This is a genomic window from Bifidobacterium sp. ESL0704, assembly GCF_029392075.1.
Lineage (GTDB): Bacteria > Actinomycetota > Actinomycetes > Actinomycetales > Bifidobacteriaceae > Bifidobacterium.
On record NZ_CP113929.1, the window covers coordinates 576,714 to 634,384 of the forward strand.

The following is a 57,671-nucleotide window of genomic DNA, read 5'->3' on the forward strand; positions in this document are numbered from 1 at the left end:
GCATCCAATACCGATACCTCCGTCGTGCTCACATGGGAAAAGCCGGAGCATTATTCGAATATCTCCGGTTACAATGTCTATCTCGGCGATGCATTGGTAGCAACGACGAGTATGACCTATTACAAGATCACGGGGCTGAGCCCATCGGCGACCTATGATTTCACGGTTAAGGCGGTAGGCGACGACGGAGGGGTTCTCTCCGCGGCAAGCAACCGTCTTGAAGTGACGACGACGTCTACACCCAAGCGCTATAACGTCAGGGATTACGGGGCTGTGGGCGACGGTACGACCAAGGATACCGTCGCGTTGCAGAAGACCATTGACGCCTGCAAGGAAAAGAACTGCGAGGTCTATCTGCCCGCCGGTGTCTATCTCAGCGGCGCGCTTAACCTGCATAGCGACATGACCTTCTATGTCGATACCAATGCGCAGCTGAAACCAAGCAGCGAGCTCAAAGACTATCCGTTTACCAGCGCCCGTCACGATATCGAAGACATCTACGGCAAGAACCCGGCGTATTCGAGCTTGCTCAATGCCGGCACGATGGACAAGTCCAAAGGCGTGACCACCAAGAACATCAAGATCATGGGCCCTGGCACCATTGGCGACAGCGACAACGGATTGCTGCTGCGCAAGGCATACGATGATTTCACCAATGAGGGCAATGGTGGCAATCTCGATATTCCGGGCGACATCTACCAACCCAACCAGCACGTCGGCGGCGGCAGCCTGATCAGCCTGAAGAATTGCGGCAGTGTGTATATGGATTCGTCGCATATCCGCAATGGCATGATGTGGACCATCGTCCCTGTCTACAGCAAGGACATCACGGTCTACGGGCTTGACATCGTCACTTCGGTACACAACGGCGACGGTTTCGACCCGAATTCCTCGTCGAACGTATGGACGCTGGCCACGCAGTTCTCCACCGGTGACGACAACAGCGCCATCAAGTCCGGCAAGGACGCCGAGGGCATCGCCATCAACCGTCCTTCCGACCATCTCTATTACCGCGGTGACGTGTTCAATTCCGGCCACGGCGGGGTGACGCTGGGCAGCGAGATGTCCGGTGGCATCAGCGACGTGTTCGTCGAGGATTCCACATTGGTCCCGGTCGATCTGACCAGCGGGGCTGTGAACCCCGGCATCCGCGTGAAAGTCAGCCCCAAGCGCAGCGCCTACATCCGCAATATCCAGGTGCGTGACTCCGTGGTCAACAAGATCAGCGTGATCACCAATTACGACAGGACCCCTGCCGCTTCGCTCGATCCCGGCTTGGTGCTTCCCGACATCGAGAACTTCAGGTTCTCGAACCTCACTGCGCCCAATTGGGACAACAACAACGGCAAAGGCAACACGATTGACATCAGCGGCTCGAATTTCGGTAGCGGACTGGTGAAGTACCTCAAGAACTTCCAGTTCGACAACTGCAAGTTCCACGCGGCCTTGCTCGACACCACGCAGAACATCGCCTTCCGCAACACCAAGCTGACCGATGGGCTTTCCGCCACCCGTTCGATTAACGTCACTCAGGACGGTGTGATCGAAAAGGACCATTCCTTCCCGGTCAACGACGATTTCGAGAATACCGAGGTCGGAAAGCTGCCGAAGTATTGGAGCATGCAGAAGTCCGATACCGGTGGCGGTGCAAGTGTCAAAGAGGAACCCGGCAACAAATACCTTGAGCTCAAGGACAACGGGCCAGGCTACGAAACCGTAGATAGAACGTTCACCGAGCAGAAGGAGAAGGTGCACGCCGAGTTCACCTTCAGACTTCCGGAAATCAGTCGTATGAACAACAGCGCTCTCATCGATTGGCGAAGTGCCAGCGATGGCAAGAACGTGGCTCGCTTCACCACTTCGGGCGTTGGCGACCAGCTTCTTTTCGGCAGCCAACCGATACTTACCGGTATTCAGGCCAATCAGTGGCATACGGTCGCGCTCGATGCCAACATTGCCGATAAGAAGATGGATATCACGGTCGACGGCAGCAAGGTTCTTACCGATCAGGCGTTCAGCCAGTCCAAGGCTTCCGGCATCGGACTGCTTGAGACTCGTATGGCCAACAACAATGCGTCCCTTGCTTCAATGGATTTCGACAATGTGAAGGTCACTGCCCAAGTCAGTGCTTCCAAGAAACAGGTCACTTCCGTGATACCCAGTGCACCTGCCAATTCCATCACCACCAAGGGTGGCACATTGCAGTTGAGCGCCGCTGTGGAGGCCAATGATCCTTCTGTCGACAAGTCCGTTGAGTGGACGGTCACCCGTCCCGATATGGGTTCGACCGACATTGCGACCATCGACCAGAACGGGTTGCTTACCGCCAAGGCCAATGGCACGGTTCTCGCCGTCGCCACTGCCAAGGACGGTTCCGGCACGCTTGGCGTGTTCCCGGTGGTCATCACCGGTCAGCAGAGCGTTTCCGGCTTGGTCCCGGTCAGCGTCACCACAACGGTCGGCACCGCTCCCGTGCTTCCCGGCTACGTCTATGAGCGCAACAGCGATGGCACCGTCATGCCGGTGGCTGTCTCCTGGGGCAGCGTCAAACAGTCCGATTATGCCAAGGTCGGGCAGTTCACGGTCAAGGGCACGGTCAAGGACGTCGGTTCCGTGGACGCGACCGTGACGGTCACCGAGGTCGGGGTCAAGTCCCTCGACACGGCAATCGTCAAGACCACCCCCGGCAAGCTGAAGATGCCGTTGAGCGTCGTGGCCGAGTTCAACGATGGTTCGCGCCAGCGTGTGAGCGTCAAGTGGGACAAGGTTGACGCTTCGAGCTATGCCAAGAAGAACCTCAACGGATTTACCGTTTCCGGTACGGTCGATGGACTTTCCCAGAAGGCCAAGGCCGTGGTGATGGTGATCCCTGAAGTCGTCGCCGGAGTGACGCCGATCGTCGTCTCTGCAGACGGCAACGGCGATTTCCGCACCATGGGTGAGGCGATCGCCTCCATCCCGCAGAACAACAAGCAACGTCGTGTGATCTTCGTCAAGCGCGGCACCTACAAGGAGAAGCTGTCGATCGATCGTCCCTACCTGACGGTTGTCGGCGAAAGCCCCGACAGCACGCGCCTGACCTACGACGCCAAGCCCAGTGACATAGGCAAGGACGGACAGCCGCTCGGCACCTATCACGATTATTCGGTGAAGATCACAGGCAATGACTTCTCGGCCAAGGACATCACCTTCGAGACGACCGCGGGCTCTACCGTGGGCCAGGCTGTGGCGCTTGATGTGCGCGCCGATCACGCCTCGTTCGACAACTGCCATATCCTGGGCTACCAGGACACCTTGCTGCTACGCAACAAGACCGATGCCAGCGCGACCGACAACGTGCCGGATCAGCCCACGGTGCAGACCTATCGTTCCTACTTCAAGAACTGCTACATCTCCGGTTCCGTGGATTGGGTGTTCGGTGCGGCTGAGGCGGTGTTCGACAAGTGCACGATGCATGCCATGCTCAACGGTTATGCGACTGCGGCCAGCACGCCGCAGGAGCAGAAGTACGGCTTCGTGTTCAAGGACAGCGTCGTCACCGGTGAGAATCCCTATAGCGGATCGTTGAACACCTATCTTGGCCGTCCGTGGCGTCCGTATGCCGCTGTGGCGTACGTCAACACCAAGATGGACAGGAATGTTCCGGCCATCGGTTGGAACAACTGGGGCAAGCCGGCCAACGAATCCACAGCGCGTTACTATGAGTGCGGCAGTACGGGCGAAGGCTCCAATCCCGCCGGACGTGCTTCGTGGGCCAAGACCTGCAACGCGAGCGATTTCACCGTGGAGAAGGTCTTTGCCAAGACCAGCGGCATCAATGCCGCCGACGACTGGGACCCGACCCAACTGGTCAATCCTCCTGCCGAAGACGCCGTCCCCGAGGCCGTAGATGCCGCTGCCGAAACGATGCAGGGCATCGCCTATACCGGCGACCTCTCCGCGTATGCGCAGGCCGACGGAGTCGATTCCCTGAAGTTCGCCGTGGCGAGCAGGCCGGCGCACGGTGTGCTGACCTTGCAGGAGAACGGTGCATACAGCTATCTGCCGGATCCGAATTTCGCCGGTACCGACACGTTCACCTTCAAGGCTCTTAACGGCTCTGCCGCCTCCAACGAGGCCAAGGTCTCCATCACCGTTCATGCGGCCACGCTCGATCTGAATGCGGACCCGGTGAAGACCGTTGAAGGAAGCAAGCAGGGCGATACCATCTCCGCCACGCTGACACAGGCCGACCTTTCCGGTGTTCGCGACAGCGACGGCAACATCCTCTTCGATCTGGGCGGCATGAAGGTCAAGATTCCGTTCGTGTTCGCCCGCATGCTTGCCGGTTATGGCAACAGCCTTAAGGTCTCGTCGCTTTCGGTTTCCGACGCCGACCGCAAGGCCGTCGATAACGCGCTTGGCAAGGGTGCGAAGGTGCTGGCCGAACGCGATCTGAAGGTCGAGATCGTCGATTCCGAAGGTCAAGGCGCTCCGGTGAGCGTGTTGCCTGGGATGGTTTCCGTCTCGCTGGACTTCCTTACCTCCCGTGATGCGGGTAAGGCCGGACAGGATACGGCGGTCTACCGGTTTGCCAACGGTATGCTTGCCCGACTTGAAGGTGCCGTCGATATGGCCTCTGGCCGTGCGAACATGCTGACCGATAGGACCGGTATCCTCGTCGCCGATCAATCGCCCAGCGAAAGCGGCACGCCGGCAAGCAAGCCGGCTGCCGTGTCCAACGCTTCGGCCAATCGCAAACCTCGCACCGGTGCCCGGCTCAGTGCCACCGGCAGCGCGGTGGTTGGCGTCGTCGTCCTTGCGGTTCTGCTTTCGGCAGCAGGCGTGGCGATGATGGTTGCGACGAGGAGGCGCAATGGCGCGGATCGGTGATAACCGATAGATAGGCTGATTCAGAAATTGGCCTCTTGAAAGTCGGCCGGCGGAAACCGTCGGGATGCTCATTGGCAGCGTTCCCCCTTCCCGCCGGTCGGCTTCCCGTCTGTGCTTGGTTGCCGCAACGGGGCTCGAGCGCCGATGAAGACGGGGAGGGCGTAGCTGCTGCGCACAGCCGGGAAACTCGGCATTCGTGATAGGACGGGCTTTTGCGCAAGCGGAAAACGAAATCTTTTTTTTGGATTCGGTGTGGTTGCCATGTTGCAACTGTTGGCATCAAAATATGTGTTGAATATCACAAAAATTATTTTTTAATTAGATGCGAACGCATCATGTATTGACTGTTCGACAGGAGGTGTTGATGGATGTCTAGAATCCGAGAACAACAGGAAGCCAGTTCTTGTTGATGCTGTCGTATACATAGCATCTGAGGTCTCGTTCGAGCAGGCCGTGGTTGGCGCTCGAGTGGCATATTGCAGTGCCTGGGGAAGGGTGCTGTGGCTGCGTTGCTGCAGGATTGGACCGGAAGCTGTGCGCGATGGCTCGGAGGCACGTCATTGACGATGTGCATAGGAATAAGCGATGTTGCCTTTACCGTGCGGTGTTTGACGGTGGTGTCATTCGTTTGTAAAGCAAAAAGATAAGAAGAATTCCATGGAAAACAATCAAGGTAGTATTCCCATTAATCAAAGAAAGCATGCCTCTACAGGGTATGTCATCGCAGTGTGCGTTGCAGCCGCCCTTGGCGGTACGCTGTTCGGCTATGATCAGGGCGTTATTTCCGGCGCGCTGAATTTCTTTAAGATTCATTTCAATATGTCCAGCGCGGAAGTCGGACTGGTATCCGGCATCCTGGCGATCGGCGCCATGGTCGGCTGTCTGGTGGCAGGCTGGGCCAGCGATGCGATCGGCCGTAAGAAAGTGATGATTGTCTCGGGTGCGATGTTCGTCATTTCCAGCCTCATCCTGGCTGTTTCCCCGACGGTTCCGATTCTCATCATCGGCCGTATCCTCTCCGGTTTCGCCATCGGCATGGCGGCGACCGTGGTGCCGTTGTATATCTCCGAGGTGGCGCCGGCCCGTATTCGCGGCACTTTGGTGACCTTCAACCAGTTCGCTTTCGCCATCGGCATGACCACGGTCTATATCATCAATGCCTTGATCGCCAATCTCAACAGCAAGGAATTCAACGTGAGTATGGGATGGCGTTGGATGTTCGCTTCCGGTATCGTGCCGGCGGTCATCTTCTTCGCTTTGGGTTATTTCGTTCCTGAAAGCCCTCGATTCCTCTATCAGAAGGGTCTCAACGACAAGGCGTTGGCCATTCTTACCCGTCTCAACGGCAAGGACGAGGCCCTGAGCCAGCAAAAGGCCATTACTTCTTCGCTGAGCACCGCCAAGCAGGAGGGTCATGTCGGACTGCGCCAGCTTTTCGCCCCGGGTGTGCGTTTCGCTCTGGTCATCGCTCTGGTGGCGGCTGCCTGCCAGCAGTTGACCGGCACCATCGCTGTCGGCTACTACGCTCCTATTATCTTCCAGAAGACCGGCGTGAGCACGAATGCCTCCTTGGTCGAGACCATCGGCATCGGCATCGTCAAGATCATCTTCGTCGGCATCTTCATGGTCTACGTCGATCGACTCGGCAGGAAGAGGCTGCTGACCTGGGGCGGCTATGCCATGGCGGTTTCCCTGGTGTTCCTGGCGGTGCTTTTCTCCACCGGCAAGTCCGATATGCTGATCAACATCCTGATTCTGGTCGGTGTGTTGCTGCACACCGCGTTCTATGAACTGTCTTGGGGCGGCGGCACCTGGGTTGTCGTCTCGGAGATCTTCCCGACCGAGATTCGCGGCCGTGCCATGTCGCTGTCTTCCACGATGGTCTTCCTGTCCTCCTACTTCGTCTCCCAGCTCTTCCCGATGATGCTTTCGGGGCTTGGCGGGGTATGGACCTTCCTTATTTTCGCCGTGTTCTGCGTCGCCATGGCGTTGTTCGCTCACTATGCGCTTCCGGAAACCACTGGCAAGTCGCTTGAGCAGATCGAGCAGGAGATCACTCGCCGTAAGAAGTGAGCGACGTTTCTGATGGTTCGCTGATTGCGGGAGCGGTTTATGACTCCGAAGGTCAAGCGGTGTCTGCTGCATCGGAGCCGCTCCCGCAATCGGTTTGATGACAAGAAAGAGGCAAGGAAAGCCTATGCATAGTTGTATAGATTGGCCAAAGCGTTATAAAGATCGGCCGTTCGCGGATTACGTTCTTAATTGTTTCGGCGATTCGACGACTTGGGGGGATAACGGGGTCGATGGTGGCTCTATGCAAACCTCCTGGCCGAGTTTCCTGGAGAAGAACGGTCTGTTCAAGACCGTCAGGAATTATGGGGTGTGCGGCTCAAGGGTGGCGTTGACCGACGATCGGGACGACAGTTTCTTCGAGCGGTATCGCGCCATGAAGGACGATGATGTCGATGTCATCACCCTGATGGGCGGTGTCAACGATTTTCAGCATGATGTCCCGCTCGGCATTCTTGGCGTCCGTGATGAGAGAACATTCTATGGCGCGTTCGACATCGTGCTTTCCGGGATTATCGAGCAGGCACCGGAGGCTTCGGTCGTGGTGTTCACCCCTACGGCGAATATGTTCCACAATCCTGCCAAGAATTATCCGACGTCCCTGCAGCCGAATGCGCGCGGGCTGCACCAGAAGGATTATGTAGAGGCCGTCAAGAAGGTATCGGAGCACTATGCGGTCCCTGTGGTCGATCTCTATGCTTCGAGCGGCATGTGTCCTTTCGTCGAGCAGCAGCAGGTGAAGAACATGCCTGACGGATTGCATTATAGCGTGGAAGGCTATGCACGGCTTGCTCGTCGTATCTACGAGGAGCTTCTGCATCTGGCCTGAATCGCGTAGCGGCCCGCGCACGTCGTCTCGTCAAGAGTGGCGGCGAGCGCGGGGTGGTATTGAGGCGTGAGCGCTGACCGATGAGGTCATGCGTTTGCGCCTTATTGTTTGGCGGCTCTGGTGCGGCCAGCGCAGTCCATAGAGGCCGCTGTCGTATGGGAAACGTTCGGGGGTCCGCGTTTTTGTGTCGAGACCTGCCCGGCTCGGGGCTGTCTTTGAGCTGACGGCATGCCTGGCGTCTTGGCCGTACAAGACGGTTGAATCGGTTTTCTTGCGAGCGTCTGTGGGCATGGCCGTCATCCGGTCTGTGAATACGTCGGTTGAAAACCGATCGATAAGGTAAGGGGAATTCCATGGAACAATTGCACAATGATCATTTTCTGGTCGTCATTGATCGTCATGGCGCTCAGATCAATCACATCTATAATCGCAAATACCATTTTGACTATATTTGGAACAACGATATCTGGCCGAAGCATGCGCCGGTGCTGTTCCCGGCAATCGGCAGATCGAATGAGGACGCCTATCTCTACGAAGGCCGCCGCTATAACATGCCCCAACATGGTTTCGCCAGCGATTACGACTTCGATATCATCGAATCCAACGACACCAAGCTGGTGCTGAGCCTCAAGGCCAATGAGGCGACAAAGAAGATCTATCCGTTCGACTTTGTGCTGACCGTCACCTTCACGCTTGGCGACGATGGCCTGACACTGCGTTTCGTGGTCGCCAATCGGGGCGAGAAAACGCTTTCGTACTCTCTTGGTTCGCATCCGGCGTTCAATGTGCCGATTGACGGCGAGGGTGCCTTCGACGATTACACATTGCGGTTTACGCCGCAACAGCGTGAACTCAAGCAGTTTGGAATCGTGAAGACCCCGAATCCTTACCGTGACGGCAAGATCAAGGATGTCGTAGGATTCGATGGCGAGTTGCCGCTGGACTACCGTCATTTCGATGACGGATTGATCATCATTGAAAACGAGGGTATCGCCGAGGTCGAGCTGTCGTCTCCGAAAACGTCCCATTCAATCGCACTGACGCTTTCGGATTTCCGGTATCTGACCTTGTGGACCAAAGAGGGCTCGGATGCGCCGTTCCTGTGCCTGGAGCCTTTCAACGGCCTGCCCGATGTGGTCGGCGAACCGTTAGACATCATGAAAAAGGAGGGGAATATGCTGCTCGAACCGGGTGAATTGAAGGCCTCTTCCTACAGCATCCGGCTTTCGTAAATGACCTCGTATCGTAGGATCGTGCGGCACGACGGTGGCGTACGCGATGGTCTTGTCTGATCGGTGATCATAGCGCGACGGGTGCTCGTGGTTCTCCACGCTGGTTGAAGCCGGAGCCGATGTCGTTTCGCTGCCGGCCGGGATTTCCGGGTTCATGGGTTTGCGTGTTGCTCTGGTTGTCGTTGTTCTTGTGGTCGGTACGACGAATTGTGCAAACCTACAAAAGCGCTCGGGCGATTTTGTCGATTCGTGAGGTGTTTCTGGTGGGGGATAGGCGATAGGTTGGAATCTATGGTCAATAATGTCAATAAACTGCTGGTAGCAAACCGCGGTGAAATCGCCTTGCGGGTCATTCGAACGGCTCATGAGATGGGGATACCGACCGTAGCGATCTACGCTGAGCAGGACAGAGATGCACAATATGTAGAGATGGCCGACGAAGCCTATCTGCTGCATGGGGATTCCTATCGTTCCTATATGGACGAGGATCTGATTATCGACGTACTGCACCGTTCCGGCGCCGACGCCGTCCACCCGGGCTACGGCTATCTTTCCGAAATCGCCTCGTTCGCCGACAAAGTCATCAAGGCGGGTGCCACATGGATCGGCCCGAGCCCGACGGCCCTGACCGATCTCGGCGACAAGATCACCGCCCGACGCGTGGCCAAGCGTGCCCACGTTCCTCCGGTGCCCGGCCTTTCCGAACCGGTGAGCAACATGCGCGAGCTGCTGACCTTCGCGCAGATCAACGGCTATCCGGTGATGATGAAGCGCACCGACGGCGGTGGCGGCAAGGGCATCACCCTCGTGCACAACGACGACGAGCTGCGCAGCTTCTATATGAACCACGACGCGCTCGAGGGCGGCGATCTCAATGAATACTTCGTCGAGCTGTTCATCGACAAGGCACGCCACGTCGAGACGCAGTCCGGCCGCGATTCCCACGGCAACTTCACCGTCTACTCCACGCGTGACTGCTCCGTGCAGCGCCGCAACCAGAAGCTCATCGAGGAGGCACCTGCCCCCTTCCTCACCGACGACGAGCAGGAACAGCTCGAACGTTACTCCCGCAGTCTCTTCAGCGCCGTCGACTACGTGGGCCTGGGCACCTGCGAGTTCATGGTCACCCCGCAGCACAAGGTCTACTTCCTCGAGGTCAACCCGCGCCTGCAGGTCGAGCACACCGTCTCCGAGCAGGTCAGCGGCCTTGACCTGGTGCGCGAGCAGATCAACATCGCCAACGGCGGCGAGCTCACCCGCGCCCCGCAAAGTCACGGCCATGCCTTCGAGCTGCGTATCACCAGCGAGGATCCGGACAAGAACCTGACTCCTTCCGGCGGCACATTGACCCGCCTTGACTGGCCCAGCGGCCCCGGCATCCGCATCGATTCCGGCGTGAAGGTCGGCGACGTGGTCTCCCCGAAGTTCGATTCGATGATGGGCAAGCTCGTCGTCACCGCCCAGGACCGCCCCACGGCCGTCGCCCGCGTGCGCCGCGCTTTGAAGGAGTTCAGGCTGGAAGGCGTGCCCACGCCGAAGTCGCTGTTCGAAACGATCTTCAACGATCCGGAGTTCACCGCCGAAGACCACGGGTTCACGGTCACCACCAAATGGCTTGAGCGCAAGTACCTCAACCACAAGCCCAATACGGCAAGTACCGGTCAGCCCGCTTCGATGAGCGGCTCGCAGGAGCAGCCCAAGAAGCAGGAGACCGATTCCTTCGTCATCGAGGTCGACAACAAGCGCGTCAAGCTCACCGTTCCGCGCGATATCGTCGACAATCTCACCGGCTCGGCACGTGCACGCGGCTCGCGTCGCCCGACCCAGCCGCTGCGTGGCTCCTCATCAGGTGCCGTCGAAGAACGCGCAAAGGTCAACGACGGCAAGTCCGGCGTCATCGATTCTCCGATGCAGGCCATCGTCACCCGCGTCAACGTCGCCGAAGGTCAAGAGGTCAACAAAGGCGATCTGCTGGCCGTGCTCGAAAGCATGAAGATGGAGAACTACGTCTACGCGCCCGTCAACGGCACCGTGCACAAGATCTTCGTCGGTCCGTCCGATTCCGTCGACGCCGGCACCACGCTGATGAAGCTCGATGTGACGGCGGCCGCCGACCGTGAGAAATCCGGTGCAAGCGACAAGGCCGAAAAGTCTGACGATGCCTCCACCGACGAGAAAGCCTCGAGCGAGGAGGCGAAGAACTGATGACCGACATCATGACCACATCGGCCGTCGAAAAGGCCATTCAAAGCGACAAGCCGATCGAGCAACAGCCGATTCGCGCCGCCGTCGCCCGCGCCGCCGAGCTGGCGCGTGACGCCGAGAACCACGCCCACGAGCGCCAGAGCGCCAAAGGCAAGTTCACCGCTCGCGAGCGCCTCGACCTGCTCTTCGACACCGGTACGTTCCAGGAGATCGGCCGATTCTCGGGCGGCGACATCAACAAGGGCGTCGCCGGCTCGGCCGTCATCACAGGCTTCGGCGATGTCTACGGCCGCAAGGTCGCCGTATACGCACAGGATTTCTCCGTGCGCGGCGGCACGCTCGGCCACGCCGAGGGCGAGAAGATCTGCCACTTGATGGATATGGCGCTTGATTTGAAGATTCCGGTCGTCGCGCTGATCGATTCCGGCGGCGCACGTATCCAGGAAGGTGTCGAATCGCTGACCCAGTACGGCCACATCTTCCGCAAGACCTGCGAGGCAAGCGGCTACATCCCGCAGCTTTCCCTGATTCTCGGCCCCTGCGCGGGCGGCGCTGTCTATTGCCCGGCCCTGACCGACTTCATCATCATGACCCGTCAGAATTCCAACATGTTCGTCACCGGCCCAGACGTGGTCAAGTCGGTGACCGGCGAGACGATTTCCATGGAGGATCTCGGCGGCGGCAAGGTGCACAACGCCGTCTCCGGTGTCGCGCACTATTTGGGCGAGGACGAGGCCGATGCCATCGATTACGCGCGTACGGTGCTCGCTTACCTGCCTTCAAGTTCCGAGGACAAACCGCCGGTGTACGCTTACGCGGCCACCCGTTCGGACCGTGCCACGGCCGAGCGTCTGAGCGCCATAGTCCCGGACAACGACCGCCAGCCTTACGACATCTGCGAGGTCATTCGCTGCATCGTCGACTACGGCGAATTCGTTCAGGTGCAGGAGCTCTATGCCAAGTGCGCGGTGGTCGGTTTCGCCTGCATCGAAGGCCATCCGGTCGGTGTTGTCGCCAACCAGCCCAACGAGCAGGCCGGCATCCTCGATGTCAATTCCAGTGAGAAGATCGCCCGTTTCGTCCGTCTGTGCGACGCCTTCAACCTGCCGGTGGTCACGTTGGTGGATACCCCAGGCTACAAGCCCGGCAGCGATCAGGAGCACGCGGGCATCATCCGCCGTGGCGCCAAGGTCATCTACGCCTACGCCAACGCCCAGGTGCCGATGGTCTCGGTCGTGCTGCGCAAGGCCTTCGGCGGTGCCTACATCGTCATGGGTTCCAAGGCGATCGGGGCGGATGTCAACTACGCCTGGCCATCCAGCCAGATCGCGGTGCTGGGCGCCGCGGGTGCGGTCAACATCATCCACCGCAAGGACTTGCACAAGGCCGCCGAGCGCGGTCAGGACGTCGAGGCGCTGCGAAAGCAGTACATCGACGAGTACGAGAGCGAGACCCTGAACGCCAACCTTTCGTTGGAGACCGGCCAGATCGACGCGATGATCGACCCCGAGCAGACGCGAGAGGCCATCGCCGAGTCCCTGCGGTTGCTGCGTGGCAAGAAGCGCACGCGCCGCACCGCCAAGCATCACGGCAACCAGCCGATGTAGCCTGACCGTCACTGGGCGAACGCGGGAATCCTGCCGATAGACGCATAAGCGAGATCGGCGGCCCTGCCGGTTCCCGGCGTTCGCCCAACGTCACCATCCAGATTTGTCACATACGTTTTTTATAGCGGTAATACGAATAACAACATCAATATATAAGGAAGATAATGACTGAAAACACCTTCTTCTTGAATCGTCTGAGCTCTGAGCCGCACGCGCTCATCTTCGGCGGTCAATCCACGCCTTGGGTCTCCTCCCTGGCCGATGAGTGCACCGACCCGACGCTCGCCGAGAAGCTCAAGGCGCACGCCGATGCATCGTCCCGCCTGCTTTCGGCGGTCACCCCGGACCTGCTCGCCACCATGGGCGGCATGGTCGATCTCTTCGGTTTCAAGGCGAACCCCGCAAAGCTCGGCCCCGCGGCCGACGCCGCAGCCAGCGTGCCCGGTATCGCCTTGGCACAGCTGGGTGCGCTGATCGATGCCGAGGGACTGGGCTACAGCGTGGCCCAGGCCAAGCCGTTGGCGGCTCTCGGCCATTCGCAGGGCATCATCGCCGAGCATATGGTCGATGCCATCAAGGAAGCCGGGTCCGTTGAGGCGGCCGGTGACGCCATTGACGAGATCCTCGCCATCGCACGTCTGATCGGCGCAGCCGGCACCCGCCAGTCCCGTCTGCTTCCCGTCTCCACCCGCTTCGGCGAGGCCACCCCGATGCTTTCGGTGCGTGGCGCGACCAAGCGCCAGATCGAGGTGCTGGTTTCGCGAGTGGTCAAGCCGCGCGGGCCGATTGCCTTCGCGGTGACCAACGCGACCGACAATTACGTGCTTTCCGGTCATCCCGAGGATCTTGCGGCCTTCGTCGTCGAGGTCGGCAAGGAGCATGCCCGCCAGGCCAAGCTGCGCGCCGACAAGGTGCGTGGCGGCGAGGTCTTCGACCCGATCTGCGAATACCTCGAGGTCACCGTTCCCTTCCATTCCCCGCTGATGGCCGAGGCCGTCGAATCCACCGTCAACTGGGCCAAGGCCTGCGGCCTGGACGCCGATCGCGCCCGTACGCTGGCCAGCGAGGTGCTGATCAACCACGTCGATTGGGCCGCGCGCACCGACGCGCTCTTGAAGAGCACCGATCCCACCAAGTTGTGGATCGTGGACATGGGCCCGGGCAACACCGTCGGCAAGCTCGTGGGCGCCTTGGTGCAGGGCACCGGCGTCGGCGTGGTCGAGGCCGACAGCGAAGAGGCCCGTGCCGCGCTTTCCACCAGGGAAGACGATCCGGTTCGTACGCAGGATTGGCGCAAGTTCGCCCCGCGTGTCATTTCCACTCCCGCGGGCGACAAGATTCGTACCAAGTTCAGCGATCTGACCGGCAAGCCGCCGGTGCTGCTGGCCGGCATGACCCCGACCACCGTCAACGCCGACATCGTCGCTGCTGCCGCGAACGCCGGCTACTGGAGCGAGATGGCCGGCGGTGGCCAGGTCACCGCCTCCGTCTTCGACCGCAACGTCGCCTCGCTTGGTCGTCAGCTCGAAGAGGGCCGCACCATCGAGTTCAACGCGATGTTCATGGACCGTTACCTGTGGAACCTGCAGTTCGGCCCCGCCGGCATCGTCGCCAAGAAGCGTGCCTCCGGCACCCCGATCGACGGCGTAATCATCTCCGCCGGCATCCCGGAGCTCGACGAGGCCAAGCAGCTGGTGGCCAACCTGCGTGAGCAGGGCTTCCCGTATGTCGCCTTCAAGCCCGGCACCGTCGACCAGATCCGTCAGGTCGTGCGTATCGCCAAGGCCGTCGCCCCGGTATCCATCATTATGGAGGTCGAAGGCGGGGCCGCCGGCGGCCACCATTCTTGGGAATCCCTCGATGTGCTCTTGATGGACACCTACGCCGACGTGCGTGCCTGCTCCAACCTCGTGTTGGTCGCCGGCGGCGGCATCGGCACCCCCGACCGCGCCGCAGACTACATCTCCGGCACCTGGTCGCGCGCCTATGGCAAGCCCGACATGCCCGTCGACGGCGTGTTGATCGGCACCGCCGCGATGACCGCCAAGGAAGCCCACACCAATCCTGACGTCAAGCGCATGCTCGTCGCCACGCCCGGCATCTCGCCGAAACCCGACGATTCCGATCCCTTCGCGCCTTTGGGCGAGAACTGGGTCGCCGCCGGACAGGTGGCGAAGGGCGGCGTCGCCAGCGGCCTGAGCCACCTGCACGCCGACATCTACGAGCTTGAGAATGCCTCGGCCCGTTGCGGCCGTCTTCTGGTGCGCGTGATGAAGCACCCGGAGGAGCTGGAAAGCCGCCGTGACGAGATCATCGAGGCTTTGAACAAGACCTCGCGCCCGTACTTCGGCGACCTCGACAAGATGACCTACGTCGAATGGGCCCAGCGTTTCGCCGACCTTTCCTATCCGTGGGCCGACCCGACCTACGCCGACCGCTTCCTGCACCTGCTGCAGCGCGCCGAAGCTCGTGCCTGCGACCAGGAGAGCGGCGAGTTCGCCTCGCTGTTCAATGGGCGCGCTGATGTCGAAGACGATCCGCAGGCCGCCATCGACAAGTTGAAGGCCGCCTATCCGCGCGCCGCCGAGGTCACCGTGACCCCGAGTGACGTGGCATGGTTCCCGACCCTGATCCACGAGTACCACAAGCCGATGCCCTTCGTGCCGCAGATCGACAACGACCTGCTGCGCTGGTGGGGTCAGGACCAGCTCTGGCAGTCCGAGGATCCGCGCTATTCCGCCGATTCCGTGCGTGCCATCCCTGGCCCGATTTCCGTGGCCGGCATCACCACCGTCGACGAGCCCGTCGGCTCCATCCTCGGCCGCTTCGAGGCCGCCGCGCTCGAGCGTACCCGTGAAATCAGCGGTGGGGCCGAGCCCCAGCAGGCCTTCGCGGAGCTCAGCGCCGCAAGCGACGCCGAGGAGTTCATCCGCAAGTCCCCGAACATCTCCTGGGTCGGCCATCTGATGGCCAACCCCGCCTTCGGCACGCCGATGGGCGACAAATACTATGAGATTCGCCCGGTGGGCGACGAGGACGGCACCCAGCTCTACGACCTCGACATCCATCTGGACACCTTCTGGGACAACGATCCCGACGGCGGCACCTCCAAGCACGCCGTGCGCGACATCGTCATCCCGCTCAATGTCAAGCCCACCGAATCCGGTCTCTTCCCGGTGGTCGACCGTGAGCGTCTGCCCAAGCACGTCTACGCCATGCTCGCCGACACCGCCGGCATCGGCAACACCGCCATCACCGGCGACAAGCTCACGGCGATGCCCGAAATCGAGGAGATGAGCGACAAGAAGGCCTTCCCCTATGGGCGGGCGCACTCCAGCTACACCTTCTCCGCCAACCTCGGCTACGACCACGAGGCCGCCACGGCCGGCAACATGCCCGGCTCCTTGAACGCCTCGCGCATCGCGCCCGACGCTCTGGTCGGCCCGGCCTGGCCCGCAATCTACACGGCGCTCGGCTCGGTCTATGTCCACGGCTATCCGGTTATCGAAGGCCTCTTGAACGCGGTCCACCTCGACCATCAGATGGAGCTTGAGGTCACCGAGGACGAGCTGCTGGGCCACGTCGGCGAGAAAGTCGACCTGACCAGCTGGGCCGACGCCTACGCCGAGTCCGCCTCCGGGCGCATCGTCACCATCCACGTCACCCATACCGCCATCGACGGCACCGTCCTGGCCCATGAGGTCGAGCGTTTCGCCGTGCGTGGACGCTCCTACTCCGAGGAACTGCCGGCTGACGTACCCGATTACGGCGATTATCTGACCTATCGCAAGCGCCACACCGGCGAAGGCACACCCTTCGACGAGCACAGTGACGGCGGCCTGGATCAGGTCGTGGCCACCCCGCGTCGCATGCTGCGTCGCGTCACGCTGACCGCGCCGAGCGAGATGACCGCCTTCGCGCGCACCTCCGGCGACTTCAACCCGATCCACACCTCGCATCGCGGCGCCGCCGTCTCGGGCCTCAAGGCTCCGCTGGTGCACGGCATGTGGCTTTCCGCCGCCGCCCAGCACGTCGTGCAGGCGCGCGACGACAAGGGCGCGCACTACGAGATCGCCGGTTGGACCTACAACATGTACGGCATGGTGCAGCTCGGCGACAAGGTCGAGATCTCGGTCGAGCGCATCGGCAAGCTGCGTCACGGCGGCATGACCCTTGAGGTCACCTGCCGCATCGACGGCAACATCGTCTCCCGTGGCACCGCCGCCGTCCGCGCCCGCCGCTCCGCCTACGTCTATCCGGGCCAGGGCATCCAGCAGCAGGGCATGGTCCTCGACGAGCGCGCCAAGTCGGCCGCCGCGCGCGAGACCTGGGAGCGGGCCGACAAGCTCACCCGCGAAAAGCTCGGCTTCTCGATCCTGGCCATCGTGCGTGACAACCCGAAGACGCTGACCGCCAACGGCGTGACCTACTACCACCCGGACGGCCTGCTCAACCTTACGCAGTTCACCCAGGTGGCGCTCGCCACCGTCGCCTACGCCCAGACCTCACGTCTGCGCGAGGCCGGCAGCGATGTCTGGCCCGCTTACTTCGCCGGCCATTCGCTGGGCGAGTACAACGCGCTGAGCTCCTTCGCCGGCATCATCCCCTTCGAGACGGTGCTTGAGCTGGTCTTCCAGCGCGGTTCGGCGATGAACAATCTCATCGATCGTGACGAGCACGGTCGTTCCAACTACCGCATGGCCGCTCTGCGCCCGAACCAGTTCGGCGTGGGTGACGACGGCGTTGACGATTACGTGAAGTCGGTGAGCGAGGCGAGCGGCGAGTTCCTGCAGATTGTCAACTACAACCTCGCAGGCCAGCAGTATGTCATCGCCGGAACGCTCAAGGGCCTCGAGGCCCTGAAGGCCGATTCACTGCGTCGTGTCAAGGAATACGGTGGCAAGCCCGCGCTCATGTACGTGCCCGGCATCGACGTGCCGTTCCACTCCATGCTGCTGCGCAAGGGCGTGCCTGACTTCCGCAACAAGCTCGACACCCTGCTGCCGGCGCATATCGACTACTCGCGCCTGGTCGGCCGTTACATCCCGAACCTCGTGGCGACGCCGTTTGAGATGACGAAGGAATTCGCTAAGAAGATCGTCGACGTGGTGCCGTCCACCCGTATTCAGGAAGCGCTTGACGACCCGAAGGTGTGGGATTCCTACGCCGCCGACGAGCAGAAGCTCGGCCGCCTGCTCTTCACCGAGCTGCTGGCTTGGCAGTTCGCCTCCCCGGTGCGCTGGATCGAGACGCAGGCCATCATGTTCGGCGACCCGGCCCAGGGCGGCCTCGGCGTGGAGAACTACGTCGAAGTCGGTCTTGGCAACCAGCCGACCCTGGCCAATCTCGCCACCAAGACCCTGCGTCTGCCCGACTTCTCGGGCGCCGAGGTCTCGGTCTACAATCTCGGCCGCGACGAGCAGCGCGTGTATATGACGGATTCGGACAGTCTGGTTCCCGAAGAAGATAATGACGATGCTGATTTGTCTGCTGAAACTGCTGCTCCCGCCGCAGCCCAGCCAGCACCTGAGTCGTCTCCGGCTGCCGTCGCTTCTGCTGCTGTTGCATCCGCACCAGTTGCCGCTGCTCCGGCTCCGGCCGCTGGTTCCGGCGAGCGTCCCGCGGACCTGCCCTTCGCCGCTTCCGACGGCATCGGCATGCTTTTGGCCTATGCTGCCAAGGTGCGTCCCGACCAGATCGGTGAAACCGACACTACCGACACCCTGACCAACGGTGTCTCCTCGCGTCGTAACCAGCTCTTGATGGACATCAGCTCCGAACTGGGAGTGGCAAGCGTGGACGGTGCCGCCGAGGCTTCGATCACCGATCTTTTCGCTCTGGTCAACAAGGTCGCCCCGCACTACAAGCCCTTCGGCCCGGTGCTCTCCGACATCGTGCGCGACCGCATCAAGAGCCTCTTCGGCGCCGCTGGCGTGAAGCTGGCGCAGGTCGAGAAGCGCGTCACCGACACCTGGCAGCTCGGCCAGGGTTGGGCCTACGCGGTGCTTGCCACATTGGTGCTCGAGACCCGTGAGGGCTCCTCGTCGCGTGGCGGCGATCTGGCCAGCCTGACCTGCGAGCAGGCGTCCAACGCAACTGCGGCCAACGCCCTGATCGATGCCGCGGTGCAGAAGGTGGCCGCCGATCACAATGTGACCGTCGCCCTGCCGAGCGCCGGTGGAGCCGGTGGTTCCGTGGTCGATTCCGCGGCCCTCGATGCGTTTGCGGAGAAGGTCACCGGTGCCGATGGTGTGCTCGCCAAGACCGCGCGCTTCGTGCTCGATGAACTCGATGTCAAGGCTCCGGTGCCCGATGCCGATGAGGATGATGACGCCGCTGTGGTCGAAGCCGTCGAGGCCGAGCTGGGCAGCGACTGGCCCGAGCAGGTCGCCCCGCGCTTCGACGAGCGCAAGGCCCTGCTGCTCGATGACCGTTGGGCCACCGCGCGTGAAGATCTCGCACGTCTCTACTACAACCACGACCAGAAGGTCTCGTCGCTGAGCTTCATCGGCGCCGGCCCCGAGGTCGCCGCACAGGCTCAGTGGTTCGCTTCCAAGGCCGAGAGCGATGGCGACACCATTCTCGCCTCCACCTTCAACCGCATCGCGGTCGAGGCCAGCTCCAGCGCCAAGAACGACCCGAAGGCATCCCGCTTCGCGGGCGATATCGCCGTGGTCACCGGTGTGGCCGCCAACTCCATCGCCGGCCAGGTCGTCGAAGGCCTGCTGGCCGGGGGAGCGACGGTTATCGCCACGTCCCACAGCTTCAAGCAGTCGGTGAAGGCATGGGCCGAGCAGATCTACCGCGAACACGCGGTGGGCGACGCCAAGCTCTGGCTGGTTCCGGCCAATCTCTCGAGCTATCGTGACGTCGATGCGCTCGTGCAGTGGGTCGGCGGCGTCTCCAAGAAGACCACCGGCGCCACCACCACGATCTTGAAGCCGGCCTACGAGCCGAGCCTCTTCTTCCCGTTCGCCGCACCTCCGGTCCACGGCACGATGGCCGATTCCGGTCAGCTCTTCGAGTCGCAGGCCCGCCTGATGCTCTGGGGCGTCGAGCGCGCGATCACCGGCTTCGCGGCCATCGGTGGCGACACCGATGTGCAGCACAAGCTCCACGTCGTGCTGCCAGGTTCGCCGAACCGCGGCGTCTTCGGCGGCGACGGCGCGTACGGCGAGGTCAAGTCCTCGTTCGACGCCATCGTCACCCGCGCCCATGCCGAGAAGGATTGGTCCGGTCGTGTCACCTTTGCCCACCCGCTGATCGGCTGGGTACGCGGTACCGGCCTGATGGGCGGCAACGACCCGCTGGTCGATGTGGTCGAACGCCACGGCATCCACACCTATTCCACCGCCGAGGTCGCAGCCTCGCTGCTTGACCTCGCCGACGCGGATGCGCGTGCGAAGGCCGTCGAGGCTCCGCTGCACGCCGACTTGACCGGAGGCTTGGGCAATGAGCCCATCAACATCACGGCGTTGCGTGCCGAGGCCGAGGCCGACCAGGCCAATTCCGCTACGGCCAGCGCCGATGACGATACCGAAGCGAGAAAGAACGATGGCAAGGCGACGCTGATCAAGGCGCTGCCCACCCCGGATCCTCCTCGTCAGGCCAAGGTGAACCTCGCCGATTGGCGCAATGTCACCGCCAAGCCGGAAGACCAGATCGTCATCGTCTCCATCGGCGAGCTGGGCCCCTGGGGCTCCGGCCGTACCCGTAGTGAGGCCGAGCTGGGAATCCACCACGACGGCAGCGTTGATCTGTCTGCCGGTGCGGTGCTCGAACTGGCTTGGAACATGGGTCTGCTGACCTGGCAGGACAGCCCGAAGGCCGGTTGGTACGACACCGACGGCAATCTCGTGCCCGAGGCGGACATCGCCGAGCGTTACCACGACGAGGTCGTGGCCCGTTCCGGTCTGCGCCCGTTCGACAACGGCATGGGCGGCGACTACAAGGACGATACGGCCAGCGGCGAGGTGGAGATCTACCTCGACCACGAGGTCACCTTCTCCGTGCCCGACGAGGAAGCCGCTCAACAATACGTCATCATGGACGCCGAGCACACCTCGATCGCCCGTGACGAGGAGTCCGGCGAGTTCAGCGTCACCCGCAAGCCCGGTTCGATGATCCGCGTGCCCAAGCGTTTCGCGATGACCCGTACCGTCGGCGGCCAGTTCCCGAAGGGCTTCGACCCGGTGCGTTGGGGCATTCCTGCCTCCATGGTAGGCGAGGTCGACCAGATCGCGCTCTGGAACATCGTCACCACGGTCGACGCCTACCTTTCCGCAGGCTTCACCCCCTCAGAGGTCTTGCAGACGATTCATCCTTCGATGGTCGCCAGCACGCAAGGCACCGGTTTCGGTGGCATGGCCAGCATGCGCAAGCTCTATCTCGACCGCTTCCTCGGCCATGAGATTCCGACCGACATCCTGCAGGAGGCCCTGCCGAACGTCGTCGCCGCGCACGTCATGCAGTCCTACATCGGCGGTTATGGCAACATGATCCAGCCGGTCTCGGCCTGCGCCACCGCCGCGGTCTCGCTGGAGGAGGGCGTCGACAAGATCGCCCTTGGCAAGGCGGACTTCGTGGTCACCGGCGCCATCGACGACATCGGCGTGGACTCGGTGATTGGCTTCGGCAGCATGGGTGCGACCGCCGACGCCAATGTGATGTACGGCAAGGGCATCTCCGACCGCTTCTTCTCGCGGGCGAACGACCGTCGTCGTGACGGCTTCGTCGAGAGCGAAGGCGGCGGCACGATGCTCGTCACCCGTGGTGACATCGCCTTGAAGATGGGTCTGCCGGTGGCGGCCGTGGTCGGCTACGTTCACAGCTTCGCCGACGGTGCGCACACCTCGATCCCGGCTCCGGGCCTTGGCGCCCTCGCCGCGGCCCAAGGTGGCAAGGACTCCCAGCTGGTTCGCCAGCTCGCCAAGCTCGGCGTCACCCCCGACGACATCGCGGTGGTCTCCAAGCACGACACCTCCACCAACGCCAACGACTCCAACGAGTCCGAGCTGCACAACTCCGTGGCGCACGCCATCGGCCGCGCCGACGGCAACCCGCTCTTCGCCATCTCGCAGAAGACGCTGACCGGGCACGCGATGGGCGGTGCCGCGATCTTCCAGATCGACGGGCTGACCCAGCTCTTCCGCTCCGGCGTCATCCCGGCGAACGTTGCGCTCGATTGCGTTGATCCGAAGATGCGCAAGGACGACCACATGGTCTGGCTGCGCAAGCCCTTGAAGATCGGCTCCATCAAGGCCGGCCTGGCCACCTCGCTCGGCTTCGGACACGTCTCCGGTTTCGTCGCCTTGGTGCACCCCGGTGCCTTCGAGGCCGCGGTCGCCAATGAGTACGGCGAGGATGCGCTAGAGAAGTGGCGCAAGCGCGCCAACGAGCGTCTGGCCCGCGGCGAGCGTCGCCGTCTGCTCGGCATGATGGGGCAGGCCCCGCTCTACGAGGAAATCGACAACCGTCGTTTCCATCAGGATTCCAAGACCTACGATTCCCATGAGATCGAGAAGGCGATGCTTCTGAACCCCGACGCCCGTCTCGGTGCCGATGGTTACTTCGAGTGATCGCAACAGACAAGGAATTTCATCTTCGCCGTTGAACGGTTGACGATGAGAATGCCCGCCGCTGGTATGTGCTTCAGCGGCGGGCATTCCTGTATTCCAGCCGGTTTCGTGGTCTCGATGGTGCGGATGCCCGGGTCGGGGCGATATGCCGGTTGCCGCAGGAAGGAGAGAGGGCGAAGAGGAACGATGGAATCTTGTGCGCATACGAAGGCAGGTGTGGGTGCCGATGGGCCGGCATACGCAGCGGGCGGGTCGGCATCCGCAACGCTCGCCAATCTCATGTCGGGCAGGTAGCATGAAACCGTGATTGGCGTAGAGAAAGACGGCGGTATGCGACCGTATGGTTCTGCCGTGCTCGGGATGGGGCACGATGTTGTCGATATTGCGGCGTTCGCCGAGCAGTTGGATCAGCCGGGCTCGCAGGGCAGGCGGCTGTTCTCCGCGCGCGAGCTAAGGCAGTCCGCCTTACGCGCCAAGGTCAAACACGATGGCGAGGCCGCGCATCTGGCCGTTCGCTGGGCAGGCAAGGAAGCCGTGCTCAAGGCCTGGTGCGAGGCTCTGGGTGGCCGGCCGAATCCATACACGCTTGACGATTTTCCGTGGGGATTGATCGAGATTCTCGATGATTCGCGTTCGCGGCCGCATGTCGTTTTGGCTCCCGCGTGCGACGCGCAGTTGCAGGAGTCGTTGGGGATGGGGGATTCGTTGCGTTGGCATGTGTCCTTAAGCCACGATGGGCCGATTGCGTCGGCCGTTGCGCTGTTGGTGCGCGATGCCGGGATCGGGCATGAATCGCGATAGAGGGAACCGTATCGCGTCATCGTGATGGGATCGGCGAAAGCCAGGGGTCTGCGATTACTGAAAGGCCATTGCCGACACGGATATCTACCGGGATGGACGCGAATGTATCGCTTTGGCAGATCGCGTTCCTTCCTGGTGGCAGCACTTCCCGGCGGTGTGCGATGAAGAGCGTTTTGTATGGTATCGAGGATGACTGATTGTGTTAACATGTAGCTACCTACCGGTCGGTAACTCAGCGGTTGTCCTGAAACTCAGGAATGGCCGATCGGCGATAACTGAAAGAACATAGGCGTGGTGCTTGCCTCAGTGATGAGACAAGCGACGATAAAGAAAGGTTGCGCAATGACCAATCAGACAACACCGGTAACGAGTGCCGGGGACTTGAGCGTAGAAGAGCAGGCGGCGCTGACCAGTGGCACCAACCCGTGGAGCATCGGTTCGGTGCCCGAGAAGGGACTGCCCAACTACACGATCACCGACGGGCCTCACGGACTGCGCAAGGCACAGAATCTCGAGGGCATGGACGTCGACAAGGCCGTCCCCGCGACCTGCTTCCCGCCTGCAGCGGGCATGTCGTCGAGCTGGAACCCGGACCTGGTGCGCGAAACCGGAGAAGCCATGGGCGAGGAGTGCATTCAGGAGCAGGTCGCCGTCATCCTTGGACCCGGCATCAATATCAAGCGCAACCCTTTGGGCGGCCGTTGCTTCGAATTCTGGAGCGAAGACCCGTACTTGGCAGGCCATGAAGCCGTAGGCGAGGTCGAAGGCATCCAGTCCAAGGGTATCGGCACGTCGCTCAAGCACTTCGCGGCCAACAACCAGGAGACCGACCGCCTGCGTGTGAGCGCGAACATGTCGGACCGCACGCTGCGAGAGATTTACCTGCCGGCGTTCGAGCACATCATCAAAACCGCCCAGCCGTGGACGGTGATGTGCTCCTACAACAAGATCAACAACGTCTATTCCTCCGAGAACCACTGGCTCTTGACCGATTTGCTGCGCGGGGAGTGGGGCTTCAAAGGCATCGTGATGTCCGATTGGGGCGCCGACCACGACCGTGTGGCCGCACTCAACGCCGGTCTGAACCTCGAGATGCCGCCGACCGGCACCGACGAGCAGATCGTGCATGCGGTGCGCGACGGTGAGATCAAGCCCGAGCAGCTCGAGGCCATGGCGCAAGGCATGATCGACCTCGTCTCAAAGACCCGTCCCGCTATGGAAAAGGGCAAGGCCGGCTATCGCTATGATGTCGACGCGCATGATGATGTCGCCCGTCGCGCCGCCCGCGAGGCCATGGTCCTGTTGAAGAACGAGGATGGCCTGCTGCCGGTAGCCCCCGGCACCAAGCTGGCGGTGGTCGGCGAGTTCGCCCGCACCCCGCGTTATCAGGGTGCCGGTTCGTCGCTGATCAACCCGAACAAGCTCACCAGTTTCCTCGACGCATTGAAGGATCGCGGCGTCGACGCGGCCTTCGCGCCCGGCTTCACGCTCGATGACGATGAGCAGGACCCGGCGTTGACCGATGAGGCCGTCAATGCTGCCAAGGGTGCCGATACCGTGCTGCTCTTCCTCGGGCTTCCCGCCTCCTACGAATCCGAGGGCTTCGACCGCACCTCGCTCGATATTCCTGCCAAGCAGGTCGAGCTGCTGAAGGCCGTTGCCGCGGCAAACAAGAACGTCGTGGTCATCCTTTCCAACGGATCCTCGGTCTCCATGCCGTGGGCCGATGATGCCAAGTCCATTCTCGAGGCATGGCTGCTGGGCCAGGCCGGCGGCGCCGCCACCGCCGACATCGTCTTCGGCGACGCGAACCCGTCCGGCAAGCTCGCCCAGACCATCATCAACGATCTGGACGACGATCCGACCATGATGAACTGGCCGGGCGAGGAAGGCCATGTCGACTACGGCGAAGGCGTTTTCGTCGGCTACCGTTACTACGACACCTTCCACAAGCCGGTCGCCTATCCGTTCGGCTACGGCCTGAGCTACACCACGTTCGAGGTCTCGCACGCCACGGCGGAGAAGACTGGCCCGCAGTCCGCTCGCGTCACCGCCACGGTGAAGAACACGGGCTCGATGGCCGGTGCCGAGGTCGTGCAGTTCTACGTCGTCCCGCCCGCCGAGTCCGTCGCACGCCCGGTCCACGAACTCAAGGGCTTCAAGAAGGTCTATCTGAAGCCCGGCGAGTCCGCCGAGGTCAGTGTGGATCTGGATTCGCGCGCGTTCGCCTACTGGTCCGAGCGTTTCAGCGACTGGAAGGTCGAGGAAGGCGAATACAAGATCGAGGTCGCCACCTCCTCGCGCGACATCGCCGACACCGTGTCCGTCGACCTTGACGATGACGGCAAGACCGCCCAGCTTACCGAGTGGTCCACGTTCAAGGAATGGAAGGAAGACCCGGTCGGAGGCCCCATTGTCGATCGTGTCGTGGAGAAGCTCAGCCAGCAGTTCGGCCACGCCATCATCCCCGACAGCCAGCTGATCGTGATGTTCCTCGACAGCAGCCCGGTCGGCGGCATGTCGATGCTGCTCGGTGCCGATGTGGCCGAGGCTCTCGCCAAGGAGCTCAAGGCCGAATATGCCAGTGCCACGAAATAACGCCGGCATCGCGCTCTGGCAATCGCTGAGTGCATGAATCAGGGCGTGTCATCTGCTGTTGGTCGCGGATGGCACGCCTGTTGTGTAATGGTTGCTTGTTATCGCTGGGACGGCGCTCCGGAATTCGAAGTTAGGAAGAACGTGGATTGGGCGCGGAACGGGTGGTGTCGCCAATTCCATGCCTCGTGTATACTGAAAGTCGTTGTTTTGCGAGACTCCGGGTCTCGTGTCAACGGCACGCGGATGTAGCTCAATGGTAGAGCCTCAGTCTTCCAAACTGATTACGCGGGTTCGATTCCCGTCATCCGCTCTCTCGGCAAAGTCGCCAAAACGTTGAGATTCCAGTTTTTTAAAGCCCATAAAACGGTCGTTTTCGCTCCCGGTATTTCGTCTCGGTGTTCTTGTGTGTGTCATCTTGTGAAGGCAAATGCTGTTGGCTGGTTTCGAAGAGCCGAGCCGCCGCGTGCGAAGTGTTTCGAGATGGCAAGGAGAGTATTGACGGGCATCGCTACGTTCGATGTCGGTGACAGGTCTGTCGGCCAGAACGGGTGGCGAGGTGAATGGTGTCGTCATCTCGGCGCTCGTCGTTTTGCCGGACGTCCCGGCGCCGGCACTTCTGCGTTGCCGTAGGGCATGTTCGAAGGTGGCGGTCGATGGCGTGGTTCCGTCCGGTTGCCGCCGGCGTGACGTCCATCGTCTTGTGTCCGCGGTGTGTTTTGGTTGGCTTTCTGCATTTCTCATCCGGGAGGTATAGTGTTTTCACGTATGTAATTTGGGTGGATACGGGCATGTCCGGATATGCCCGGACGAACCAGTGAGGCGTGGCAGATGGGCAAGGAAACCAAGGAACTCAAGGGCAACGAGGCTGTCGAAATTGTCGGAGGCAAGGTCGAGAAGGTCAGCGTTTCCAAACATCCCGAAGCCTCCATACCGCAGACCGACCTCTCCTTGGCCGACATCAAACGCAGCCAGTTCCGCCCCATGCGTTGGGTGGTCTATCTGGTTATTCTGCTGGTCGCTCTCATTGCTCCGTATTGGTTCGGGCGTGTACTCGCGGTGCGTCACACTGCCCAGGTAGTTGGGCTTCTGAGCCCGTTCGCGCCGCAGGGCGTCGCGCTGGTCTCGTGGGCGGTCACCGTCTTCGCCCTCGCCACGTTTGCGCTTTCCTTTGTTGAGGCACATTCCTGGCTGTGGCGTGTTCTTTTCCTGCTTCTGCTGGCTTTCGAGCAGCTGATTGCAGGTGTCTCGCTTTTGAAATTCCAATTCTGGTACTCCACCTACGTCATGTACGGTTCCTCGGCCACGCTGCCGAACGCGGCGAACCTCGGCATCATCGCGGCGTTGGTTGCGGCGGGCGTCTATGCGATTCTTTTCGTGGGCCTGCTGGTCTGCATCAAGAAGGACTCGCCGCTCAACGTCCTGACGCGTAGCTGGGCTTCGTTCCTCCTGTACTTTGTCATCGAAGGCATCGCCCTCTTGATCGTCCTCTTCAGCGGCCTGCTCGCTGCCGTGTGACGCATATCGATTTCGATCTTGCGATGAAAATCAGCATTTTCGCCCCAGATTCTTGATTTTCATCGCAAGTCCAAATGAAGATGCGATGAAAATCAGGATTTATTGGTGTTTTTGCTGATTTTCCTCGCAGGTTCAGTCGGTGATGCGAGCATTCTCATGATTCGGAGGCTGGTTCGTTGATTTTCATCGCATCGTTCCGGTTCGCGACAGCTCGACAGATAGTCAGATATCGGGGTGATGACTGTTGATGAAAACATGAATGTCTATTCATCCCTACCTATTCCTATACTAGAAACTTGGCGTGTACTCGCCCGCGGATAGAGAGCGCTTCGGCATAACGCCGATGGCACCGCGCAGCAACTATAAGGAGGATGCCGTGGCACTTACGGCTGAAGAAAAGCATGAGATCGTAACCAAGTATGCGACGCACGAAGGCGACACGGGGTCTCCCGAGGTTCAGGTTGCGCTGCTGAGCAAGCGTATCTCCGATCTGACCGAGCACCTGAAGACCCACCAGCACGATAACCACTCTCGTCGTGGCCTGCTGTTGATGGTCGGCGATCGTCGTCGTCTTCTCAACTATCTGAAGAAGGTCGATATCAATCGCTATCGCTCCTTGGTCGAGCGTCTTGGTCTTCGTCGATAGCTGTTGTATGCCCGGGCCCCGTGCTCGGGCTTTTTCAGAGGTCTGATTGGACAGGACGGGGCAGCCCGTCTCACGATGTTCGCTGGTGTTGAAAACCGACGGCCCTAAGGTGAGGGTCGATAATTGAAAGAACTGGATATGTGTTCCGGCATGATTGCCGGCAATGCTGCTTCAGACTGAGAAGTGAAAGTCAATGTGCCGTCGCCAACGTTGGTAGAGGCCAGGTAAGCCTTACACAAAAAGACAGGGGTCGGATGTTGACAAAAGCATTTTGCAGTATGTTGGATAGTAGAAATTAAACAAAGGAGGAACCCTTGGAGGGTCCCGAAATCAAGGCCGTAGAGGCCGTTATTGACAATGGAACATTTGGCAAGCGCACCTTGCGCTTCGAAACGGGCCGTCTGGCCCAGCAGGCGGACGGCGCCGTAGCCGCCTACCTCGATGATGATTCGATGGTCCTTTCGACCACCACCGCCGGAAGCAGCCCGAAGGAAAACTATGATTTCTTCCCGCTGACCGTCGATGTGGAAGAGAAGATGTACGCCGCCGGCAAGATCCCGGGCTCGTTCTTCCGTCGTGAAGGCCGCCCGTCGAACGACGCCATCCTGGCCTGCCGTATCATCGACCGTCCGCTGCGTCCGCTCTTCCCGCACACGCTGCGCAACGAGGTACAGGTCGTCGAGACCGTGCTTGCCTGCAACCCGGACGATGCCTACGACATGATCGCTTTGAACGCCGCATCCGCATCCACCATGATCTCCGGCCTGCCCTTCGAGGGCCCGGTTTCCGGTGTGCGTCTGGCGTTGGTCGACGGCCAGTGGGTCGCCTTCCCGCGTTGGAGCGAGCGTGAGCGCGCCGTCTTCGAGATCGTCGTGGCCGGCCGTGTCGTTGAAAACGGCGACGTCGCCATCGCCATGATCGAGGCCGGCGCCGGCAAGAACGCCTGGAACCTCATCTATGACGAGGGTCAGATCAAGCCGGATGAGGAAGTCGTGGCCGGTGGCCTTGAAGCCGCCAAGCCGTTCATCAAGGTCATCTGCGAGGCTCAGAACGAGCTCAAGGAGAAGGCCGGTAAGCAGAACGACAAGGAATTCCAGCTCTTCCCGGAATATACGGACGAACTGTACAAGCGCATCGATGAAATCGCCCATGCCGACCTCAACGATGCCCTGTCCATCGCGGCCAAGCTGCCGCGCCAGGAGCGCATCCACGAGATCAAGGAAGACGTTCGCGCTAAGCTCGCCGACGAATTCACCGATATGGACGACGCCGAGAAGGAAAAGGAACTCGGCAACGCCTTCAAGGAACTGCAGCGCCAGATCGTGCGCCGTCGCGTTCTGACGGAGGACTTCCGCATCGATGGCCGTGGCCTGCGCGATATCCGCACGCTTTCCGCCGAGGTCGGCATCGTGCCGCGCGTGCACGGTTCCGCGCTCTTCCAGCGCGGCGAGACCCAGATCCTGGGCGTCACCACGCTGAACATGCTGAAGATGGAGCAGACGCTTGATGCCATCTCCGGACCGTCCACCAAGCGTTACATGCACAATTACGAGATGCCGCCGTATTCGACCGGTGAGACCGGCCGCGTGGGCTCCCCGAAGCGCCGCGAGGTCGGCCATGGTGCGCTTGCCGAAAAGGCGCTCGTGCCGGTGCTGCCCAGCAAGGAAGACTTCCCGTACGCCATCCGTCAGGTCTCCGAGGCCATTGGCTCCAACGGCTCGACCTCCATGGGTTCCGTCTGCGCCTCCACGCTTTCGCTGCTCGACGCGGGTGTTCCGCTGAAGGCTCCGGTCGCGGGCATCGCGATGGGCCTCATCTCCGGTGACGTCGACGGCAAGCACATCTACAAGACCCTGACCGACATCCTGGGTGCCGAGGACGCGTTCGGCGACATGGACTTCAAGGTCGCCGGCACCTCCGAATTCATCACCGCGCTTCAGCTCGACACCAAGCTCGACGGCATCCCCGCCGACGTTCTGGCGGCCGCACTGCAGCAGGCGAAGGAAGCCCGCACCACGATCCTCGAGGTCATCAACGAGTGCATCGACGCCCCGGCCGAGATGAGCCCGTACGCCCCGCGCATCATCACCACCACCGTCCCGGTCGACAAGATCGGCGAGATCATCGGGCCCAAGGGCAAGATGATCAACCAGATTCAGGAAGAGACCGGCGCTGACGTCTCTGTTGAGGACGACGGCACCATCTACATCGCCTCCGAGGGCGGCGACGGGGCCGAGAAGGCCAAGGCGACCATCGACGCCATCGCGCATCCGCATGTTCCCGCCGTCGGTGAGAACTTCAACGGCAAGGTTGTCAAGACCACGAGCTTCGGCGCGTTTGTCAACCTCACGCCCGGCACCGACGGTCTGCTGCACATCTCACAGATCCGCAACTTGACCAACGGCGAGCGCATCGACGCCGTCGAAGACGTGCTGAAGGAAGGCGATACCGTTGAGGTGACCGTCCAGGGCGTCGACGACCGCGGCAAGATCTCGCTGGCCATCCCCGGTTTCGAAGATCAGGAATCCTCGCCGCGCGGCGGTGGCCGTGGCTCGCGTCGTGACCACGACGATCGCGGCGGACGCGGCTATCGCGGCCATCGTGACCATGACCGCGACCATGAGGACCGCGAGGAGCGTCGCCATCATGATGATCGTGACGATCGAAGGGACCGTCGTTCCGGCCGTGGCCGTGAGGACCGCGAGGATCGCGACGATGTTGATTTCGATGATCGTCCGCGTCGCCGTCGTTCTGAGCGTGAGGACCGTGACGACCGTCGTCGTTCCGATCGTGATGACCGTCGCGGCCATGATCGCGACGATCGTGATGTGCGTGATGACGATGTTGATTTCGATGATCGTCCGCGTCGCCGTCGTTCTGAGCGTGAGGACCGCGATGATTACCGTCGATCCAATCGTCGTGAGGGGCACCGTGGTGGCGCTCGCCGCAACGATCGCAACCCTCGGTATGCGACCGACGATCATTATGACGAGTATCGTGAGGACCGCGAAGAACGCAGCGAGCGTCCGCGCCGCCGTGTTCGCCGTGATTTCGATCCGTTCGATGACTGATTGACGGTTTGGCGTTTGGCTGATTCAATCCGATGATCGCTCAAACGCTCGATAGCTGATAACTGGCCTGCAACCTGCTTGATTGGGTTGCAGGCCAGTTCGTTTATGAGGGAGGTCTACGGAGGTGATTTGATGATTTGCCGGATCGCCGATCGCCGATGGTGGTGTGCTAATGGTGGTGTCGTGCAGCTTTAATCTCGTTATCGTGCTTCTGCTTTGCCGCTAGGGCCATGTATCGCGTGTCGCATTGATCAAAATATAAGAACTTTTGATGTTTTATGATGATTTGATTTGTTTGGTGTGGATGAATGTGCACTGTTGGACGGTTCATCCCGCGACACGCCTCAAATGTGGATAACCCCTATCATTCGACCACAGTACCCGTTTCAGCTTGCATTACCGGCCTGCAAGTGGATTGAATAGGTATATGAACAATACGCTATTGATTGCAAGGCCAAACCGAGTGAATGCACCCTTCGCCCGGCATAAAAGAATATTGTTGCCGGCAGAGGTGAGGGGAAGGCCTATCGAGAGATTACGGCTGCCGACGCCTCCGACGGCGAGTTGCGAGATTCCGCCCCCGGCAAGGTCGCCGGAATGTGCGAAACCTCGGCCGTGTCGCTTGCGTCGCCCGAGACCAGTGCTTGAATTGCCGCGTTCGCCTCAGGCTTTGAACGCACCTGATTTGCCGTTGAAAGCCTCTGTGGCGCCACTGCGGAGTCCCGTAGCGATTGGCGAAGGTTTGCCTAGACAAGCAAGGCCGGGCGGGGCCGGGGAATTCAATCTGTCGGCTTTGCCCATGGCTGCCCCGATGCCCCGTCCTGCCTCGGCCCGGGGCATCATGACCCCTTGCCCTCAGGCCGTTGCACAAACGGCATCGAGGTTTACACAACCTGCGCTGCTGCGAGTGAAGAAGACGGACGAGGCATCTACCGGGCACAATGGTCTCAAGGAAGAGCGGGATCCCGGCTCACCCAAAGATTCGCTGAAGACCCGGGCCGATACCGACCATGCATTCGCTAAGCGGACGGTGGTTTTCCTTTCGGCGAGCGGGGGAGTGGGGCTGAGCGCGCTCTGCTCGTTGACTGCATTGCAGTTCAAGGACAGAGGCAGAAGCGCCGCATTGGTGGATGCGGATTTTGGCGCAGGCGGTCTCGATATTCTGCTGGGCCTTGAGAACGATAAAGGCCTGCGATTCGGCACCCTGAATGCGCCGTTGGGCAAGATCGATGGCGAAGTGCTGAGCAGGCGGCTTCCGCATTGGGAGGGCATTCCCGTTCTGGCTTACGATTCGTGGAATAGCGAAATCCCGGAATGGTGGGAGGTCGAGGCTGCAATGGCGGCTTTGGGACGGAGTGTGGATCTGGTGTTCGTCGACGGTGCGCGGGGCATCGGCATTGGTGTGGTTCCCGGCATTGAGCGCGCGTCCTTCGTCATCGTGGCCGAACTGTCCGTGCTTGGTCTGGCCCGCGCCAAAGCCTTGCTCAGCAGGGTGGTTTCGGGTCATATGGGCTTGCCTGGCCGAGATGACGTGTGTTGTGCTGATGGCGGTGATGATTCCTGTGAGTCCTCGAATCGGTCGTTGCCGCAAGCGCATAAGGCTTGTGCCGTTCAAGAGGGTGAGGGTCGGAATTCTCTGGGAGGTGAAGCCCCGCATCTGGCGGCGATCGTAGGCGTCGAGCCGAGAGGAACGTCACGGCGACGTGGTGTGGTCGGTGTCGGTGAGGCCAGTGAGTATTTGGGGCATCGGGTCCTTGGGCCTTTACGTCCCAACAGTGCGAGAATTAGCGATGCGCTGGAAGGTTTCGGGCTGAGAACCACGAAAGCCGATCGAGCGGTGATGAACGAGTTGGCCCGTGCCATCGGCGACGCAGTCGATGGAGGTGAGCGGTGATGATGTTCGGGCCTCTCGAAGAATTGTCGCATGAACGCGCGCTGACCGATATCGCCGTGACCTGTGAGGGCCGGGTGTGGGTCGACCGGGGTGGCACCATGAGCGAGTATCACCCTGCGGTGCCGTTTCGTTCGCCCCAGGTCGTTCGCGAATACGCGACCCAGCTCTGCGCCCAACTGGGTAAACGGCTTGACGATGCCTGCCCGATCGCCGACGCTTCCAGCGTCGAGGGCATTCGTATCCATGCCGTCATCGCGCCGATTGTGCCGGTGGGTGCGAGTATCTCGATACGCTTCCCGAGCCGAACGGTTCCGCAACTAAGCGGTCTCGGGGCACGGGGCTTGTTTCCTTCTTCGTGGTTTCCTCTGCTTTGCGGGCTGGTCAGCAAACGCGCGACGATACTGATCACCGGAGGGACGGGAGCTGGCAAGACCACATTGCTGAAAGCCCTGCTCGCCCAAGCTGATCCTGCCGAACGCGTGGTCAGCGTCGAGGAAGTCCGCGAATTGGGTACGCTCGGCCGAGGCAATCACGTTTCCTTGGTTGCCCGCGAGGCCAATGTGGAAGGCGCGGGGGCGATAGGTTTGCCGGAATTGGTGAAGGCCACGTTGCGCATGCGTCCGGACCGCATCATTCTGGGGGAATGTCGAGGCGAGGAGATCGCCGATCTTCTGCGAGCCTTCAATTCGGGACATCATGGAGGCATGGTCACCTTGCACGCCGACAGCGTCGACCGTGTGCCCTCCCGGTTGGTGTCATTGGGTCTTTTGGCCGGGCTCAGCCAGCCGGCTCTGACGATGCTTGCCGCCGGGGCTTTTGATGTCGTCCTGCATCTTGAACGTTGCAACGGCAGGCGGCGAATCGCTCAGATTGGTCGGCTGTCCAAGGACTCCGAGCGTTTTGTCGGCGAGGCAATGGCGACTTGGGATGGCTCGGGAATACCGGTTCCCGGCCCTGGATGGGGTGCTTTCGCCAGGCATTGGTCGGGGTGATTCCATGGACTTCTATGCATTGATGACGGGACTGTTGCTGATGTGTGCTGTGCTTTGCATTGGCTGGCCTCGTAAGGCTGGCAAGCACCGGGCGCTTGGGTCGGCTTCCGTTGTGGCTGAGCAAACGCATAAGGCCGGCGTCCTCTCGTGCGTCGATGCGCTGAGGGCGTCGGTCAAAGCAGGCGGTTCGCTTGAGGAGGCGTTCGCCGAAACGGGGGGCAAGCCGCTGTGCGAAACCGCTACCATGCCGGATCTGGAGCAATTGCAGAGCATCCTATATGCGCAATTGGGGCCGAAGGAGACAATGGCACAGGCGGATCAGGTGGCGATTGAACTGGATCTGGCCTGCAGGCTCAGCAAAACCCTCGGATGTGAGGCTTCGCATTGTCTCGATGCGGTGGCTTCGTCCTATAAGCGCAACCGGATGATGAAGAACCTGAAAGACAATGCCTTTACTGTGCCGCGCTCCACCGTGAAGCTGCTCTCCCTATTGCCGCTGGCCACGCTTGTTCTGGCTCAATTGATGGGTGCCGCACCGATTGCGTTTCTTTTCGGCAACGCCGCAGGACGGGTCTGTCTGCTGTTGGGGACGGGGACGTATGTGTTGGGAATGCTGTGGATGAAAGCGTTGATGGATGGTGTGGATGAAGTCGAAAACGAAGTGGAAGCATGAAAGGGAATCAAGAGCACGGACGTGGCCGGATTCCTTTCGATTGGCGTAAACGTAGCGAAATGTTGGAGGGAAGTCGCTCTATAGGCGGCGTTCGCGGCGTAGGTAAACAAGTTTCTAGTGGAAAGGTGCTGCGAGTTCCGCATCTGCAGGTGTTGCAGATTCGTAGGTGCAGACGTTGCGGAAATCGCAGGGAGAACTGTGGGCGTCTCGCCGTGGCTGCTGCGGAGGTCTCGTTCGTAAGCCTTGTAAGTCCATGATGGAAGGCCGCGTGGTTCGCGGGCGGATGTCGGATGAAATCCGGGGGAACACAGCGGTGAAAACCGTGATATGAAATGTATCGCAACAGTAAAGGTGGGCGAGGATGAACGCACTGGTTTCAGGATGTCTGGCGGCTGCGGCGTGGATCTTATGGCGCTCGCCTGCGCGCATGCTTTCGAAACAATTGAAGGCTTTGGATGGCGGTTTTACGGCCAGCCCGTCGCTTGGGGTTATTTTGGAGATGATGGCGGTGGCCATGCGCGAAGGCTCGTCGATTCCCCACGCCCTCGAGGTCATCGGCTCGATTGTCGGCGGGACGCTGGGAGACGGACTCTGCCGGGCTTCGCGCTCATTGATGCTTGGGTTCAGCTGGGAGGATGCATGGTTCGCCGCTTCCCTGTCCTGCCGAAAGGCGGGAGATGATGGCAGGCGGCGGTCTGTTCCGGCAGGCAGACATGCCCGAAAACGGCAGGATGGCGACGATGATTCACTTTCGGAGGATGTCGTTGCCGCTCTCGTGGCGTTGAATGTCATTGACAATGCTTTGAAAAGCACATGGGTCCGCGGTGTATCGCCCGTCGGACCGTTGGAAAGCGCGGTCGAACAATTGGATGCCAGGGCTCGTGCCTCCATCGAGCAATCCGCCCAGAGGCTTTCGGTCAGGCTTCTTTTGCCCACGGGTCTTTGTTTTCTGCCGTCATTCATGCTCATCGGCATCGTCCCGGCCATAGGTTCCTTCATCGGCCATTGATTTGATACCGATGGACGGTGTTTGCCCTTGCCTTGAACTCGGGTTCGGTTGCACGAGGCGAACTTGGATACCGCTTTTCGGGACTCGGGGCTCGGACCTCTGCGCCTGGCAGGCCGCATGGTCGAATCGGATGAATGCATTGCTCAACAATCATGCGTGAACCATGGTGATGCCCAACGGTCCTTATTGCAACCAGTCCCTTTTCGTTCGTTTTGCGATGTTGATATCTTTGCCGGGTTCCACATCCGATGCACATTTTCGGTGGATGAAAAGTGCGACACGCCCGGAATGTGCATAACCGCTATCATCCGACCACAGTACCCGAAATCCTCACGGTAAACGAGACATTTCTGTCAGACTGAGGATATCGCAACCGCAACGGCTGCGATGACAAATTTCCGAAAAATCAAAGGAGCAATCATGGCTAAAGAATTGATGACTATCAACCAAAACAACACCGGTGCCGTCACGGGTTTTGCCTCTCGTCTCTCCGAGCGCTCAAGGCAGGTCAAAGGGCAGCTATGCCTGCTCGATGCCCGTTTCCGCACTGTTATGGCGCAGCCTGACGAAGGCGCGGCGACGGCGGAATACGCGGTGGTTCTTGTCGCCGCAACAGGATTCGCGGCGGTGCTGGTGGCTTTGCTCAAATCCGGCGCCGTAAAGGCCCTGCTGATGGCGTTGGTCAAGAAGGCGCTCAAGGTGGTCTGAGTCTTCTTGATTGCCGGTATGGAAATGAAAAGGAAAGGACGATGCGGGTTGCAGAGAGGAAATCAAACAAGATGACACTTCAACAAATGCAATCGCAAGGGCCGACTGGCCGTCGTTGTCGTAACTGCCGCATTTCGATGACGGCCGGTACACAAGGCGGAGCGGAGTGGCTTCCATTGAGGCATGTACGTTGTTTGTCGCAGAGGTTTCGTGCTCATGTGGCAAGTAACCGGCATCGTCGTTTCGGCTGTTTCGCTGCTCGACGGAGCATAGGCAGCGACGAAGGTGCCGTCACCGCCGAGTTCGCTGTGGTGCTTCCGGCCGTGATGGCGATGGCCGTGCTGCTGATGATGCTGGCCAGGGCGGTCACGGTGGAGATGAACTGCCAGGATGCCGCCTCTGCAGCCGCGCGTGTGGCCGTGGTGTCCAAAAGCGATTACGAGGCCCGTCTTGCCGCGCAAGATGCCGCCGGAGGCGATGCCAGCGTCTCCATATCGAGAGGTTTCAAGCAGGTCAAGGTGACAGTGAGCTGTCGCGTGGTGCCTGATCCCATGCATGTCTTGCCTATGGCCGTGGTCGGCAAAGCGACGGGAGTGGTCCAATGACGGATTGGGAAAAGTGCCGTCTGGACGGAGAAAAGGCCAAGTGTGCCGATTCGAGTGATCCGCTGCGACGTCGGAGGCATCGCTGTGAAGCGATCAAGCAATCGTGGTGTGTCGGTTCTGTCGGTTCTGTCGGTTCGGCTAGTTCGGCTAGTTCAGCTGATTCGACGGGTCCGATTGGTTCTGTCGGTTCGGCCAGTTCGGCTAGTTCGGCTAGTTCAGCTGATTCGACGGGTCCGATTGGTTCGGTAGGTTCGGTAGGTTCGGTTGGCTTAACTAATTCGGCTGGTTCGGCGGGTTCAGCATACGCAACATGTTCTGCGGATTCGGCCAATTCCTCCAGTTCGCTTGGTTTGGTCGATCGGCCTCGTTCCCGGCTTCTTCATACGAGTGATGAAGGATCTGGAACCATCAATGGTGTGATGCTGATTGCCATTGCGTCGATTCTTCTATCGGCGATTGCCTTGGGTGGTAATCTGCTGGTCTGCATTTCCCAAGCCCGGTCAGCCGCAGACCAGGCCGCCATTGCAGGAGCGGCGTCGGCGCGGGACGGTGATTTCGATCCGTGCATCAAATCCAGACTGGCCTCGACACTCAACAAGGCATCCCTCGTTACCTGCCAGGTGGATGAGGAAGATGTCACGGTCAAGGTCGGCGTGAAAACCGCGGTTCCGTTCACACCTCTGGTCACTCGCATGGCGCGTGCCGGGCCGGTAGAATGTTCGTGAGCGTTGGTGAAACGCTGGCGTGTATGAGGGTTGGCGGGCAGACGGACTTTAGGATATAGGCAGGCAGATGACCGCGGATACGGCGGGAACGTTTCTGCTTGCAGGCGACGTCAAGATAGTCGGGTGAAGGTAGGTTAGAGATATGGCACTTGCATTGTATCGACGGTATCGGCCAGACACATTTGATGGCATCATAGGGCAGGATCAGGTCACCGTCCCTCTTTCCCGGGCGTTGGACGAAGGCAGGCTCACCCATGCCTACCTCTTCAGCGGGCCGAGGGGCTGCGGCAAGACCAGTTCCGCGCGCATATTGGCCCGGTGCATCAATTGCGCCAAAGGCCCGACCTCGCACCCATGCGGCGAATGCGAAAGCTGCAAGGACTTGGCCACCGGCGGTCCCGGTTCGATCGACGTGGTCGAGATCGATGCCGCCAGCCACAACGGCGTCGAGGATGCCCGTGAGCTGCGGGAGCGTGCCGCATTCGCCCCGGCCCGTGACAGGTATAAGATTTTCATCCTTGACGAAGCCCATATGGTCACCCAGCAGGGGTTCAACGCCCTGTTGAAGATTGTGGAAGAGCCGCCGGAACATGTCATGTTCATCTTCGCCACCACCGAGCCCGACAAGGTCATCTCGACCATTCGCTCGCGTACTCATCATTATCCGTTCCGTCTGGTGCCGCCTGAGGTCATGGGGCCGTATCTGGAGGAGGTGTGCGACAACGAGCACATCGAGCTGGAACCGGGCGTGCTGAAGCTCACCATGCGTGCCGGCGGTGGTTCCGTGCGCGACACGCTTTCCGTACTCGACCAGCTGATGGCCGGTGCCGTCGACAACGAGGTGTCATACGATTCCGCTGTAGCGCTGCTTGGATTCACCCCCGACGAGCTTATCGGCGAGGCGATTGACGCCGTCATCGACAAGGACGGTGAGAAGCTTTACGCCGTGGTCGAGAAAGTCGTGGTAGGCGGCTTCGAACCCAGACGGTTCGTGGAGGATCTGCTTGCCCGTGTCCGCGATCTTCTTGTACTCACCCTTGGTGGCGAGAAGGCGGAAAACGTGTTGAGCGACGACTCCGCGGTCGAGGATATGAGCGATCTGCACCGCCAATCCAAAGCGTTGGGACTTGCGACGCTTACGGCGATGGCCGAGACCATCAACGACACCTTGGGCAGTATGACAGGTGCGATCTCGCCTCGTATGCGTCTGGAGCTTTTGGCCGCGAAACTGCTGGCCGGCCGCGAGAACGGTTTTGCGACGAATGCGGCCCAAGCCGGTTCCATCTCTGCGAATATGGGCTCGTCGCAGCCTGCTGCAGGCAATAACGGGCTTCGGCAAGGCAACAATGCGGCGCGTGGCCGTGGTGGCTTCATCGGTTCGAGCAGGAATGCGGCGAATCATAGCCAGGCAAGTACCGGCCCTGTCTCCGCTTCCCAAGGCTTCGGTCCCAACGCGGCAACACAAGACCTGCAGGCTGGCAATAATGCCAATAGGCGGGTTGCCGGCGGTGGTGCTGCTTCTACGTCTGCCGGTAATGGTGAACCTCACGGATGGCAAGGCAATGCACAGAACGGAACAGAACAGAATCAACGTTCTTCCGCTGCGAATATGGCAGCCAATACAGCCGGTTCCGGCCCTGAACGGCAACAAGGAACTCAGGCCGCGGCACCGGCAAAGGTGAACGTCGACCCGAATGCCACGGTCGAACAAAAATGGGACATCGTGCTCAAGGCATTGCCGGAGGATGTGCGTGAATACGTTGCCCACGACAAGGTGCCTACGGTTTCGTTGGCGACCAACAACGCCGGCAGATCTCGTCTGTCGATGACTTTCGACTGTGCGCTGAGCCAGCATGCCTTTGCTTTGGCGCTTGCCTCCGATGCCGAGCACAATGGCCAGAAGGCCGCCAATGTGGTGTTGAATGGGGTGCGCTCCGTATTCGGGCCTCACACCATGATCGCTCCCACTGGTGTGGCCGCAAACGGTGAAAGGGTCATTTCCACCAAGCGTATGAAGCCTGAAGAGCTTGCCAAGGTCAAGCGCGATATCGCGGTTGCCAAAGTCTCTGCGACCGGCGGATTGGGCATGGTCGGCGCGCAAAGTGGCCACAGCGCCTCGGCGCCCAAAGAACAGAAGAAGTCCGACGCCGATGCCGCCGATGAATCCGATGATTCTTCTCATCGAGTCGGGCATTGCGGAAACGAGGACGGCTGGAGAAGTGAGAGCGTAAGCCAGACCGATGCCGTTGGCATAGAAAACGGCAACGGTTCATCGCAAGCTGATGCTGCGGGGGCAGGTGTATCCGCAGCGGTTCGGCAAGATGACGGGCAAGATCATGCTAACCCGGTGACCATGGGCGTCGGGTCGCAGGATCCTATGGACGACGATTACGATCCGTGGATGAATCCGTTGCCTGCGCCCGGTTTCGCAAATGGTGCGCCTTCAAGTCCAGTCAACGGGCAAAAGACCGGAATTTCCGGTGACAATGCCACGCGACAGTTTGGTGGCAATAGCGCGGGTAATTCTGCACCTGCCGACGGATTGGCAAACCATGCCGCCGAGCATCACAAGAAGCATATCGCGGTTCCTGATTTGAGCGATGGCATCGACCCATGGGCCACGCCTGTGTCTGGGCAAGCCGCAGCTGATTCCGGTTCCGGTGCAATGGGTGCCGAAGGCGATTTGGCCGGCCGACAGTCAGGAAACAACGGTGGGCCTCGCAACCCGGCACCTGCCGTCAATGCATGGCAGACGAGGTCGCCGGAACCTACCGTTTCGCCGAACGGCACGGATGGTAACGGGAATCCGGCTGATGCGCAATCAGGTAATGCCCATCCGCAATCCGTGGCCCCGAAGGGCAACGTTGGCGTCAATCTCGATGACAGAGGAGACGTGGCCGCACGTTTCCAGGACGCCGATTTGGCCGATGATGCCGAACAACGTCCACGGGTGGCGGCCGAGGATGATGATTATTCCCTGAACGACCAGTCGTTGGGCGATGTCACGGCGGTGGGCTTGGATGAGCTCTCCAAGCTCTTCGAGGTCAAAAAGGTCGAGAGTTTCAAGGCCGACGATCCGAAGAACCCCAAGAACATCAAACCGGTCAACAATCATCCCGAAGAGGAGAGGCGATAAGATGGCATTGGCTTATGATGGCGCGATACAGCGTCTTATCGACGGTTTCGCGCGCCTGCCGGGCATCGGTCCCAAAGGTGCCCAGCGTATAGCGTTCTATTTGCTTTCGGCCAGTGACGAGGAAGCGCAGGATCTCGCCGACGCCATTCGTGAGGTCAAGGAGAAGGTGCGTTTCTGCGAGATCTGCGGCAATGTATGCGAGACGAGTCCGTGCCCGGTCTGCTCGGATCCGCGCCGTGACCACTCCATCATCTGTGTGGTCGAGGAGCCGAAAGACGTGATGAGCATCGAGCGTACCCGTGAGTTCCATGGCGTCTACCATGTGCTGGGAGGAGCCATCAATCCGATGGCCAACGTCGGTCCCGGCGATCTGGCCATTCCCAAACTGCTCGACAGGCTCAAAACCGATGAGGTCAAGGAGATCATTCTGGCGCTCGATCCCAACATCGAAGGTGAGGCGACCGTCACCTACCTAAGCAGGCTGCTGTCCCCGCTCGGTCTCAGGGTCACGCGGCTTGCCAGCGGCCTGCCGGTGGGCAGCGACTTGGAATATGCGGATGAAATCACGCTGGGAAGGGCCTTGGAAGGCCGGCAGGAAGCCTGAACGTTCAATAGCGTATGCCCGCATGGTGGTAGGTGGCCCAATCGGGCGGGAGACTGGCATATAATGCAATCATTACTGTCAAAAGTCGACCGCAAGAACGGGTTATGCTGCGCTTTTTGCGTCGTTTCGTCTGTGGCCCGGCTGAGATTTGGCGGCATACATCTTTTACGATGTATCTGCCGGGGGAGATAAGTGAAATCGTGGCGCTCATCGTGCAGAAATACGGCGGTTCCTCTGTGGCCGACGCCGAGTCCATCAAGCGCGTCGCCAGGCGGATTGTAGAGACAAAACGTAAGGGCAACAATGTCGCCGTCGTCGTTTCGGCGATGGGGGACACCACCGACGACCTGATCGATCAGGCGATGAGCATCGATTCCAATCCTCCCGCCCGCGAAATGGACATGCTGATGACGGCAGGGGAGCGTATCTCGATGAGTCTTTTGGCGATGGCCATCCACGCCGACGGCGAACGCGCTTACTCATTCACCGGTTCCCAGGCAGGTTTCATGACCGACGCCCAATTCGGCGCGGCGCACATCAAAGCCGTGAAGCCCGAGCGTGTGGCCCATGTCGTACACGACGGCAAGATCGCCATTGTCGCCGGATTCCAGGGTATCAACGCCGATGGTGATTACACCACGTTGGGCCGCGGCGGTTCCGATACTTCGGCGGTGGCGCTCGCAGTGGCAATGGGTGCCGATATCTGCGAGATCTACACCGACGTGGACGGTATTTTCACCGCCGATCCGCGTATCGTACCCAGCGCTCGTCGTATCCCGTCCATCGGCTACGATGCCATTCTCGAAATGGCCTCCTGCGGTTCGAAGGTCCTCGCCCTGCGTTGCGTCGAATACGCCCAGCGTTTCAATATGCCGTTGCATGTGCGCAGCTCGTTCTCGCACCGGATGGGCACGTTGGTGGTGCCGGAGGGCGTCGATGCACGAACGTTGCCGAACCTGAACTAACGGCCTGCAACGAGCCTGTTTGCACGGATAATGAGAACAGAACATATCTTCATAGACTTCAACGCCAAGAGAACAAAGGAAACACAATGAGCAGCGACAACACGAAAGACGATGACCTATTTCGCAGCGATCAAAACGCAACGGGCGCAAGCGACAACAAGTCGATGGGCGACATCTTCCCGGATCTCGGCCCCGAGACCCCTGTGATTTCCGGCGTCGCGCACGATCGTACCGAATCCCTGGTCACGGTGCGCGGCGTTCCCGACGTTCCCGGCATGGCGGCCCGCGTGTTCACCGAGCTCGCCAAAAGCGGTATCAACGTCGACATGATCGTGCAGGCCGGAGCCTCGACCGGCAAGGCGGACATCTCCTTCACCGTGCCGGACGCCACGGTGAAAACGGTGGAGAAAGCGCTTGACGACAAAAAGGGCGAACTGGGCTATGGCTCCTATTTCGTCAATTCTGAGGTCGGCAAGGTCGCGGTGGTGGGGGTGGGCATGAAAACCCATTCCGGGTTGGCCGCCAAGTTCTTCGAGGCGTTGAGCGACAAGCACATCAACGTGATGATGATTTCGACTTCCGAGATTCGCATCGCGGCCCTCGTTCCGCTTGATCAGCTCGATGACGCCGTGCGGGCCCTGCACACCGCTTACGGCCTTGACGCCGATCAGGTGGAAGCCGTGGTTTACGGGGGTACCGGTCGCTGAGCGCTGCCCGGTTCGGCGTTGGATTCCGGCCATGCCGTCCGCTTGAGTAATGGGCGCATCTGCTGAGCTGCCGTCAGTGGGAAACCGTACCTCGAACCTCGTGGATGGAGGTCAGCGTTCGCCCCGATACCGTCGACTGCCTGTGGCGGCACATTCCCGCTGGTATGTCTCCTATGGCGTATGCCGTCGGTCGCTATATCTCATAAAGTCGTATACAGCCCCGGTCACGTAGCACCTCGCGCTATGATATGGCACATAACGCCTCGTGATGTTTGCGCACCGGGGCGATGAACATCTCATGAGGTTGCGACAGTGTGAGCCCAAGGGCGAACGGTCGCCAAACGGGAGGAAACAGATGGCCGAATCAAACGAAAACCAACAGCGCAAGGTCAATGTCGCGGTGCTGGGAGCCACCGGCCAGGTCGGCATGGTCATGCGGCGCGTGCTCGACGAACGGAATTTCCCCATTGACAATTTGCGTTTCCTGGCTTCCTCGCATTCCGCAGGTACCGTGCTCAAATGGCGCGACCGCGACATTGTGGTCGAGGACGTGGCCAAGGCCGATCTGAGCGGCATCGACATCGCGATTTTCTCCGCCGGTGGCGGCACTTCGAAGGTCTGGGCACCGAAATTCGCCGAGGCCGGGGCCTATGTCATCGATAACTCCTCGCAATGGCGCATGCACGATGACGTGCCGCTGGTCGTGGCCGAGGCCAATCCCGACGATCTCGACGACATCCCGCGCCGCATCGTCGCCAATCCCAACTGCACCACCATGGCCTGCATCCCCGTCTTGAAGGCGCTCGATACCCACTTCGGCCTCAAGCGCCTGATTGTCAGTTCCTATCAGGCGGTTTCGGGAGCCGGACGCGCCGGTGTCGAGCAGTTGATGAACGAAGCCAAAGCCGCCGTCGACCAAGGTGCCGACAAGCTGGTCTTCGACGGTTCCGCCATCGATTTCCCCAAGCCCACCAAGGTCGTGCGCACCATCGCCTTCAACGCCGTGCCGTTCATCGGTGCCATCGTCGATGACGGCAGCGAGGAGACCGACGAGGAACAGAAGTTGCGTAATGAAAGCCGTAAGATTCTGCATCTGCCGAACCTTGCCGCCTCCTGCACCTGCGTGCGCGTCGGCGTGTTCACCGCTCACGGCATGTCCGTCAACGCCGAATTCGAGCGCGACGTCACCCCTGACATGGCTCGCGAGGTCTTGAAGGACGCGCCGGGCGTCGAACTGGCCGATATCCCGACCCCGCAACTGGCTGCGGGCCGCGACCCGAGCTATGTCGGGCGCATCCGCCAGGACCAGGCCGTCGACGGCAAGAAGGGACTGGCGTTCTTCATCGCCAACGACAACCTGCGCAAGGGCGCCGCCCTGAACGCCGTCGAATTGGCCGAAATCGTGGCCCGTAAGCATTTCGGTGCGTAGTTGCCGGTTGAAGATGTGAACGGAATCGGCGAAAACGGCTCTGAACCCTGATTTTCATCGCAACTGTAGCAGTAAGGTGGACGAGCCTGCTGACTGAAGTTTGCCGGTTGCGGAGATAATCACAGAAATGTGCCGGAATATGTGATTATCTCTGCACCAAAGTCAAAGATGCAGCCATAATCACGAAAAGGGGCTTAAAAGTGTGATTACTTCTGTACAGGTGTCAGATGTACAGCCAAAATCACAGAAATATGCCGAAATGGCTTGATATGTGCTTTACGCGCATCCATGGCACCTGACATACCGGTCACGTGGCATACTGGAAGTATGTCGAAGGCATCTAAAGAAGCACAGAAACAACTCGATCGCATCGTGGCATTGGGTTATCCCGACGTTGCCGATATGAGCGCGGCGGCGTTCCGTGCGCTCGCACGTCCCCTGATCGATGCCCTGAAAGACAGCGACTTGGGCGAGAACATCCTTCTGGTACCCACCCACGAGCTGGTCAGCCCTGAGTCGCTGATTGCCCGAACCAGTATCAACCGGATGGCCGGCTTCACCACCATGCCCCCGCGCGATGTCGCCAGTTTTCTGCCGCAAACGGGGTTCGAGCCGCCGGAGGGCCCGTTTTATCTGGTCATCGATCCGCACACCGGCACCGCCTACGTCAACCGTGAGCCGGATGTGGCCCGCAAGCTCATCGATTCCGACGAGCGTATGCCGTTGACCCTCGAGGAAGGGCTGGCCATCGCCACCCAGCATCCGGATTGGCTGGTGCGTAAGAACGGCTTCAACCTGCTCGGTTCCCGCAGCGCCGACGGTCGCGTGCCGAGCATCTGGATGAGTCAGAACGCTCCGCGTCTGGGTTCGGTCTGGCCCACCTCTCGTCACACGTGGCTCGGCAATGCATACTGCCAGGCCAGGCGAGGCATCTCTCTGTTCCACTGATCCGTCATCGGCATCAAAGTCAAAAGTCCCTCTTTGATTGATGTTGGTGCCACCAAGTCCCCTGTTTTTAGGTGATTTGGTGTCGAAAGTGCTATTTTTCGTCATCTTGGTGCACCAAGATGGCTATTTGAACGAGATTGATGTGAAAAGTGGCGTTTTTGATGGGGGTTGGCGGCACCAACATAGCTGAAAGACGTCGATTCGGGATGGGGTTCGAACTTTTGGGACGCAAAGATGTCGCATCCCGAAACAGTTGTGCCGCCTGCCTTGGTTGCGGCTATAGTAAGTCTTTATATCCGTTATCATCACGGTGACGGTCATCTCGTTGTAGTCGTGTCGCAACGTGCGGTACGCAACAAAAAAGAAAAGGAGGAGTGATGGGTCAGGATCAAGCATCATCGGTATTTGATCTCGCGGCAGTCGCCGCACAATCCAATGGAGGTAACAATGACCTGCTGCTGCCTCCCCGGCGTTTCGTAGGAGACCCACAAAAGCCCAGCAAAATGCCGTATACGAAGTATGTCGCGTACGACAGGCAGGTTCCGTTCGATTACCCCGAGCGCACTTGGCCGGAGAAGAAACTGCGCCGTGCCCCACGCTGGTGCTCGGTCGATCTGCGTGATGGCAACCAGGCGCTGGTCAACCCGATGGATTCCGAGCGCAAGCTGCGCTTCTGGAATCTCCTGATTTCGATGGGCTTCAAAGAAATCGAAGTCGGTTTCCCCTCGGCTTCTGACACGGATTACGATTTCGTGCGTCTGCTGATCGAACGCGAGCTCATCCCCGACGACGTCACCATCGTCGTGCTGACCCAGGCCCGCGAACATCTGATTCGCAAGACCTACGAATGCCTGCGCGGTGCCAAGCGTGCGGTCGTGCATTTCTACAATTCCGTTTCCGTCCTTCAGCGCGAGGTCGTCTTCCGCAAGGACAAAGAGGGCATCAAGAAGCTGGCCACCGACGCCGCCGAACTGTGCAAGGACCTTGAGGGTGCGGCCGGCGACACCGACCTGTATTACGAGTATTCGCCGGAATCGTTCACCGGCACCGAGCCCGATTACGCCGTCGAGGTGTGCAACGCCGTCATCGACGTCATCAAGCCGACTCCGGATCACAAGATGATCATCAACCTGCCGGCCACCGTCGAGATGACGACGCCGAACGTCTTCGCCGACGAGGTCGAGTACGTTTCCCGCAACCTCAAAGACCGTGATTCCATCGTCCTTTCGCTCCATCCGCACAACGACGAGGGCATGGGCGTGGCCGCGGCGGAACTGGCCGTGCTCGCCGGGGCCGATCGCGTCGAAGGGTGCCTGCTGGGCAACGGCGAACGCACCGGCAACGTCGACCTGGTCACGCTGGGTCTCAATATGCTCACGCAGGGCGTCGATCCGCAGATCGATTATTCCGACGTGCCGAAGATTCGCAAAACCGTCGAATACTGCAATCAGCTCACCATCTCCGAGCGTCATCCCTACGCCGGAAGCTTCGTGTTCACCGCTTTCTCCGGCTCCCATCAGGACGCCATCAAGAAGGGACTCGAGGCCCGTCAGGCCGCGGCCGAAGAGCGCGGGGCGAACCTCGACGATTTCGTCTGGCTCGTGCCCTACCTGCCCATTGACCCGAAGGACATCGGTCGCAGCTACAAGGCCATCATTCGCGTCAACTCGCAGTCCGGCAAGGGCGGCATGGCCTACTTGCTCAAGACCAATCACAACCTTGATCTTCCCAAGCGCCTGCAGATCGAGTTCGAGAAGGTTGTGCAGAACTACGCCGACAAGACCGATAAAGAGGTCAAGGACGACGATATCTGGAGGCTCTTCAAGGACGAGTATCTTCCTGTCGAGGAGAACGGCTCGTTCGCGATCGGCGAGGCCGTGGGAGACGAGGGCGACGACGATCTGCAGTCGTGGGGCCGCCTGAAGCTCTTGAACGTTTCGGTGACTTCCGGCTCGGACGGTTCCGACACCGTCCTGAAGGCCAAGCTCCTGGACCGCGGTGCCGAACCGGGCGCCGACCCGATCGAGCGCGAGGTCAGCGGCGCAGGCAACGGTCCGCTGGACGCCTTCCTCAACGCGCTTTCCTCGATTGCCATCACCGTCAGCGTCATGGATTACGCCGAACACGCCATGACCGCCGGCACCGACGCGATGGCCGCCTCCTACGTCGAATGCCAGATCGGCGGTGAGGCCAACGCGAAGATCATCTGGGGCGTCGGCATCGATTCGTCGATCACCACCAGCTCCTTGAAGGCGATTATCTCCGCGATTAATCGCTCGCTGCGTTGATGCGTTGATGCGGTTGATACCAGCATCCTCATAGTATTTCTTCCCGCTCTTGGCATTTAGGCTGAGAACGGGAGGAAAAAATGCGGGTCATAGCTGGAAATATGGCAAAACAGTATGGGTGTGGGCCTGCTCTTTGAAGATGCAGGCCCACACCCATACTTGATTCATTATTCTATTGTTTATTGCTGGCCCTGCGGGTTGGACTGTTGCTCGGTGTTGCCGCCCGTGTTGCCGCTCGATTCGTTAGAAGTCTCGCCGGCGGTGTTTCCTGTGCCCGTGCCGTTGCCGCCAGTGGTGCCGTCGGTGCCGGAACCGCTGGAAGTCGACCCGCCTGCAGTGCTATCGGATGAACCGCTCGAATTGCTGCTTTCGTATTTCCTGCGGTTGTAATTGCCGTAAGAGCCCGACCTGGCGCCGCTGCCCCATGTGCCGTCCGGACCGCCGATCTTGCCTTCGTCATGGGCGACGGGGAAGGTTTCGTTCGGTTGGTCGGCAAGTACCTGCTTCATGTACTCGGTGAACAGGTGGGCGGGGTAGAGGCCGCCGGAACCGTAGCCGCCATGCAACGGTTGGATTTCCTCAGGCGTGATGCCATCGGCCGCGGGCTTCCACATCGCGAAGACGGTGACCACGCTGGGGGTGAAGCCGATGAAGCTGCCGGCCGTCGAATCGTTTGCGGTGCCGGTTTTTCCGGCGATGGTCTTGCCTACTTTCCTCACTTCCGTGGCTGTGCCATATTGCACGGTTCCGGTCATCGCCCTGGCCACCAGCGCCGCGTCGTTGGCGCTGAAGACACGCTCGGTGTTGGTGGGCGCGCGATACATGTCCTTGCCGGCCGAATCCTTGACGCTTGCCACGATATGCAGCGTCGGTTTGTTGCCCTGATTGGCGATGGTGGCGTAGGCCTGCGCGACGTCGGAGACACGCACGGCGTTGTTGCCGAGCACGGTGAACGCGTTGTCACCGGGTACGAGCCTCGGGCTCATTCCCGCCGCCTGCGCGGTCTGCGCCACCTTCTTGGTCCCCAGATGCTCCTGCAGGTCCATATAGACCGTGTTGACCGAATTCGCCGTTGCGCGGTACAGGTTCGTATAGCCATACTGCTCGTTGCTGAAGTTTCTGACCGGCTCGGTGATGCCGGCGTAGGTGCGCGGCGAGTTGCCGTTGAAGGTCGTGTCGAGGCTGACGCCTTCCTGGATGGCCGCCATAAGCGCGAACGGCTTCATGGTCGAGCCGAGCTCGTAGGTGGACTGTGTGGCGTTGTTGAGCTGCTTTTTGAGGTAGTCGTCGCCGGCGTAGAAGGAGATGATCGATCCGTCCTTCGGGTTGACGCTCATCGCCCCGGTCTGCATACCCGGGTTGAGAATCTTCTGGTTCTCCGCGCTTGACGGGCTTGCGGTGTTGAACATCAGGTCCTGCTTGGCCTTGTCGATGGTGGTGACGATGGTATAGCCGCCGGTGTCGAGGTCGTCGCGGGTGAACGCCCCGCTGCCGGTCAGTTCGTCGCGCACCATCTGCAGGATGTAGCCGTTCGTTCCCTTATACGAGCTTTGCTGGCCTTGCGGGGCTACCGTCGGCGGCATTTGCTGGTTGGCCGCGGCGTCTTTCGGGCTGATATAGCCCTGTTTCTCCATGATGCCGATGACGCGCGTATAGCGTTGCTGCGCGCGCTTGGGGTTCACCGCCGGGTCCCAGGTCGAGGGGGCTGGGATGATGCCGGCCAGCAGCGCGGATTCGGGCATGGTCATATCCTTGGCGTCCTTGTTGAAGTAGGCCTTCGACGCCGCCTCGATGCCGTAGGCCCCGCGGCCCAGGTAAATCGTGTTCATGTAGTTGCACAGGACCTTGTCCTTGTCCTGCGACTTGGTGATTTTCATCGCCAGAATCGCTTCGCGTACCTTGCCGGCATACGTGTGGGTGTCGCCCATATAGTAACGTTCCGCGTACTGCTGGGTGATGGTGGAGGCGCCCTGACGCGCGCCTCCGCTGACGTTATTGAGCAGGGCTCGTGCGATGCCTTTGAAATCGACGCCGGTGTCTTTGTAGAATGACTGGTTCTCGCTGGCCACCATGGATTGCCCGATGTATTTGGGCAGGGCGTCGCAGCTGATGATCTCGCGGTTCTGCGTGGCGAAATCGCCGACCGGAGTAGTGCCGTCGGCGTAATAGATCTTGGTCTTTTCGGCCATCGCGATTTTTTCCGGGAGTGGAATTTCGGTGGTGGCGTAAAGATAGGCGAACGTGCCTACTCCGCCGACGATGAGCAGCGCAATGATGCCTAGCGTCCATTTGAGGATGCGATGCCTGTGTTTTTTGGGTGCCTTGCGTTGCGGCCCGCGTCTGTTCGGACGTTTGCGGGCCGTGTCGGCGTTGCTGCGCGAGTATTGGTCGCGCGGTGTTTTGGTGTTTCTGTAGCTGCGTTTGGGTTTGGCTCTGCCGGGATTTGCGGCACGCGCCGAAACTGTGCGAAACTCTGTGACCATGCCAACTACCGTAACGGTTGCCCTTGAAAAACAGCTGGGATTTGCGGGCAGAAGCGGTTTGAATGTGCGGTTTTGGTGACGGAAAACGGAAGAATGGCTCAATTCACGACCGCTTGGCCAGTGGCGCCTAACGTTTTCCTCGGTTCTTTCATGGAGTTGGCGGGTATCGGTTTTGGCAATTTTTTGTTACATTGGTTGTGTGTATACAGTACACGCCTGTGTTCTTTTCTTCATGAAGAGCTAGACTCGTAAATGGAATTTTGCACGTGAAATAAAGGAGTCAATATGAGTATTCGCGTGGCAGTGGCAGGCATTGGCAATTGTGCCTCGTCTCTGATTCAAGGTGTTGAGTATTACAAGGATGCGAAGGACGATGAGAAGATCCCCGGTCTCATGCACAACAATTTCGGCGGCTACCGGGTCCGCGACATTGAGTTTGTAACGGCGTTCGACGTTGACGCCTTGAAGGTGGGCAAGGATATCAGCGAGGCCATCGGTGCCTCGCAGAACAACACCTACAAGTTCTGCGACGTGCCGAACAAGGGCGTCGAAGTGCTGCGCGGGCCGACCCTTGACGGTTTGGGCGAATACTACAAGAAGATGATCACCGAGTCCGACGCCGAACCGGTCGATGTGGCCCAGGTGCTGCGCGACAAGAAGGTCGACGTACTGGTCAGCTACATGCCCGTCGGCAGCGAGCAGGCCGACAAGGCCTATGCCCAGGCCGCGATGGATGCCGGTTGCGCCTTCGTCAACTGCCTGCCCGTCTTCATCGCCAGCGACCCGGAGTGGGCGCAGAAGTTCCGCGACGCCGGCGTGCCGATCATCGGCGACGACATCAAGAGCCAGGTCGGCGCCACCATCACCCACCGCGTGATGGCCCGCCTCTTCGAGGACCGCGGCGTGCGCCTCGACCGCACCTATCAGTTGAACGTCGGCGGCAACATGGACTTCATGAACATGCTTCAGCGTTCGCGCCTGGAGTCCAAGAAGGTCTCCAAGACCCGCGCCGTCACCTCGATCGTGCCTCACGAGATGGAGTCGCGTAACGTGCACATCGGCCCGTCTGACTACGTGGCGTGGCTCGACGACCGCAAGCTGGCGTTCGTGCGTTTGGAAGGCACCACCTTCGGTGACGTGCCGCTGAATCTGGAATATCGTCTTGAGGTTTGGGATTCCCCGAACTCCGCCGGCATCGTCATCGACGCCGTGCGCGCCGCCAAGATCGCGCTCGACCGTCACCTTTCCGGCCCCGTTCTCGCTCCGAGCTCCTACTTCATGAAGTCCCCGGCCGTCCAACATGAGGACAACGAGGCACACGCGTTGGTGGAAAAGTACATCGCCGGCGAAGTCGAGAAGGACGAAGCCGGACTCGATGCCGATGTGAAGTCGGCCAAAGACAACGGCAAGGACGTCTGGCACGCCTGAGTCATGATGTGACCATGGTGGTCAGCGGGCTGCGGCGTGAAGTCGCGGCCCGCTTTTTATATGCCCATAGTTTGGTCCGTGGTGGCCGCCGGTTGTTTTGCATATAACAATGTCTGGCGGATTGTGGTGTCCGGTGTATGTCAATGTGGACGGCACCGGCGTCGTTGATTTGAATCCGTGCTTTAAGCGCCGCAAGTGGCGGATCGGATGCATTACCGCATTTCTGCATTGTTTTTCCGGGCTGGAAGAAAAATGTCTAATTTTTTTTTGATTAGGATTCCACTGTTTGGAATAAAGCGATGTCAGCGCGTTTTAGTGAGTAGACTTCTTGGTGTTTTCTGCTTTGCGGTTCAAGCAGATTTCTATCGTAAGAAGGAGAAAAGATGGGACAGAGAAAACCGACTCGTCTCATGGCATTGGCTGTGGGGACAGCGATGCTCATGAGCATGGTAGGAGGTGTGGGCTCCGCGAATGCCGCCGAGGTGACGAATGCGGGAACGCCTACGCTGAGCCAGCGGAGTCTGAAGTCAAAGCTCAAAGGCAAAAAGTTCGGCGTCGATCCCAGGATTACCGGGATGTCGGGCAAAGTCGATGCGTTCGTGATGGTTGACGGCACTGCCGGCGTGGAGAAGAAGGCCGAGGTCCTTCAGCAGCTGAATATGCAGCGTAGCGGTTCTCCCGAATCAAGGCAGGCGGAAGCGAACAGGGAAGGCAAAAGCGCTGCCAGGCAGGCTGAGCACACCTCCAACAATGTGTTTGAGAACCTGAAAGCCCTTGACCCGACCGCCCAGAAGACATACACCACGTCGTATTCCACGACAGGTGTCGTGGTCCATGCGGATGCCGCTGCGTTGCGCAAGCTGGCCGAGCACTGCAAGGATGTGGTCGGCATCGTGCCGATGAACAAGATGACTCCATCCGATGATGCCGCCATCGCCAATGATGCGAGCAAGCCGCAGACCAAGGCTCCGGCGAACGGGGAGAACGCTGCCGACAATCCTGCGGATAAGCCCTCGTCCGATACCGAGCAAGGTGCCCAGTCCGCTAAGCCGTCCCAGGAATCCAAGGATTCCGACGCGGCAAAGAACGCTGATGCCGCCAAGAGCAAGGCCGACGCCCAGAGCAAGACGCAGAACGACGCTTCCGGTCAACAATCCGAAAAGTCCGGTTCGTCCGAACCGACTGGCGAGGTGCCTTACAACAAGCATAATGATCAATTCATCAATGCGGTGAACACCTGGAATCAGACGGGTCAGACCGGCAAGAACGTCAATGTCGCGGTGGTCGACACCGGTCTTGACTACACGCACGCCGATTTTGGCGGTGCGGGCACGACCGCGGCCTATCAGACCGCGCTGGCCTCGACCAAGAACCCGTTGACCGACCCCACGCTCAAGAACCTGCTCGACAACAGCAAGTTCAAGGGCGGTTATGATTTCGCCGGTCCCACGTATGGTTCGGAAGACGCGAACGGCGATATGATCTCGACCCCGCAGCCTGACGACAACCCGATCGACGGCGAGGGCGGCCACCATGGCACCCACGTGGCCGGCACGTTGGCGGGCTATGGCATTAACGCCGATGGATCCAAGTTCTCCGGCGACTATAAGCAGCTCAACAATGCCGATGTGCAGGGCATGAAGATCGGCCCCGGCTCCGCTCCCGAGGCGAGTCTGTATGCGCTGAAGGTCTTCGGAGACCAGGGCGGCAGCACCGATCTGGTGCTGCAGGCTCTCGATTGGGTCGCCAAGCACAATCTCAACTGCGCTCCCGCCGACAAGATCAGCATCGTCTCCATGTCCCTCGGTGATTCGTTCTCGCAGGGCGACGCTCCCGATGCGCTCGCTGTCAACAATCTGTATCGCGATGGTGTCGTTTCGGTCATCGCTGCCGGCAATGACGGTGACATCACCGACGTCATGGGTTCTCCGAGCTCGGCTCGAAGCGCTTTGACGGTTGGTGCCACTGAGACCGGCATGATCGTGCAGGACAAGATTGATGTCACTGCCGGTCCCGCTGACCTCGTCGGCAAGTCTCTCGCCGGACAGTATTCTTCCAGCTACACCGGTAACTTCAGTGTGGAGGCCCCTGTGGTCGCCATCAAGGGATCGGATGAGGAGCCCAACGGTGATGGATGCAATGCGTATTCGGCGGCTGACGCGGCTGCGGTGAACGGCAAGATCGCCTATGTCCACTGGGATGACAGCAATGTCTCCTGCGGCTCCAGGGCGAGGTTCGACAAGGCCAAGGCCGCCGGTGCGGTCGGCATCATCTTCGATTCGCAGAATAATGTTCCCGCTGCCGGCATAGCCGGTAACGCGAGCATCCCCGGTTTCCAGATCATCAAGAAGGACTCTGACGATATCCAGCTTGACCAGAAGATCGAGGCCGGCGGTGTGAGTGTAAAGCTGGACTCCACGTTCAAGCTTGCACATGAAGCGGATTACTCCAACGACATATCCGACACCATCGCTGACTTCAGCTCTCGTGGCATCCACGGCTCGTATGACGGCACGTTCAAGCCGGATGTCTCCGCTCCTGGCGTGGGCATCGGATCGGCTTCCGCAGGTACCGGCAACGGCGAAGAGGTTATGCAAGGCACCTCAATGGCGACCCCTCTCGTGGCAGGCGTTACGGCTCTGGTCCGTGGGGCTCATCCCGATTGGAACGCCACCCAGGTCAAAGAGCAGATGATCAACACCTCCGTTCACGACATCAAGACCGATCATTCGGCGAACGCCAAGACGTATGGCCCGTTGCGCGTCGGCGCCGGTCGTGTGGACGCCCTGGCCGCGGTGAACAACCCGGTGCAGCTCTCCTCCGAAGACACCGATCTGGTCAGCGCCGGCTTCGGCATCGTTCAGGTGCCGAAGAACGGTTACAACGCCAAGAAGACCATTACGGTGAGCAACACGTCGAACACGGACCGCAGCTATACGGTCGCCTACAAGCCTCGTACCGAGACACCCGGTGTCAACTATGCCGTCAGCGCCAGTTCCATCACGGTGCCGGCGAATGGCACGGCGAAGTTCGACGTCACGCTCAATATTCCGGACCAGTCCGCTTTGCGCCATACGTTGGACGAGACGCAGCCGGACAACGTCAATCAGATTCCGAGCTCTACGGTCACCGATGCCACCGGCGTGGTGGAGTTGACGCCGAGCGATAACGCCGAGAACGCCTCGCCTCTGCGCCTGGCCGTCGCTTCGGCTCCGAAGCCGGTCGCACAGACCGACGCTTCCTATGACGTCACCAGCACCGGGCACCAGTATCTTGAGGTCTCGGGGCATGGTTTCGATCAAGGCAGCAACGCCAATCAGTACATCTCCAACTTCACTCCGCTGGTGCTCTCTGCCACGGATCCGGTCGACGCCAGTGGCATCTATGATCCTCAGCGCCATGATTTGCCGGTACGTGACATCCAGGGCTTCGATATTCGTGCCATCGGTTATTCGACCACGGCGCCTCAGATGAGCCGTCCTGATGATGGCCTGCTCTCCTTCGGTATCGTGACCGACAAATCATGGAGCCGTCTGACGGCAAGGTTCGGTTTCACCATCGATTTGGACACTGATGGCGATGGCAGCACCGATGTCGAGCTGATCACCACGAACGCGTTGGCCGATGGCACGATTGACAACGCCTTGTTTGAGGTGTTGAACGTGAAGGACCCCAACAACGTCAGCGTGATTGACGCCTATACGGTGCCCAGCACCTATGTCAGCGATTCCAATCGTATCGTGATGCAGGTGCCGCTCGATGAGCTTGGCGTGAGCCAGGACACCAAGAGCGCGCCGATGAACTATAAGGTCGAGACCTGGTATCTCGGCCCGGATAACATCATCGACACGGCTGGCGGCGATGCGTCGACCAAGTTTGATGCGGTGAAGCCCTCGATGTGGTTCGGCACCCACAACTCCGGCGCCATCTCCTTCGGCGGCGACAGCGTGTTCTCCGATGAGGACGGGACCTCCGTTCCCGTGCACGTCAATGCGCAGGCGAAGACCAAGGCCGCTGGCAAGAGCACGCTTCCTCCAGCCCTGATCATCCACGACTACGGCGAGGTTCCGGACACCGCGGACCAGAAGCTCACGATCGACTATGCCTCGATCGCCGACAAGTCAAAGCTGCAGGGTGCGGTGAACGACGCTGCGAAGTTCAAGCAGGAGGATTACACCGCCGCTTCGTGGCTCGCTTTCCAGCAGGCGCTCGCTTCGGCGAATACCGTGTTGGCGGATACCGATGCGCTGCAGGGTGATGTGGATGCCGCTGCCGATGCGTTGACCAAGGCTGAGAAGGACCTGGTCAAGCAGGTAGCCGGACAGTCCGACCGTGATGCTCTGCAGGCTGCGGTGGATGCCGCTTCGAAGCTCAAGGAATCCGACTACACGGTGGGATCCTGGAAGCCGTTTGCGGCAGCATTGGCCAAGGCGAAGGGATTGCTGGCCGATCCCAATGCCGCCAAGAGCGATATCGTGGCTGCCACCGTCGCTCTCAATCAGGCTCGTCAGGCACTCAAGAAACTGGAGAGCGGCCATGCTCACGGTGTCGGCCCGGCGGCCCCGTCAATCGGTTCGCCCGCTTCCGGCCTTGCCTCAGGCGCTGCGTTGCCGTCCGGTTCCTCTCGGAGGTCTCACGCTCTGGCCGTAACCGGTTCCTCGGTGGTCTTCGAGGTGCTGGCATCGTTGACGCTGCTTGCCGGCGGCGTCGCGGTTTCGCTCGGAAAGCGTCGTCGTGCGATGCGGCTTTGAGGGTTTGCTATCAAGTCGCAGCGGATACTACGCTGACTGAATGAAATAAGCGATCGCGCCCGCCCCTGAAATTCATGGGGCGGGCGCGATCGCTTATATGTGCTTATATGTGCTTTCCTGACATGGTGGCTGTCGGACTCGTCTCAGCGGGCGGGCGGTCCCTGCTTTTAGGCGAGCAGCGGGGTGACCTGCTTGTCGTAGGCGATGAGCGCTGAATTGATGACCTGGTGCATGTCGTAGTAGGCGTAGGTGCCAAGACGCCCGCCGAAGATGACCTGCGGTTCCTTGGCCGCCAAGTCCTTGTAGCGCTGGTAGAGCTTCTGATCGTCGGCGGTGTTGATGGGGTAGTAGGGTTCGTCATCGCGTCCGGCGGCGCGGCTGTATTCCTCCCAGACCACGGTCTTGTTAGGGTTCTGGGAGTCCTTGCGTTCCGGGTTGAAGTTCTTGAACTCGATGGCGCGGGTGTAGGGCACGTCGGCGTCCACGAAGTTCATCACCGGGCAGCCGAAGTGGTCGCCCTCGTCGTAGCGCTGTTCTTTGAAGTCGACGGTGCGCCACTTGAGGTCGCCGAGCGCATAGTCGAAGTATTTGTCGACTGGGCCGGTGTAGACGATGGGCACGCTTCCGACCAGCGCCTTCTTGTTGAATGGCTGGTTTTCATCGAAGAAGTCGACTCCGAGCGTCACGTGGATTTTCGGGTCGTCGATCATGCGCTGCATCCAAGCGGTATAGCCGTCGGTGGGTAGCCCTTCCCAGGTGTCTTTGAAATAGTGGTTGTCGTAATTGAAACGCACGGGCAGACGCTTGATGATGCTCGCCGGCAGATCCTCCGGCGCGGTCTGCCACTGCTTGCTGGTGTAGTTCTTGATGAACGCCTCGTAGAGCGGGCGGCCGATAAGCTGGATGCCCTTGTCGTTGAGATTCTCCGGGTCGGTACCGGCCAGCTCGCCCGCCTGCTTCTCGATGATCGCCTTGGCCTCACCCGGCGTGTAATGCGCATGGAAGAACTGGTTGATCGTCCCCAGGTTGATCGGCATGGGGTAGACCTCGCCGTCGTGCGTGGCGTAGACGCGGTGCTGATAGTCGGTGAAGGTCGTGAAGCGGTTGACGTAGTCCCACACGCGTTTGTTGGAGGTGTGGAAGAGGTGCGCGCCGTACTGGTGGATTTCGGCGCCGGTCTCCTTGTCCATATAGGAGTAGGCGTTGCCGCCGATATGTGGCCGGATGTCGATGATTTCGACGCTGTGGCCGTGCTCGGCCGCCTGCTGCGCCACGGTCAGTCCGAACAGCCCTGCCCCCACG

The 57,671-nt window shown here is 60.3% G+C and carries 32 protein-coding genes and 1 tRNA gene (2 of these 33 cut by a window edge); 30 read left to right on the top strand and 3 right to left on the bottom strand.

The window, feature by feature from the left end:
• The 7 genes from OZX64_RS01965 to OZX64_RS01995 form a co-directional block, all read left to right on the top strand.
• Window positions 1-4,872: the 3' portion of a pectinesterase family protein gene (locus OZX64_RS01965; RefSeq protein ID WP_277173454.1), read on the top strand. 78 nt of this gene lie to the left of the window's left edge; only the last 4,872 of its 4,950 coding nucleotides appear in the window; the start codon falls outside the window, past its left edge; it ends in the stop codon at window positions 4,870-4,872.
• A gap of 657 nt (window positions 4,873-5,529) precedes the next feature.
• On the top strand, window positions 5,530-6,945 hold the full coding sequence (locus tag OZX64_RS01970; protein WP_277173456.1) for a sugar porter family MFS transporter: 1,416 nt from the start codon (window positions 5,530-5,532) through the stop codon (window positions 6,943-6,945).
• 124 nt (window positions 6,946-7,069) lie between these two features.
• Window positions 7,070-7,771, top strand: coding sequence for an SGNH/GDSL hydrolase family protein (locus OZX64_RS01975; RefSeq protein WP_277173458.1), 702 nt, complete (start codon window positions 7,070-7,072; stop codon window positions 7,769-7,771).
• Window positions 7,772-8,124: 353 nt separating this feature from the next.
• Window positions 8,125-9,003 (top strand): aldose 1-epimerase family protein, encoded by an 879-nt coding sequence (locus OZX64_RS01980; RefSeq protein WP_277173460.1) that lies wholly within the window; start codon window positions 8,125-8,127, stop codon window positions 9,001-9,003.
• Between the two features lie 291 nt (window positions 9,004-9,294).
• A complete protein-coding gene (locus OZX64_RS01985; protein ID WP_277156317.1) occupies window positions 9,295-11,208 on the top strand; it encodes a biotin carboxylase N-terminal domain-containing protein in 1,914 nt (637 codons plus the stop codon).
• Window positions 11,208-12,815 carry an acyl-CoA carboxylase subunit beta gene (locus tag OZX64_RS01990; RefSeq protein WP_277156316.1) on the top strand — a complete coding sequence of 536 codons (1,608 nt, stop codon included), beginning with the start codon at window positions 11,208-11,210 and terminating at the stop codon, window positions 12,813-12,815. Before OZX64_RS01985 ends, OZX64_RS01990 begins: the two co-directional genes overlap by 1 nt.
• Before the next feature lie 164 nt (window positions 12,816-12,979).
• Complete coding sequence (locus OZX64_RS01995) at window positions 12,980-22,393, top strand: type I polyketide synthase (RefSeq protein WP_277173462.1); 9,414 nt, start codon at window positions 12,980-12,982, stop codon at window positions 22,391-22,393.
• Here OZX64_RS01995 and OZX64_RS02000 read toward each other — a convergent pair.
• Window positions 22,381-22,674 (bottom strand): hypothetical protein, encoded by a 294-nt coding sequence (locus OZX64_RS02000; protein WP_277173464.1) that lies wholly within the window; start codon window positions 22,672-22,674, stop codon window positions 22,381-22,383. The genes OZX64_RS01995 and OZX64_RS02000 overlap by 13 nt on opposite strands.
• Window positions 22,675-22,723: 49 nt before the next feature.
• On the opposite strand from OZX64_RS02000, the gene OZX64_RS02005 reads away from it, so the two are divergent.
• The 21 genes from OZX64_RS02005 (at window position 22,724) to leuA (ending at window position 47,707) form a co-directional block, all read left to right on the top strand.
• Window positions 22,724-23,194 carry a holo-ACP synthase gene (locus tag OZX64_RS02005; protein ID WP_277174931.1) on the top strand — a complete coding sequence of 157 codons (471 nt, stop codon included), beginning with the start codon at window positions 22,724-22,726 and terminating at the stop codon, window positions 23,192-23,194.
• Window positions 23,195-23,536: 342 nt separating this feature from the next.
• The gene (locus tag OZX64_RS02010; RefSeq protein WP_277173466.1) at window positions 23,537-25,792 is read left to right on the top strand and encodes an exo-alpha-(1->6)-L-arabinopyranosidase; all 2,256 of its coding nucleotides are present in this window, start codon (window positions 23,537-23,539) and stop codon (window positions 25,790-25,792) included.
• Between the two features lie 239 nt (window positions 25,793-26,031).
• Window positions 26,032-26,102, top strand: a tRNA-Gly gene (locus tag OZX64_RS02015).
• 185 nt (window positions 26,103-26,287) lie between these two features.
• Entirely contained in the window at window positions 26,288-26,422 is a 135-nt protein-coding gene (locus tag OZX64_RS02020; RefSeq protein WP_277173468.1) for a hypothetical protein, read from the top strand.
• A gap of 198 nt (window positions 26,423-26,620) precedes the next feature.
• Complete coding sequence (locus OZX64_RS02025) at window positions 26,621-27,307, top strand: hypothetical protein (protein WP_277173470.1); 687 nt, start codon at window positions 26,621-26,623, stop codon at window positions 27,305-27,307.
• 376 nt (window positions 27,308-27,683) lie between these two features.
• Window positions 27,684-27,953 carry a 30S ribosomal protein S15 gene (gene rpsO / locus OZX64_RS02030; protein ID WP_277142331.1) on the top strand — a complete coding sequence of 90 codons (270 nt, stop codon included), beginning with the start codon at window positions 27,684-27,686 and terminating at the stop codon, window positions 27,951-27,953.
• Window positions 27,954-28,267: 314 nt separating this feature from the next.
• The gene (locus OZX64_RS02035; RefSeq protein ID WP_277156309.1) at window positions 28,268-31,024 is read left to right on the top strand and encodes a polyribonucleotide nucleotidyltransferase; all 2,757 of its coding nucleotides are present in this window, start codon (window positions 28,268-28,270) and stop codon (window positions 31,022-31,024) included.
• A gap of 907 nt (window positions 31,025-31,931) precedes the next feature.
• Window positions 31,932-32,918: a cobyric acid synthase gene (locus tag OZX64_RS02040; protein ID WP_277173472.1), complete on the top strand. Its 987-nt coding sequence runs from the start codon at window positions 31,932-31,934 to the stop codon at window positions 32,916-32,918.
• Window positions 32,918-33,910: an ATPase, T2SS/T4P/T4SS family gene (locus tag OZX64_RS02045; RefSeq protein ID WP_277173474.1), complete on the top strand. Its 993-nt coding sequence runs from the start codon at window positions 32,918-32,920 to the stop codon at window positions 33,908-33,910. Before OZX64_RS02040 ends, OZX64_RS02045 begins: the two co-directional genes overlap by 1 nt.
• A gap of 4 nt (window positions 33,911-33,914) precedes the next feature.
• The gene (locus OZX64_RS02050) at window positions 33,915-34,583 is read left to right on the top strand and encodes a hypothetical protein (RefSeq protein ID WP_277173475.1); all 669 of its coding nucleotides are present in this window, start codon (window positions 33,915-33,917) and stop codon (window positions 34,581-34,583) included.
• A 427-nt stretch (window positions 34,584-35,010) separates the two neighbouring features.
• A complete protein-coding gene (locus tag OZX64_RS02055) occupies window positions 35,011-35,592 on the top strand; it encodes a tadC protein (RefSeq protein WP_277173477.1) in 582 nt (193 codons plus the stop codon).
• A 420-nt stretch (window positions 35,593-36,012) separates the two neighbouring features.
• A complete protein-coding gene (locus OZX64_RS02060; RefSeq protein WP_277156304.1) occupies window positions 36,013-36,300 on the top strand; it encodes a DUF4244 domain-containing protein in 288 nt (95 codons plus the stop codon).
• Window positions 36,301-36,518: 218 nt separating this feature from the next.
• Window positions 36,519-36,905 carry a TadE family type IV pilus minor pilin gene (locus OZX64_RS02065; protein ID WP_277173479.1) on the top strand — a complete coding sequence of 129 codons (387 nt, stop codon included), beginning with the start codon at window positions 36,519-36,521 and terminating at the stop codon, window positions 36,903-36,905.
• Between the two features lie 350 nt (window positions 36,906-37,255).
• Window positions 37,256-37,630 carry an Rv3654c family TadE-like protein gene (locus OZX64_RS02070; RefSeq protein WP_277174932.1) on the top strand — a complete coding sequence of 125 codons (375 nt, stop codon included), beginning with the start codon at window positions 37,256-37,258 and terminating at the stop codon, window positions 37,628-37,630.
• 142 nt (window positions 37,631-37,772) lie between these two features.
• Window positions 37,773-40,766 (top strand): DNA polymerase III subunit gamma/tau, encoded by a 2,994-nt coding sequence (dnaX, locus tag OZX64_RS02075; protein ID WP_277173481.1) that lies wholly within the window; start codon window positions 37,773-37,775, stop codon window positions 40,764-40,766.
• Window position 40,767: 1 nt separating this feature from the next.
• On the top strand, window positions 40,768-41,370 hold the full coding sequence (recR, locus tag OZX64_RS02080; RefSeq protein ID WP_277156298.1) for a recombination mediator RecR: 603 nt from the start codon (window positions 40,768-40,770) through the stop codon (window positions 41,368-41,370).
• Window positions 41,371-41,570: 200 nt separating this feature from the next.
• Window positions 41,571-42,335 carry an aspartate kinase gene (locus OZX64_RS02085; RefSeq protein ID WP_277157464.1) on the top strand — a complete coding sequence of 255 codons (765 nt, stop codon included), beginning with the start codon at window positions 41,571-41,573 and terminating at the stop codon, window positions 42,333-42,335.
• A 164-nt stretch (window positions 42,336-42,499) separates the two neighbouring features.
• On the top strand, window positions 42,500-43,042 hold the full coding sequence (locus OZX64_RS02090; RefSeq protein WP_277174933.1) for an ACT domain-containing protein: 543 nt from the start codon (window positions 42,500-42,502) through the stop codon (window positions 43,040-43,042).
• 355 nt (window positions 43,043-43,397) lie between these two features.
• Window positions 43,398-44,471 (top strand): aspartate-semialdehyde dehydrogenase, encoded by a 1,074-nt coding sequence (locus OZX64_RS02095; protein WP_277156297.1) that lies wholly within the window; start codon window positions 43,398-43,400, stop codon window positions 44,469-44,471.
• A gap of 327 nt (window positions 44,472-44,798) precedes the next feature.
• Entirely contained in the window at window positions 44,799-45,419 is a 621-nt protein-coding gene (locus OZX64_RS02100; protein WP_277173483.1) for a DUF5701 family protein, read from the top strand.
• 377 nt (window positions 45,420-45,796) lie between these two features.
• A complete protein-coding gene (gene leuA, locus OZX64_RS02105; protein ID WP_277156295.1) occupies window positions 45,797-47,707 on the top strand; it encodes a 2-isopropylmalate synthase in 1,911 nt (636 codons plus the stop codon).
• A gap of 179 nt (window positions 47,708-47,886) precedes the next feature.
• On the opposite strand, the gene OZX64_RS02110 is transcribed toward leuA, so the two are convergent.
• Window positions 47,887-50,190, bottom strand: coding sequence for a transglycosylase domain-containing protein (locus tag OZX64_RS02110; protein ID WP_277173485.1), 2,304 nt, complete (start codon window positions 50,188-50,190; stop codon window positions 47,887-47,889).
• Window positions 50,191-50,475: 285 nt separating this feature from the next.
• On the opposite strand from OZX64_RS02110, the gene OZX64_RS02115 reads away from it, so the two are divergent.
• Window positions 50,476-51,618 carry an inositol-3-phosphate synthase gene (locus OZX64_RS02115; RefSeq protein WP_277173487.1) on the top strand — a complete coding sequence of 381 codons (1,143 nt, stop codon included), beginning with the start codon at window positions 50,476-50,478 and terminating at the stop codon, window positions 51,616-51,618.
• A gap of 383 nt (window positions 51,619-52,001) precedes the next feature.
• Window positions 52,002-56,369, top strand: a complete 4,368-nt coding sequence (locus OZX64_RS02120) for a S8 family serine peptidase (protein ID WP_277173489.1) — start codon at window positions 52,002-52,004, stop codon at window positions 56,367-56,369.
• A 167-nt stretch (window positions 56,370-56,536) separates the two neighbouring features.
• On the opposite strand, the gene glf is transcribed toward OZX64_RS02120, so the two are convergent.
• Window positions 56,537-57,671, bottom strand: partial view of a UDP-galactopyranose mutase gene (gene glf, locus OZX64_RS02125; protein ID WP_277173491.1) — the 3' portion only. Its footprint extends 44 nt past the window's final position; the window shows 1,135 of its 1,179 coding nt (coding positions 45-1,179); its start codon lies beyond the right edge, outside the window; the stop codon is at window positions 56,537-56,539.

Excerpts from the sequence above, each read along its gene's own strand:
- OZX64_RS02100 (WP_277173483.1), top strand. The coding sequence starts at position 44,799 with ATGTCGAAGGCATCTAAAGAAGCACAGAAACAACTCGATCGCATCGTG.
- OZX64_RS01980 (WP_277173460.1), top strand. The coding sequence starts at position 8,125 with ATGGAACAATTGCACAATGATCATTTTCTGGTCGTCATTGATCGTCAT.
- OZX64_RS02010 (WP_277173466.1), top strand. The coding sequence starts at position 23,537 with ATGACCAATCAGACAACACCGGTAACGAGTGCCGGGGACTTGAGCGTA.
- OZX64_RS02050 (WP_277173475.1), top strand. The coding sequence starts at position 33,915 with ATGGACTTCTATGCATTGATGACGGGACTGTTGCTGATGTGTGCTGTG.
- recR (WP_277156298.1), top strand. The coding sequence starts at position 40,768 with ATGGCATTGGCTTATGATGGCGCGATACAGCGTCTTATCGACGGTTTC.
- OZX64_RS02110 (WP_277173485.1), bottom strand. The coding sequence starts at position 50,190 with ATGGTCACAGAGTTTCGCACAGTTTCGGCGCGTGCCGCAAATCCCGGC.
- OZX64_RS01970 (WP_277173456.1), top strand. The coding sequence starts at position 5,530 with ATGGAAAACAATCAAGGTAGTATTCCCATTAATCAAAGAAAGCATGCC.
- OZX64_RS02055 (WP_277173477.1), top strand. The coding sequence starts at position 35,011 with ATGCTTTCGAAACAATTGAAGGCTTTGGATGGCGGTTTTACGGCCAGC.
- OZX64_RS02120 (WP_277173489.1), top strand. The coding sequence starts at position 52,002 with ATGGGACAGAGAAAACCGACTCGTCTCATGGCATTGGCTGTGGGGACA.
- OZX64_RS01995 (WP_277173462.1), top strand. The coding sequence starts at position 12,980 with ATGACTGAAAACACCTTCTTCTTGAATCGTCTGAGCTCTGAGCCGCAC.
- OZX64_RS02090 (WP_277174933.1), top strand. The coding sequence starts at position 42,500 with ATGGGCGACATCTTCCCGGATCTCGGCCCCGAGACCCCTGTGATTTCC.
- OZX64_RS01985 (WP_277156317.1), top strand. The coding sequence starts at position 9,295 with ATGGTCAATAATGTCAATAAACTGCTGGTAGCAAACCGCGGTGAAATC.
- OZX64_RS02000 (WP_277173464.1), bottom strand. The coding sequence starts at position 22,674 with ATGAGATTGGCGAGCGTTGCGGATGCCGACCCGCCCGCTGCGTATGCC.
- OZX64_RS02005 (WP_277174931.1), top strand. The coding sequence starts at position 22,724 with ATGCGACCGTATGGTTCTGCCGTGCTCGGGATGGGGCACGATGTTGTC.
- OZX64_RS02115 (WP_277173487.1), top strand. The coding sequence starts at position 50,476 with ATGAGTATTCGCGTGGCAGTGGCAGGCATTGGCAATTGTGCCTCGTCT.
- OZX64_RS01990 (WP_277156316.1), top strand. The coding sequence starts at position 11,208 with ATGACCGACATCATGACCACATCGGCCGTCGAAAAGGCCATTCAAAGC.
- OZX64_RS01975 (WP_277173458.1), top strand. The coding sequence starts at position 7,070 with ATGCATAGTTGTATAGATTGGCCAAAGCGTTATAAAGATCGGCCGTTC.
- OZX64_RS02045 (WP_277173474.1), top strand. The coding sequence starts at position 32,918 with ATGATGTTCGGGCCTCTCGAAGAATTGTCGCATGAACGCGCGCTGACC.
- OZX64_RS02025 (WP_277173470.1), top strand. The coding sequence starts at position 26,621 with ATGGGCAAGGAAACCAAGGAACTCAAGGGCAACGAGGCTGTCGAAATT.
- OZX64_RS02095 (WP_277156297.1), top strand. The coding sequence starts at position 43,398 with ATGGCCGAATCAAACGAAAACCAACAGCGCAAGGTCAATGTCGCGGTG.
- OZX64_RS02060 (WP_277156304.1), top strand. The coding sequence starts at position 36,013 with ATGGCTAAAGAATTGATGACTATCAACCAAAACAACACCGGTGCCGTC.
- dnaX (WP_277173481.1), top strand. The coding sequence starts at position 37,773 with ATGGCACTTGCATTGTATCGACGGTATCGGCCAGACACATTTGATGGC.
- leuA (WP_277156295.1), top strand. The coding sequence starts at position 45,797 with ATGGGTCAGGATCAAGCATCATCGGTATTTGATCTCGCGGCAGTCGCC.